Source organism: Sphingobacterium kyonggiense, assembly GCF_039536825.1.
In the GTDB taxonomy this organism is placed as follows: Bacteria; Bacteroidota; Bacteroidia; order Sphingobacteriales; family Sphingobacteriaceae; genus Sphingobacterium; species Sphingobacterium kyonggiense.
This window is the reverse complement of sequence record NZ_BAAAZI010000013.1, coordinates 1-42,776: the sequence shown is the minus strand read 5'-3', so window position 1 is coordinate 42,776 and position 42,776 is coordinate 1. Positions and strand designations below refer to the sequence as shown.

Annotated in this window: 28 protein-coding genes; 10 read left to right on the top strand and 18 right to left on the bottom strand. The window is 34.0% G+C overall.

Translation table 11 applies throughout. The features are described 5' to 3' along the window. Positions 1-463 precede the first annotated feature (463 nt). From ABD676_RS16590 to ABD676_RS16580, 3 genes are all read left to right on the top strand, one after another. Entirely contained in the window at positions 464-1,237 is a 774-nt protein-coding gene (locus ABD676_RS16590; protein WP_344675864.1) for a hypothetical protein, read from the top strand. Positions 1,238-1,665: 428 nt separating this feature from the next. Continuing rightward, on the top strand, positions 1,666-2,010 hold the full coding sequence (locus tag ABD676_RS16585) for a hypothetical protein (RefSeq protein WP_344675863.1): 345 nt from the start codon (positions 1,666-1,668) through the stop codon (positions 2,008-2,010). 6 nt (positions 2,011-2,016) lie between these two features. Further along, the gene (locus ABD676_RS16580; RefSeq protein ID WP_344675862.1) at positions 2,017-2,493 is read left to right on the top strand and encodes a hypothetical protein; all 477 of its coding nucleotides are present in this window, start codon (positions 2,017-2,019) and stop codon (positions 2,491-2,493) included. A 103-nt stretch (positions 2,494-2,596) separates the two neighbouring features. On the opposite strand, the gene ABD676_RS16575 is transcribed toward ABD676_RS16580, so the two are convergent. Beyond that, positions 2,597-7,417, bottom strand: coding sequence for a RecQ family ATP-dependent DNA helicase (locus ABD676_RS16575; protein ID WP_344675861.1), 4,821 nt, complete (start codon positions 7,415-7,417; stop codon positions 2,597-2,599). A 248-nt stretch (positions 7,418-7,665) separates the two neighbouring features. On the opposite strand from ABD676_RS16575, the gene ABD676_RS16570 reads away from it, so the two are divergent. Continuing rightward, entirely contained in the window at positions 7,666-8,967 is a 1,302-nt protein-coding gene (locus ABD676_RS16570) for an esterase-like activity of phytase family protein (RefSeq protein WP_344675860.1), read from the top strand. A gap of 104 nt (positions 8,968-9,071) precedes the next feature. On the opposite strand, the gene ABD676_RS16565 is transcribed toward ABD676_RS16570, so the two are convergent. From ABD676_RS16565 to ABD676_RS16485, 17 genes are all read right to left on the bottom strand, one after another. Next, on the bottom strand, positions 9,072-9,407 hold the full coding sequence (locus ABD676_RS16565) for a DUF3024 domain-containing protein (RefSeq protein ID WP_344675859.1): 336 nt from the start codon (positions 9,405-9,407) through the stop codon (positions 9,072-9,074). A gap of 51 nt (positions 9,408-9,458) precedes the next feature. Then, positions 9,459-10,889 carry a nuclease domain-containing protein gene (locus tag ABD676_RS16560; protein ID WP_344675858.1) on the bottom strand — a complete coding sequence of 477 codons (1,431 nt, stop codon included), beginning with the start codon at positions 10,887-10,889 and terminating at the stop codon, positions 9,459-9,461. After that, entirely contained in the window at positions 10,882-11,796 is a 915-nt protein-coding gene (locus tag ABD676_RS16555; protein WP_344675857.1) for a DUF2357 domain-containing protein, read from the bottom strand. The genes ABD676_RS16560 and ABD676_RS16555 overlap by 8 nt, the downstream gene beginning before the upstream one ends. Further along, positions 11,783-13,711, bottom strand: a complete 1,929-nt coding sequence (locus ABD676_RS16550; protein WP_344675856.1) for an McrB family protein — start codon at positions 13,709-13,711, stop codon at positions 11,783-11,785. The genes ABD676_RS16555 and ABD676_RS16550 overlap by 14 nt, the downstream gene beginning before the upstream one ends. Positions 13,712-13,847: 136 nt before the next feature. Continuing rightward, on the bottom strand, positions 13,848-14,609 hold the full coding sequence (locus tag ABD676_RS16545) for a metallophosphoesterase (protein ID WP_344675855.1): 762 nt from the start codon (positions 14,607-14,609) through the stop codon (positions 13,848-13,850). A 475-nt stretch (positions 14,610-15,084) separates the two neighbouring features. Beyond that, complete coding sequence (locus ABD676_RS16540) at positions 15,085-17,454, bottom strand: AAA family ATPase (RefSeq protein WP_344675854.1); 2,370 nt, start codon at positions 17,452-17,454, stop codon at positions 15,085-15,087. Further along, complete coding sequence (locus ABD676_RS16535; RefSeq protein ID WP_344675853.1) at positions 17,441-18,148, bottom strand: ABC-three component system middle component 1; 708 nt, start codon at positions 18,146-18,148, stop codon at positions 17,441-17,443. The genes ABD676_RS16540 and ABD676_RS16535 overlap by 14 nt, the downstream gene beginning before the upstream one ends. Then, a complete protein-coding gene (locus ABD676_RS16530; RefSeq protein WP_344675852.1) occupies positions 18,132-19,454 on the bottom strand; it encodes an ABC-three component system protein in 1,323 nt (440 codons plus the stop codon). The genes ABD676_RS16535 and ABD676_RS16530 overlap by 17 nt, the downstream gene beginning before the upstream one ends. 30 nt (positions 19,455-19,484) lie before the next feature. Beyond that, a complete protein-coding gene (locus ABD676_RS16525) occupies positions 19,485-22,637 on the bottom strand; it encodes a type I restriction endonuclease subunit R (RefSeq protein ID WP_344675851.1) in 3,153 nt (1,050 codons plus the stop codon). A gap of 6 nt (positions 22,638-22,643) precedes the next feature. Beyond that, positions 22,644-23,516 (bottom strand): protein adenylyltransferase Fic, encoded by an 873-nt coding sequence (fic, locus tag ABD676_RS16520; RefSeq protein WP_344675850.1) that lies wholly within the window; start codon positions 23,514-23,516, stop codon positions 22,644-22,646. Positions 23,517-23,521: 5 nt separating this feature from the next. Then, positions 23,522-24,694 (bottom strand): restriction endonuclease subunit S, encoded by a 1,173-nt coding sequence (locus tag ABD676_RS16515; RefSeq protein ID WP_344675849.1) that lies wholly within the window; start codon positions 24,692-24,694, stop codon positions 23,522-23,524. Continuing rightward, a complete protein-coding gene (locus tag ABD676_RS16510; protein WP_344675848.1) occupies positions 24,687-26,252 on the bottom strand; it encodes a type I restriction-modification system subunit M in 1,566 nt (521 codons plus the stop codon). Before ABD676_RS16510 ends, ABD676_RS16515 begins: the two co-directional genes overlap by 8 nt. A 220-nt stretch (positions 26,253-26,472) precedes the next feature. Then, positions 26,473-27,852 (bottom strand): tRNA uridine-5-carboxymethylaminomethyl(34) synthesis GTPase MnmE, encoded by a 1,380-nt coding sequence (mnmE, locus tag ABD676_RS16505; protein WP_344675847.1) that lies wholly within the window; start codon positions 27,850-27,852, stop codon positions 26,473-26,475. A gap of 233 nt (positions 27,853-28,085) precedes the next feature. Further along, positions 28,086-29,015, bottom strand: coding sequence for a hypothetical protein (locus ABD676_RS16500; protein ID WP_344675846.1), 930 nt, complete (start codon positions 29,013-29,015; stop codon positions 28,086-28,088). 68 nt (positions 29,016-29,083) lie between these two features. Continuing rightward, positions 29,084-30,415 (bottom strand): amidohydrolase, encoded by a 1,332-nt coding sequence (locus ABD676_RS16495; RefSeq protein WP_344675845.1) that lies wholly within the window; start codon positions 30,413-30,415, stop codon positions 29,084-29,086. A gap of 250 nt (positions 30,416-30,665) precedes the next feature. Continuing rightward, positions 30,666-31,331, bottom strand: a complete 666-nt coding sequence (locus tag ABD676_RS16490; RefSeq protein ID WP_344675844.1) for a response regulator — start codon at positions 31,329-31,331, stop codon at positions 30,666-30,668. Positions 31,332-31,344: 13 nt separating this feature from the next. Next, entirely contained in the window at positions 31,345-33,015 is a 1,671-nt protein-coding gene (locus ABD676_RS16485) for a tetratricopeptide repeat-containing sensor histidine kinase (protein ID WP_344675843.1), read from the bottom strand. A gap of 300 nt (positions 33,016-33,315) precedes the next feature. Between ABD676_RS16485 and ABD676_RS16480 the strand changes: the two genes are divergently transcribed. From ABD676_RS16480 to ABD676_RS16455, 6 genes are all read left to right on the top strand, one after another. After that, complete coding sequence (locus ABD676_RS16480; RefSeq protein ID WP_344675842.1) at positions 33,316-34,968, top strand: FAD-binding dehydrogenase; 1,653 nt, start codon at positions 33,316-33,318, stop codon at positions 34,966-34,968. 225 nt (positions 34,969-35,193) lie between these two features. Beyond that, complete coding sequence (locus ABD676_RS16475) at positions 35,194-35,796, top strand: TetR/AcrR family transcriptional regulator (protein WP_344675841.1); 603 nt, start codon at positions 35,194-35,196, stop codon at positions 35,794-35,796. Between the two features lie 81 nt (positions 35,797-35,877). Beyond that, positions 35,878-38,628, top strand: coding sequence for a TonB-dependent receptor (locus tag ABD676_RS16470; protein WP_344675840.1), 2,751 nt, complete (start codon positions 35,878-35,880; stop codon positions 38,626-38,628). Between the two features lie 23 nt (positions 38,629-38,651). Next, positions 38,652-39,926, top strand: coding sequence for a parallel beta-helix domain-containing protein (locus ABD676_RS16465; RefSeq protein ID WP_344675839.1), 1,275 nt, complete (start codon positions 38,652-38,654; stop codon positions 39,924-39,926). A 2-nt stretch (positions 39,927-39,928) separates the two neighbouring features. Further along, positions 39,929-40,984, top strand: a complete 1,056-nt coding sequence (locus ABD676_RS16460) for an SO2930 family diheme c-type cytochrome (RefSeq protein WP_344675838.1) — start codon at positions 39,929-39,931, stop codon at positions 40,982-40,984. Positions 40,985-41,012: 28 nt separating this feature from the next. Next, a complete protein-coding gene (locus ABD676_RS16455) occupies positions 41,013-42,410 on the top strand; it encodes an aldehyde dehydrogenase family protein (RefSeq protein ID WP_344675837.1) in 1,398 nt (465 codons plus the stop codon). The last annotated feature ends 366 nt before the right edge of the window (positions 42,411-42,776 follow it).

Below are 42,776 nucleotides of genomic sequence, written 5' to 3'. Positions count from 1 at the left end.
TTTTTGTCGGTTTACTCATGTCGTTAAATTTACGTTTTAATTGTTCGGATTTTGTAAACCATTTTCAGGAACGGACAATTAGACAACAGACGAAAGACAAAAGAAAACCTAATCTTGAAAATAGGTGATAGCCAAGAAATAATCTAAAAACAACAGAAATTGCGTCAATATTGTGTCCTTTGCTAATTGGGTTCATTTGGATAAAATACGTTTAAACACAAGTATACTTTCCTTTTTGCCGTTATACAGGAAGGATTATAATCTCCAACAAGCTCAGGGTGGATAATTTATTCAGACTTGCAGATGATCATCTTTTCATATTGAACAGTCATTTTCTTTCAAAATGTGTCAAATACAGTCAAATCATTCTATTCATGCTGTTTTCAAAATAATCGAAAGTAAATAATTTTAACTTTAGAAAACATTTTAAAGAAATTGAACGTTTGAATTATAAATAGAACAGATGAAAAAATTGATTGCCACTATCCTATCCGTGTTTACTATTAGTGTTTTGTTTGCTCAAAATATGAACTCCGTGGAAGCGGATTTATTGAAATCATTTTCAAGAATCCAATATTGGGCTAGTGATGGTCGTGGACAAGATTATTCCCTCGATTCTTTATTAGCTGCAAATCAGAATTTTGAGAAGATGCTCTTTCAGGTCACTTCTAAACATGCGGCCAGCTTAAATCATCCTTTTAAATCTTTAGTTGATAAAGGATTACATATTTCTTCTGCTCCAAACGGAAAATTTAGAATCTATACCTGGAATACTCTAACAGGAGGAAGTATGCATTTTTATAAGAATCTTTTTCAATTTAAAGCCGGTAATCAGGTATTATCTGAAAAAGACAAGAACGAAGAAGGTGATCCAGGGGTATTTTTCAGAACTGTTAATGTTGTTCATGTCGGAAATAAAGACTACTATTTAGGTTATCAAATTGCGCTACTAAGCTCTGCATTGAGCTACCATAGCATGAAGGTATTTAGCATCGATGATAAATCCTTAAACAGCGATGCGAAGTTAATCAAGACCAAAACGGGAATTCGAAACCAATTGGGCTACGAAGTTGATCAAACGAAAGAGTCCAATTCAGACCTTCCAATGGAACAAACAATGATTGAATACGATAGTAAACATAAGGTTATCAGTTTACCTTTAATCCAAGCGGATGGTAAAGTGACCGATAAACGCATTAAATATCAATTAAAAGGACGTTATTTTGAAAAAATATAATTATTTTAAGATTATAACTAATTCCGATAATTTGAAATGTTCAAAAACAATAGACACTTCCAATGTCCAAATTGTCATAATAGGCAACATGTAAGACATTTATTTTGGATGTCAAAGTATTCTATGTGGCCATGTTATTCATGTGGAGTGCAGTTAAAACCAAAGAATATTTCCATAATAAGTAATCTAATTGGAATTTTAATTGTCGTCATTCCAGCTAATATAATGCTTTACCGTTGGCATATTAGTCTTTGGAAAACTTTTCTTATTTGTTTGCTCATAGGAGGTATATTTTATTTGTTCAGTTTAATCTATTTTTATAGGACTACTGAATTAGAACAAGCATAAGAAATAGACTTATGATCATCATTTTTGAATCCGAAAGTCATCACATATATCTCACTAAATAGAAATAATAAGCATCCATCATGAAGTATTACATCAGCATAGCAGAGAAACATCTTCTTAGCACTTCTCACCGTAAAACTTGGTTAGCCGTATCAGACGTTGAAGAAAAGGAAACGGAATGCGCCGAGATATTAAAAGAAACAGAAGAGGAAATAAAAACTAAATTCCCGGAATTACCCAATAAGATGGTTTGGGGACATTACTTGATTTTTAATCATCATGGGTCTGTTTTATCCATAGACATTGATTATGATGATATCGAGGCAATAAAACGGGAGATATTAGAAATTGCTTTAAGGAAGGACTTGATGGCATTAATTGGTTCTGAGGATAAGATCTACAAAGATATTGAGGACATAAACTAAATTATTATGGGTTATAACATTGCAGGTTTAGTTATTAAAGGTACGCCGACTCAAGAGACCTTAGAGGCAATCTTAGGGGATAAATATGTGTTTGAAAAAGAGATCGATTTTGAGGAGGCTAGTAGCAGTCAGCGTCCAAAGGAAAGACTTGATGTTTTGCAAACAGGTTCGGGTGTATTTCTCTTGTTTGATTTAATGGATGGTATACATCCTCCCCCAACCGATTTGGAAATCATTCATTTTATAATCTCCGATGTGTCCGACACCTATTATTTGGATAAATATGAACAAGGTGAATTGGTTAGCCATATGGTTATTAGTGAAGGCGAAATAGCTGAAGCATCTGGCGAAGCTATATTTGATCCAGAGGATGCTCTTGAGGATTTTGTTTTTCATCAAGCCGCTCAGTACTTAGAACTCTCCGAAGGTGAGAATATTTGGGATGCAACTTTCATTAGAAATAGATATTTGGGGGAATCTTAAAGGGAGGGTTTGAGACTCGGATTGTAAGGAAGAATGGTTTTGAATTAGATGATAATAACTAGAATTATAATTATGTTGAAATGTTTCTAATCTATGGCTGAGTCTAATTAATTGAGCGATTTTCTATTGATTTTATAAAGGATATTTCTGGTAAAATAATTTGATACTCTTTATCCAGCTCTTCATTCTTCCAAAAGACTATAAAATTGATTTTTGCAGATTTTAAATGGTAATTTTTTGATCTAAGATTCTCAATTTGATTTAAGAATTGTTTAGAGTATTTAAGTATTGGTAAACCAGTTAAATCATTGCAACCTACTTCGTTCACTTGTAAAGAATCCCCACTAATAAGTTTATCAATTAAATGTTGTTTGTTTTTGAAAAAATCAAGCCAGATATCTTTAAATGTCAATTGAAAAACTATTTCATTTGATGGTTGATAGGTTTCCCTGTCTTCAATAATAGTTAAGTTATCAATTTTTATAGACTGAAAGATTGGGTTATTCACATAGATTGACAAATTAGATTTTGCTCTAGTCAGAGCAACGTATAACAGTCTTTTTTCTTCATCATTTAATAGGTTATATTTATTTAGCATAAGAAAAACATTATTAAATTCCTTTCCCTTTGCTTTATGAATAGTAGAAACAAGAATTGTTTCTCCATTTTCAGCCATAAAATCTTCAAGTTTAGATTCATGGATGTACACTAATAAATCAGAATAGTATCTAGTTTTCGGATTTGAGAGTTCGAAATCCTTAATCAGGTTTATTAGGATCTCCAACTTGGAGCTCATTTTATACTTTCTGTAAACTTCTTTTTTAGCAGATAACCATGCCTCATCGCTGATTGTAAAAACTTGATTGTTTGATGTTAATTGATCCATGAAAAAACGGATTTCCAATAAATTATAAAGACTAAAACCTTCATTTGATTGAATTAACTTTGCTTTAATATTATTTTTCAATAACATGCCTGTAACCTGCAATGCCTCATCATTAGTTTTTGTTAATACACATGTGGTACCAATAAGATCGGTACTTATGATATCTTGAACTGTAGGATATATTAGATTCTCGCTTTGGAATTGGGTGACTTTAAATTTTCCATTTTCATTTTGCATTGGTATAATGGAATTACTCTTTAATCTATTTTGTATATTATTTACAAATTGATTAGAAAAAGCTACCAGGTTGCTTTTACTTCGATAATTTTCTACCAACTCATATTTTTCAGCTTGATAATTCGATATTATTTGTTGCAAATATTTAGAATTAGCTCCTCTAAATCCATAAATATTTTGGTCATCATCACCAACTGCAATTACTCTCATTTCTTCATTGTGCTGCATTAAGGATTTAATTAGCTCGAATTCATTTTCATCCATATCTTGAGCTTCATCAATTACCAAAACAGCTTTCGTTATCCGACTAACCTCAACTTCCTTGTTATTTATTTTTTCAATTGCTTTATTAATTACGTCTTTTGCTTTATCCAAGGTTCCTATTCTACCCAACAAATCAAAACAGTAAGAATGGAAAGTTTTGATTTCAATAAAATTTGCAGCATTACCAATTAATTTGAGAAGGCGCTTCTTGAATTCAGAAGCAGCAGCTCGAGAAAATGTTATCATTAATAATTGTTCATGCTTTAGGTCCTCCATAAGAAGTAGAGAAGCCAATTTATGGACTAAAATTCTGGTCTTTCCACTTCCAGGACCCGCTGCTACAACAATATATTTACTATCCTTATCATTTATTATTTTTAATTGCACAGGTGATAATTCGCCAAATAGCTCTTTGAACTTAGAAGGTGTAATATTTCTCTTGATTTCATTTTGCCGACTTCCTTTGAAATACTTATTTAAAAATGATGAATAGTTTAATTTAAAATAATCATCTACAAATTGTAAAGCACTTTTATAGTCCTCAAGCATTTTTTTGGCATATTCCCCTACGATATGAATTTGTTGTATTTTATTCTCATAGAATTCATATAGCTTTTGATAATCATCTTTTGTGTATTGTTTCTTATTGTTTTGTTCTTTACGTTCAATTGTAAGACGGTTATATAGTACTAAAAATCCACCTTCAATTTTTATAGCTTCGATTCTAGATAAATAAAATAGTGTATCCTCAATATCTTCAACTGAGCATTCTATTTTAAATAACTCGTTTGAACTTTCATACCTATTCTTTAATTCATGAACAGAAAACTCGACTAGTACCTCTTCACTTTCACTTTGGTCCAAATGCCTACGACTTCTTTCATATAGAAAATCAATGATAAACCTAGCTAACATTTGTCTTTTAGCAAGTTTTTCTTTTAATACACCTGAATCTAATAAAGAGATAATAGCAATGTGATTCTTAGAACTTAGGTTTTTTCTTTTGATCCAATTTTTTATAGCCCAAATATTGAAAATCGTTTTAAGCTTATTGGAGGAAATATCCGTTAATCCTTCTTTTTCGGCTAATTCATTTAACTCTTTAAGATGGAATATCTTTTCTTCCAAATCAATATATCGGATTAAAAAATTCTCAATTTTACTGAATTCTTCAACAATTTGAAGCGATCTGTTTTTATGTTCACCTTTTTTGATAAAAGCATTCAAATCCTTTGAATCGGCTAAAATCCGTTCTTCTCGTAAAAGATTGATAATGGTTATCACCTCATCTTTCACTATTCCCAAATGATCGCTGATATAATCTATTCTAGATTCTGCTACTTCTTCGCTACTATTCTTTTTATTTTTACTCGAAAAGAGTTTTCTAATAATACGGATAGCATTTTGTTTTTGACTCTGGATAAATCTATTGCTAGAATTGATTTTTTCTATTGCTTCATTAACATTTTTAGAAAGTATACTATTTGCAAATACACGAGGCATATTTTGTCCACGTTTGAGGTACCCGGCCTCTTCCAATGCAGCAATAGCAGTAGTAACACGTGTTTCGATGTCTAATACATTTTCATCCCAACCGGCTTTCCTAGCTATTTCTAGTGCCGAGTTTGACGCAGTACTTCTAAATCTTGTAATATCTTTTATGGCTCTCCAAATTTGTTGGATTTCCTTAATACTAAGTTTCGTTTGATTAAGTAGAATAAAATGTTTGCTAAGATCTTCCTCATTAAACAGTACAAAACAATCGGCGGTAATATTTTCATCTCTACCTGCTCTACCAGCTTCTTGAACATAATTTTCGAGTGAATCTGAAATTTCAAAATGGATGACTAAGCCTACATCCTTTTTATCAACCCCCATTCCAAAGGCAGATGTGGCAACCATTATCTGAGTATCTCCATTGATAAAAGAATTCTGATTTTCGGTTTTTTCTTGCTTCTCCATTTTACCATGGTAAGCTTTTGCATTAAAACCATCATTATTCAATCGTTCAGCAAGTTTATAAGCAGTCTTTGTTCTCGAAACGTATATAATGGTTGGACAATCTTTTTGTTCAATTAAATCTCGTATGGTTTGGTACTTATCGTTTTCATCATTCTTTTCATATACCTTATATTGAAGATTTGTCCTTGAGGCATTTGAAGTGAATAATTTAAGGTCAATTGACAGTTTTTCTTGAAAATATTCTTGAATATCTTCGATTACTTTTTGCTTTGCTGTGGCGGTAAAACAAGATACTGGAATGGGATTATCTAAATTTTTCTTTTCTTGAATAGATTTAATAAAATCTCCAATATATAAATAATCCACCCGGAAATCTTGTCCCCAAGAGGAAAAGCAATGGGCTTCGTCAATTACAAACCGAGCAATCTTTCTTCCTAAAATTAGACGTTCAATAGATTTTGAACGTAATGATTCAGGGGAAATATATAAAAGAGAGGCCGAGCCATTTTCTACTCGTTCAAATGATTTTGCTCTTTCAATAGGATCTAATAAACCATTAATGGTAACTGCGTCGGTAATCCCATTCTTTTCTAGATTGTCAACCTGATCTTTCATTAATGACTGTAGAGGAGAAATAATTACAGTAAGTCCTTTAGAAGTTTCTCCGCTCAATAATGCTGGAACTTGAAATGTTATCGACTTTCCTCCTCCTGTAGGAAAAATAGCGAGAATTGATTTGTTATCTATAGCAGCCTGAACAGCCTTTTCCTGCAAAGCCTCTCCTGCAAAGGTTCGATAGGAATCATATCCGAAATATTTCTTTAAGGCAAGAATAGGATCTAAAACACGATTACAATATGCGCATCCACTTACACAAGGCTTGCTTCTTAGCAAAGTCATCAATTGTTCAACTTCCGGATAATTTTTTAATAACCATCGAGGGGTAATTGAATTAACTTTACTATGCTGAAAAAAGGAATTAATGAGAGCAAGACAATAGGCTAATTCAATAGGTTTATTAAGAATAAAGTTCTCTAAATCAACATGGTCACAAATTTCATTATGAAATACGGTCTTAATAAGATCAGCTAAATTGAGATAATAAGATTGGATTTTAATAAATTTAAAGAATGCAGCAAATTCCTTTTGATCTTTTAATAATAAATAAAGAATCTGTTGAAAGGGTTTTTCTAACCTATTGAAAGCATTAACCTCATCATAAAATAGATTTTTAGCTTTTATTGCATCATTTAAAGGGTTGTTGGATTCATCAGTTTGAAGCTTGTCATCTTTTACTAAAGCATGATAAGGACTTGTAGGAAAAAGCAATGGGGATAAAAACAGCGTATCAATAACGGAGTCAACATTAATTCCGGCTAGATTTATCGCATTACCGATATATAAAATATCATGATTTATGATATTATGTCCACAAACGAATCGACTTCCTTTTATAAATTGAGTAAATGACTCAACAGAAGGATGATGGAAAGAGTTTCCGTCATCCTTAATACTTCCAATATCAAGGATTCGATTACTTTTAGGATCAATTTCGGTATCTATAAATGCCAGCATTTCCAATTTAATTTAGGAAAGATAATTTTGCTAGTTGGTTTTTAATCTAATGATAGATGTCAATTATGAAAGTAATAAAAAACTTTTATAGAAAGTATATTATTACGCATTTGATGTGAAAATAACTTTAAATAATAACCTAAAATACCTAAAGAATAAATTTCAATTAAAGATAAAAACTTCACTTAAGCTTAACACGAGCTTCACATTCAACTTCTTTATTTGTGCCAATTTATTAAGCTTTATTAATGAGAAAACAAATCTTAACACTAACAGCTGCTTTGTCCTTAGTAGCAGCATTTGCATCCTGTAACAAGGATCAAGATCCTAACAAACCAAAAGAAGTAAACTATCCAGAAATGGCAGAAGTTGAAACGCCTCCAGTGCTGATGACCACTGCAGATGGAGTGAAAGTTTACAATGGAGGTTTTGGTTCTGCAGTTGCCACAGATCCGAACGATCCGGAGGTTTTCTACATGATGACCGACCGTGGATCCAATGTTGCTGGCCAAGCAAAAAACTCCATTATCATCGGTAAGACTGATTTTACTCCTCAAATTGGGAAATTCAGATTGAAAGATGGCAAACTAGTGCTGGAGCAAGTAATTGAATTGAAAAATGAAAAAGGCGCTAAATTAAATGGGGTACCGAATCCTGCAGGAATGGGATCTACTGGTGAAGTACCATTCGATTTGACAGGAAAACAACTAACGCCATCTGCAGATGGCATTGATTCTGAAGGCTTGGTCATTGCTCCTGATGGCACATTTTGGATTTCAGATGAATACGGTCCTCACATCTTGCATACGGATGCCAATGGTAAGACAATCGAGCGTATCAACCCATTTGGTTCAGGATTTGGAGGTCGTAAAATTCCAACTGTCTTTGCCAAACGTCGTGCTAACCGTGGTATGGAAGGTTTAACCATCACTCCTGATGGCAAAACTTTAGTAGGTATCATGCAATCACCTATATACAATCCAAGTTCAGCTGCTATGTCCGGATCCGTTGTGATTCGTATCTTAACGTTTGACATCGCCTCTGGTGCTACTAAACAATATGCTTATTTGATGGACAACGCTTCTCTTACAGGTGTAAGTGAAATCCTGGCACTAAGCAGTACTACCTTCTTGACTTTGGAGCGTGATGGACTTTATGGTGGTGATACCAATAGTCCAGCGCAATTTAAAAAGGTGTTTAAAATCGATATCAGCAAAGCGACAGATATTTCAGATGCTGCGAACGCTGCCATCGGTAAATTGTTTAATGGTAAAACGGTTGAGGAATTAAAGGATCTAGCTGGATTGACTGCTGCTGGTATTACTCCGGTTACAAAAACTTTAACTTTTGATTTGTTGAAGGATTTACCTTCGGTATATCCACACGATAAAGCAGAAGGATTAACCATGGTTAAAGGGAATATTTTAGTTATTTCCAATGATGATGATTTTGGTGTGGTGGATAATGGAAAAAGTGGTTTTGCTCAGAAGATGTTGCCTCTAACCAAAAATGTGGATAGAAATAGATTGTACTTTATAAAAATGAAGTAAGGAAAGTTTATTTTTTGATATAAAACAAGAAAGGCCGTATCTGATGTTTGTTTGGATACGGCTTTTTAATATGGTGATTTTTTTAGAATTGTTTTATGTGCAAATTATCCGAAAAACAATCTAAACTTATCTTCTTGGATTGCGGATAATAATGTTTTAATGGTTTTTGCTTCTTTCTTCGGCATATAAGATTCCCATTTTCCTGTACTCCTCATCCAGTATAGTTTCCAGATTTGCGTGGTTTTAATAAATACTATTTTTGCTATTGGATTTTCTCTGATAATTGATGGATCGTTCCAATGCGGTCTGATCTCAAAAAATATTGCTGTACGACCATCCCAGGAATATCCAAGGTCAATTTGCTTCCTGATTTCTAAGTCTTTTGGTCGTTTTTGCTCGACAAAGTTTTTTATTTGGTCTTCGGGTGTGAGTGTGGGCATGTTTTAATTTTTTGTGGTTGGCAATATGGGTTTTGTTAGATTCCATTGAATTTACAAAATTAAAATTTTATCTAAAGTTACAACAAAAGGAATAGCAGGTTTTGAATAGATTGAAGCATTAATGTTTTTGTATTCATCCAAGTCTTTAAAAGAAACCTCCAAATCATTCCAATCAGTACATGGTTCTATAGTCACCACTAAATATTCAGATTGGGAAGGATTATCATATCCTAGTTCTAGCAACTTAGAATTCGAATAAACCTTAGGTCCTTTACTTGTTATCCTATATAATTTAGTTGCAATATCTCTACCACTTTCCCTTAATAAGAGATATTTTGCCTGAACAACTTCTTTAGTTAATTCTAATGAGCCAACATTGTCATTCATTCTAAAGTTATAAATACCATTTTTGATACACCACTCTAAATGTTGTTCAGAACGTGAATATCCAACTAAAACATAAGTATTTAATATATCTATCTTCTGTCTTTCTAAATGTACAGGAATTGTTTTTAAAGAGTTCCCATATGTTAAATTAGGTTCTTTCAAAATCTGATTGGACACATTATTTATTCGTTCTCTTTGAGTCGTGCGATCGATCAAATGTAAGATCACTTTATCTAAAAATTCACTTAAACTATTTATTCCAGTATCGTATTTTGAGGGACTAATACTAAATGCTCCTAATCCAGGCAATACTTCATGGAAACCTTTGAAACACTTCTCATTGCTGCCCGGATATAAAATATATGCTCCTCCAGTTCTGCGTATGGCATCTTTATAGGTATGCATTTTAAGGACATCTATATTCTTAAAAGTACCTTTACGCTCTCTCTCATCTATACGATTTAATATATGTTCTTCGACATTTTCTGTATACTGATCTCTTAAATTTTGAATTTTATACTTAGCATCAAAATGAATATGAGTAATTACTTCTTCTTTTTCTGCTTCATTTTCTGAAAAAGAACTTGGCCATATACTTAAAGTATAATCAGGTCGCAATGTTGTAGTTATACTACCCGGCTCGCCTAAATGATATTTTACACCTCCAGTAAACGTTCTGTTATAACTAAATCTAACAGTTAAATTACGGGATTCAAAATTAGTTTCACCCTTTATTATTAATTCTTTTCCAGATTTTAATTTTAAAGATAAACCCGTCTCATCAACTTCAAACAAATGCTCATAATTTTGAGTTTGAAAAATTTGAAGGTTAAATTTCTGGATGATTAATTCATATAATTGAAAAAACAACCAATATTCATATAATTTAGCAATATCTTTTTTTCCAGCTTCATATACATCTTCCCCTCCTTGCCAAATGAGTCTGGATGCTAAATCAAATTGTAACCAACGGTTCAAAACTTCTCGATAGCCACTTCTCTTTTGTAGTAGAGGACTATTTAATTTTAAAGTTAAGGCTTCAGAAACTTCACTAAAAAATGCATACGATAAATAAGAGCTTATCTTTTCAATCAATAAACTCCTCTTTGTGAGCAAAATCAAAACCATTATTTACAAGAAAAACAGATTGGCAATCCTCTACAAAGTTTAGAAATACACCTAGGACATGCTTTATAAAACGATTTTCAGTGGTGTCTACACTTCTAACTTTAGTAGTTGACTGAATTCGTGATGGGATATTGTTAAGACCAACTTCGGTTAAATACTTCAAATCAGAACAATCTATTCGATTCGTAGCAGAGATTAACTGTTTCGTTACTGAACGGTCTACTCGTTTAATTTGCGATGATTTTATTGAAGTTTCCTTTGTCTTCCAAAGCGTTGATGGATTGGAAATGATACGCAAAATAGCTTCTTCAAATTCAGTTGTATCCAAGAATGACTTTACGAAACAAAAACGTTGATAAATCGTTCTTGAGTCAGCAGAGTAATCGATTGCAATTGTCTGTGTTACTGGTGTATTAACTTGCATCATCAAATCGGTACATTTATCGGTTATGTCCTCTAACATTTTGCGATAATTTTCACGATAAGATTTATCTTCCTTTTTATTAAATTTTGTTGCAATAACTTCTAATGATAAAGGAAAATCTTTGCTCGTTTGTGTATTTACAATCTGCAGCTGTAGCTTACCAACGTATATATTAGGACTTAATCTTCCTCTATACTGGTGACGATTTGAAGTTATAACAATTCCTTTTATTTTAGATTCTAAACGATAAAGCTCTTTATTATTCCCTTGGAATTCATACTCATAGGTATGTCCTTCAAATAATTGATATGGACTTTCATTAAATTCTTCAGCAATAGTTTTCTCTATTGATCGCAAACGAGATTGTTGCTCTGGAAATATTTCCAAAGTTAATCCTTCTTCTACCACATTTAAATTAAAACTTAAAAACTTTTGATTATGCTTCAGCATAGCTCGTAAAACCGTTATTTATAGCATTAATATGCATTCGTTTCAATTTTTCGAAAGAAACTTTGTATTTAATGTTTGTAGTTTCAACATAAATCAATTTGGATAAATCTAAATTTTTCGAATCATTTAGGCATAACTTCATTAAAGCTTCTAATGATTTTACAATTTTTGAACGAGAACCATGTAATTTTGGTAATAATTTTTGCATTACTGCAAAATCAATCTTATCATTTGTTGATAAAGTTGGATCAAGTTTAGACAATTGAGCAAATAATAAATGAATTTCAAAAGCTGAACGGTATCCAAATTCCGCACCTATAGCTTTTAATTCTTTGAAGAATGCTAATAATATATTATTTAGGTCTAAATCTGGAATTGTTTGAGTTTCTTGAGATAATGTAAGAAAACTTGAAGCCATAGAACTACCTTGCCCTACCAATTGCGATAAATCTACTTTCAAAGGATTTGAAAGAAAATTATTTAAATCCATTTCATCCATTCTAAACTCAATCACATTGGCACGATCCAATACTTTAGGACTAAACATATAGGTAGTTTCGTCTATATTAACCGTTCCTATAATGAATAAATTTTTAGGCCAAGAAATAGTTCTTGGTACTTCATCAATATCCGATGATCTTCTCTCTATTCCTGTATATAATTTAATAGAATCGTTAGATTCCATAATACTTAAGAAGTCTGCAAAATATCGTTCAACATGAGATAAATTCATTTCATCTAAAACTAAAAAAAAAGGTTTATCTTTATTTTCTTCTTTTGCTGCAGCTATAATCAGTTGCAAAACACCATTGTCTGGGAGTACATATTCTTCGTCCTTTAAGCCATTTGGATAACCCAAAAGTGGTTCACGATTAATCCAGTCAGCACCCACAGGAACAATCTTATATTGTTCTTCATCTTCACAAATCCATTGAATAAATGATTGGGCTAATTTAGTTTTGCCTGAACCTGCTAAACCTGTTAAAATAACGAAGGGTTTGGTAATTAGCGATGCTATAAATCGTTTAACTATGTTTTGATTAAATTGGAGGTTGGAGTGTAACAAAGATTCCTGGAATTTCAATAAATTCAAAGCTAGATAATCATTTTTATTCATATCAAAGTAATCATTGATAAATGGAATATTTTCTTGGGTTAACTCAAAATATTCATTATTTATTAGGTTTAATAATTCAAAACTACAGGGCGTGAGGTAAGCACCTTGCCTTAGAGACAAATTAGAGTCATAAAAAACTTCACCGTTATTTTTAATAGAAAGTAATTTCCTTTCATTTCTTGGATTCAAAATAGCATCTCTATTTAATTGTTTTGAAAATTTAGTGTAATTCTTTAATTCAATTAAATAGGCATCACCCTCCCAATCCGTTCCTTTTATGCCTTCGGTCTTTATTGCTTTCTTTGCAACAAATGATATTCCTGAAAAATAACTATTATCAATTAGATGCAAAACAAAATCCCCTTCATCAACTTTAAGCATATTTTCATAAATTTTCGCACCTCTTTTGTCCTTTTGGGGAGACCATAAAGCCTTTCCCAATGCCCTATCACCTTCAAGTCTATCCGCCCTATTATTAGTAATTGTTTTCTCTATCCAAACTTTTCTAGATGTATCTAAAACTTTTTTCTTTTCTTTAGAATCTATTGTAAATCCCAAATCCACTAAATTCTTGAATGCCCTCTCAGTACTATTATTAAAATCGCTGAGTAATAGTTCTGATCCTCCGTTCAACTGATTAGCTTTTGATAAAACTAAAATTGGAGGGTAAAATTTCCCTTCATAAACAAGATCATATGTCGATGAACCTCGACCTTTAAATTCCTCTGGATGATTATCCAAAAAGGAAACTGCATCAATAATATCTTTACGAGTAAATTCTTTAATAATATTTGACATTTTAATAGTATAATAATTGGTTGTTTAATAATCCTATTAATCAAAAACTTATTGATATCTTATTGCTTAAAAGAATATTTCTTTGAAATATCTAACGAAACACAATAATACAAATATTAGAATTAAATAAAGTGTATCATCGTCTTAAACCAAGAACCTCAACAATCAACTCCCTCTCATACCCATTAAAAGGCTCATCAATATATCCATGAGGGTTACAAATAATCTCTGTTTTACCTATATGATATCGAGAAGGTGTATGAATATGACCATGAATCCAAAAATCAGGTTGATGTTTTAAAATAAACTCTTCCATATTGGAAGCATATGCAGCAGTTACTGGGTTATTTTTATACTGCTCAGGAACTGATTGCAAACTTGGTGCATGATGGGTTACAACAATATTTTTAGACCTATCCGAATTCTCTAAACTTTGTTCTAGCCATAATCTGGAAGCTTGATGAATTTTAAAAATGTCTACAGTCCTCATTTTAGAATAGGAAGGATCACGCTTAATCATTTTATAATCATTCATCGATCCCTGACAAATAATACCGTAATGAATTGGATCACCAAATATGGAAAAATCTGTCCATAAGGTACAGCCATGAAATCGAATACCATCGATATCAATAAATGAATTTTCCAGCAAATGCACATTGGAGTTTTCGGCTATTGCTTTAACTTTATTTAGTGTTTTCGGGTAAGAACCTTTGTAATACTCATGATTGCCAAGCACATAAAGAACAGGTTTGTTTTTAATTTTCTTTTGAATCCACTCTATGCCCTTTGTACCAAGGTTTATATCACCAGCAAGTACCACTACATCAGCTTGATCAAAAGAAAGCTCTGACATTCCAAATTCTTGATGCAAATCACTGATTACCTGAATTTTCATAAATCACAATAAAATTTCAAATAAAACACCAATAAAAATCGAACATAGACCAACATATAAAGATTACATCTTAATTGTAAGTAGCATTATCCTATAATAAACTACTACTTCCCGATACAAAAAGTAAATATCATAAATAAATCAATGATTTACAATATGTTACAAAACAACAACATGTACTAAAGGTGTATATGTTTAAAGCTGTTGGACAAAATGTAATCAACTATTATCCAAAATTTATATCAGTAGTTATCTCACCTGTTATTTCACCATAAATTTAAAACGCTCTCATTTATAACACTTGAAAAGTTTTGAAAAAGTCCTGACTACGTGACTACATGACTACAAATTAGTTTATTAATTTCATAAACAACTGATTACACGCCTCATATATTAATTCTACATTCTTTACTTTTCAAATTTTACTGACTACAAATTGTTATTTGTAGTCAGTAAAACTGAAAAAAGCTATAATTTAATTCATCGAACCTTCTAACACTAAATCCTGTACATTTTGAATCGATGTTTTAATATTAAACTTTTCAAATTTATAACTCATGTAGCGTGAGATAAAATCATCATGTGTTGAAAGGATTATCTGATAATCCGAAAATTCGTTTCTGAGAAGCTCGATAAAAGAGTGTACATTTAGATTATCCATTGTTTGAATCGGGTCGTCAATAGCTAATAATTTAAAGTTCTTATTTGTGTTGTACACTTTATTTAGAGACAAACAAAAGGCTAAAGAAACAACAGCCATCTGTCCAGCACTCAAATGAAATACAATATCGTGATCTGAATCTTTACCAGTTTTTAAAACAACATTGTTACGTTGTCCAGTTGGCAAAATATCAATAAAAATTCCGAATCCCTGTTGGTAATTTTGTAAAATTTTACCTGAATATATAAAGAATGGGATTTTTATCTTTTCAATCATCTCTACCTTATGATCTTTAATTGTCTTATAGAGACTTTTGTTTAACTTTTCTAAGCGATCAAATACTTTTATAAGTTTGCCTGATCTTTCCCTTAAAAAAGAAAGCCTTTCGCTTGAGATTAATTGCAATTTTAATTGTAGATATTGCTTTTTTTGTTCAAGTAAATCAATCGAAATTAATTTTAGTATCTCCTCATTACTATCAAAATATGTTGAGTATAACTCCTTATTACTGATTTTTTGTATATCATATCTATACCGGCGCAGTAAATCGTTTTCTAAAAAATGTTTAAGTTCGATTTTCTTAGTATCCAGCTCTGATATTTCATTTGGTAAAAGAGTTAAGAAGATTTCCTCTGAAAAGCCAAACTCTGCTCTTAACAAACTCTCTTTTATACGATCTATATTGCTCTGTAAATTTGGATAATTGCGTAGAAGTGTAATAATCGATGTATCAGTTGTTGTGTTTTCTTTTAAATAGTCATTAATTTTGATTTTAATAATTTGATGAAATTCCTTTAATTCCTCAATTATTTTTTGTTTTTCATCAATTTTGTTTTGATTGAATTTCTTTAGATTTTCTATTTGCTTTTCATACGAATCAGTAAGCTCTTGTATACCAGTGAATTTAGAGTTGCAAAAAGGGCAATGACTCTCAGATAGCTGATTATTTCTTAATGAACCTTGGTAATGAGTCCATACAGTTTCATTTGCTAAAATTAAATTGGATAGTATTAAACCGATTTCACCTAAATCTTTATTAATACCTATAAATTTGTTTTCTAGCACGGCATACTTCCCTTTTTGCTCATCATTAAAGAATTCCTGAACGGTTTCTTTTGAAATAATTAGGTCTTCCTTTAAATCTCTAAGTTTGTTGTATTGAACTATTTTCGAGTTTTTTTCATTGAGTTTATCTATTAAACTTACGTCATAAATATTTGAAATAAGTAAAGAATTCAGTAAAGCATCATTCGGTAAAATTTGATTATTAATCGCATCATAAAACAATGATTTTCTATATTCATCGATGTCAAAATTTGTTTTAAAAACTATTAGCTTATCGAGTTCTTCGATGTATGTAGGAAATAATGCAATTGCATCTGTCAATTTTTCAAAAGGTTCTTGCTTATCAAAAGCGATTTCTTTTTGCCCAAACAACCTTTTATATTCAAGATTCTGTCCTTCAGATTGTGATGACTCTAGTCTTTTAATTTCTTCATCAATAGTACTTTTCTGATTTCTGAAATTATCTACTATTGCGTTTAATTTAATTTGCTCACTTTCTTCTTTTTCAATATTAAATAAAAAAGCTAGTGAAGACCCTTTAGTATCTTCACGTTGTTTTAAGAAACGAATGCTTTCCTCCTGCTGAATGTAGTTAAAAAGATAATAAATCGAATCTAAACCCACCTTAGCATCTCTACCAAGAAATAGCTCGTTAATTTTTGATTGATCAACCAAATTATTACTATCAACAGCCAATGACTCAAAGTCATGACTACTTTCAGTAAGAGATGTAAAGAAAAAACTATGTGAATCTTCAGGAATAAAATCTTTAGCAATAGTCGCTCGTTTAGGTGAATTTACGTCATCGTATAATTTTGTTATGACTATTTCTTGATGATCCTTTTCAATGAGTAACTTAATTATAACATTTTTTCCATCAGTATTCTGAAAGAAGGGTTTGTTTCTACCTTTGGTTTTTAACTGTACATCTTTAAACGCTTGAACCCGATCAAATTTACCCGTGATACAAAGTTCTAATGCTTCAAAAATTGTGGTCTTTCCAAAACCATTAGGGCCAGAAAGTATCTGATTATGATTACCGGCTTTCTGAAAATCAATTATTAATTGCTTTTTGACTCCTTTGAAATTGTAAATCAAGAGTTTTTTAATTCGGATCATTTGTCAGTAAGGTAATTAGGTTATTAATTTCAGATTCACTTTCAATAGATGAAAAATCGAGATTCCGAATTTGTTCATCAGATTTCAATAGTTCTTGAAATATAGAATAATCATCATCTAATTTTTTCTTCAGTTTTTCTTCTAAAGTGATAAATTCATCTTCATTAAATTTCAACGTCAAGAATGGCAATTTGATGAATATTTGTAATAGCAATAAATAATCTTCTTGTTCCTGACTAAAACCATTCGATAGAATGGTTTGAAAAGCTATTTTGTTATTTACTGCACCTTGTAACTGCTCGTTCGAAGTATAATTTGAAATTTTCCCTAAAGCTTCTGGAGTATATATAATCACATACTTTTTAACATAAAACTGATCTTCTTCAATTAATAATATTTGTGTTTGTAATCGCTCAATTACTGTAATATTAGCTGAATTAACGAGAATAATGAGAGAACTATTTTTCTCTAAAGCTGGATAATTTTCCTTAGAACACGATTGATTGAAATGAGTTAAAAACTCACGATACCATTCGCTCACATTTAGTAATGTTTTATTCTTTACCTTTTCTAATTGATCAGAGCCTATTGTTTTAACGAAGAAATAGGATTTATTCTCCTCCTGAAATCCATTAATTTCTTCATTAAAAATGAAATTGCTATTGGTAAGAATTGTTTTAATTATTGCTTCCATTGGTTAAGTTAATTTTGGCAGTGTCTCTACAGATGAATGTTGTAGAACCGTTATATTGCATAAATTCAGTAAAATCCATTGCTTTATCTTCACTTTTTCGAACATCAAAGAAATCAGGATTCAAGTCATGAAATGTACCGTTGATTTCTTTATTGATTAATGATGTTTTTTCCCAAAGCAATTTATGAGAATCTAGATTATTAAGAATGTTTTGTACTACATCCTTTGCATCATCCTTTTCGTCAATGATGGTAGTTAATACATATCTCAATGAAGAGTAATGAAGAGTAAATTCCTCTTTCATTATTTCAGGGTATATGTTAGGTAGATTTAATAATAATTTAAAAAACACTTGCTTTAAACCGTCTGGATTAAATACGGAATGAGTGTTATGCTGATGCTTCGGGTTTCGATTCAAACTCAAACGTCGAATAAAAAGTAAAAAATCGTCATCTGAAAAACCATGGTAAATTTGATCGATAAGTTTATCAATCTCTGATAACTCAATTGCGTCAAGGGATGAATTCTTTTTTGCTTCATTATATGAATCATAAAATAATTTTCTACAGATATAAATATCATTTGTTGATACATCTATATTGCTATTTATGATTCCTATTAAATCATCAAAACTGAACCTAATCTCATAGTCATTTTTTGTGCTTTTTGTTGCATGTTCGGACCTAATTTTCGAGTCCAGTTCAAAACATAATCTTTTAAGAGCCATTGAAGCTAGCCCCTCATTATCCATATGAAAATCAATACTTTTCAAAGAATCTATAATATATTGGTCTATTTGATTCGTACCGCAATGAAAAACTCCAGCTTCATATTCAAATCTTTCGATAGAATTAGGGTTTCCTCCGACAGAAGAAAAATCATTATCCGTCGGCCAATTTGTTATGTTCTCAACTACATGTAAATAATTTGATCCATTGCACCATTGACCAGGATTATAATTCCCTGTTTCAATTTTCTTTCCATCATCGTCTTTTGACAGTTTTCCATTAGCATCAAGTTGATAAATTGGAGCACCTGTAAAAACAGATTTATATGTATTTATTAAATGACCTTGAGAGTAATATGCTTTAATTTGATGTACAGACAATAATTCCTTTATTGAACCCATCTCTTCCCTTGAAATTGCAACATCTTCATTATTTTCGTATTCCAAAAAATGAATTCCAAATTCACCTTGTTTATTCTCACTAATTAATCGACGTATTTCCTTAATCGCTACCAGTAATCCAACCAATCCTTGATGTGAGTATCCGCTCCAGCTTGCGGTCGCATTCCTATTACTCATTATTTAAAATGTTAATATTATCAATTAGCTCTAACTTATATTAAAATACCTATCAAAATACTCTTTCAACCTTGTCAAAACACGTTCTTTTAATGATGTGCGTTCTCCTGTTGGGGTAAAACGAGAAACTGGCGGTAAGATCTTTGCAAAAGATGTACCTGCGGATTGGATTTCACCATTCTTAAATGAATTATCTACAAAAGTTTTCGTTTCCTCTTCCTTCAATCGCTCTTCGACAATGATTTGATTCAGTTCAGCTTCTTTTTGTTCTTTAACATATTGAATCCATTCTTCATCTACATTAGAGGATGGTGTCAAAGAATCGACAAACTTCTCGATTAAGTCTTTTTTATTTCTCAAATCAACACTAGAATCAATTGCTTTCTGAATATTCACAACGATTTCTTTATCTTTCATATGCCCCTCGTGGTATTTACGAATGAGCATCAAAATATAATCTATATTGATTTCAACCTGCTTGATGAGTTCCATTTCAAACTCAATATCATCAACCACATTCTCTCGATCCCCTGTTCCCTGTCCTCTGAATTCATTGTATAATTCAATGTAGATACTGTGGTAATCTTGAAAATCTCTATCCGATAATATCTCCTTACCAGCAAACTCATCAAACGAGCGGAGAATATTCATTAACTTAAGAATAGCACCATAGAGTCGAATAAACTCCTTTTTAGCCTCTTCACTGACGATACGAACACCAATAGGGAATTTCTCTAGCAATTCTTGAACTAATTCAGCATATCCCCTAACATCTTTCTTACCATCATTATACCCGTAATAGTATTCATCAAATGTTTTGAGCAATACAATTCCTCCAGCTTCTTTATTAACAAATAATGCCAAAGCTTCATTTGTATTCTCTTCAAGATTTCGGAAACACACAATATTTCCAAAAGTCTTGATCGAATTTAGTATACGATTCGTTCTAGAATAAGCCTGTAGTAAGCCATGCATGCGTAAATTCTTATCCACCCAAAGCGTATTTAAAGTAGTAGCATCAAATCCTGTTAAAAACATATTCACAACGATTAATAAATCGATTTCTCGATTTTTCATGCGTAATGAAACGTCTTTATAATAGTTCTGAAACTTATCAGGTGAAGTATCGTAATTGGTCTTAAATTCTAGGTTATAATCTAGAATTGCATGATCCAGAAAATCACGATGTGATGGACTTAACCCTTCTGTTGATTCAGAGTTTTCATCTTCGACCCCATCTTCTTCAGGATCATTTTGTCCAAAACTGAAAATCGTAGCAATTTTCAATTTACGAAGCTCAGGAACTTCTTTTTGTTGTCTTTTGAATTCTTCGTAATATAACTTGGCTGCATCTATGGATGTAACTGCAAAAATAGAATTAAACCCTCTTCTCCGTATTTTCTCTTTAATTTCCTCAATTTTGTTTCGGTCTTTTGCAGAAGCGACTTCATGCACATTTGCCAAAGCAGTCATATAATATGGCTTGGAATTGCGCATTGTTTTCTGATCAAAATGCTCTAAGATATAGTTTACATTGTTAGCGATATATTTTGGAGACAAAAGGATTTTCTCTCTGTCAATATCACGCACTTTTTGATCTGCAATATTTTCCTTTTCCTTAATCGTACGAATGTAATCTACTCTTAATGGCAACACATTCTTATCTGCTATAGCATCTACAATAGTATAAGTATGAATAGCGGACTGATGCATAGCTTCAGGACAATTCACTGGATCGCCATGCACATAACAGCCAAAAGCTTGAACGGTAGTCTTTAAATGCGCCTTGCCTCCACTATTGGAGTTCTTCGCAAAAATAGGCGTACCTGTAAATCCAAATAGAAAATACTTCTTGAATGTCTTGGTAATAGACTCATGCATATCACCAAATTGCGAACGGTGACATTCGTCAAAAATAAATACTATCGGTTTACCGTAGGCTGGATGATTTTTCTGTTTCTTGATAAGAATAGAAAGCTTTTGAATGGTGGTAATAATGATTTTCGCATTCGGATCATCCAATTGCTTTTTCAGTACCGCTGTATTGGTATTACTATTTGCTGCTCCTTTTTCAAACTTATCATACTCCTTCATTGTTTGGTAATCCAAGTCTTTACGGTCTACAACGAAAATTACTTTTTCTATGAAAGGTAATTTACTTGCCAATTGTGCCGTTTTGAAAGAAGTCAATGTCTTACCTGAACCAGTGGTGTGCCATACAAAGCCACCAGCGTCTATCGAACCGTACTTTTTATAGTTGTTAGAAACATTTATCTTTTGTAAAATTCGTTCGGTAGCTACAATCTGATAAGGTCGCATAACCAAAAGCAACTTATCTGATGTAAATACACAATATTTAGTAATGATATTTAAAATTGAATGCTTGGCAAAAAACGTTTTACCAAAGTCCATCAAATCTAATATAGGCCTATTGCTACCATCTGCCCACCAAGAGGTAAACTCGTAACTATTGCTTGTCTTCGACTTCTTTGTACTCTGTTTATCCTTTTCTTTGATATGTGTATAGCGTGTGGTATTACTATAGTATTTGGTCAATGTCCCATTGGAAATGACAAATAATTGGACATATTGAAATAAGCCACTATCTGCCCAAAAAGATTCGCGTTCGTAGCGATCTATCTGATTGAATGCTTCTTGTAAAGAGACACCACGTTTCTTCAACTCTATATGCACCATCGGTAGCCCATTGACCAATACAGTTACATCATAACGATTAGCACGATTACCCTCAGCAGTTTCATATTGATTGATAACCTGAAGGTTATTATTATGAATATTCTTTTTGTCGATTAGATAAATATTACGAAGTGACCCATCTTCACATTGTAATGCTTGTATATAATCTTCTTGAATCAATCGGGTTTTATCCTCGATATTAACATTGGGATTTGACAATTTACATTCAAAGAATTGCTTCCACTCCTTTTCGGTAAATTGATAATCGTTCAATTTTTCTAACTGTACACGTAGATTATTGACCAACTCCGTGTTGGTATGGATCGTTAGAAATTCATATTCCTGTGCTTTTAATAATTTAATAAAAGCCTTTTCTAACTCAGCTTCCGACTGATAGTGTACTTCTTTTTTGTATTCGGATATATATTCTGAAACTACAGTAGATTCTGTATTTTCAGCGATTAGGTTATAATTGGTTATTGGCATTATTCTTTAATTTTCTTCGTAATAGTAGGAATAATCAATTCCTTTCATAAACATCTCTCGACTATTGATATCTTCAGTCAATGCACCATTCAGTGCTGACTTTAGAATGTCGCTATTTAAGACACTTTTTATCATAGCTTGGTGATAGTCGTTCTTTGCGATCTTACTCCAATCCACGCATTTTTTCAATGCACGCTTAAGCATCAAATCCAACCAAATACGTGTACTTCTGCCATTACCTTCCATAAATGGGTGGGCAATATTCATTTCTACATATTTGTCTACAATTTGATCAAAAGTCGCATCAGGCATAGCTTCAATATCTTTCAACGTATTGGGAAGATAATGCGCCATAGCGAATTGAAATCCACCCTTTGCAATATTCTTAATTCGTATTTGTCCAGCAAAATCATATAAACCACCAAATAAATAAGCATGAATTTGCAACAAACCTTTTACTGTCCCCACTTCAATATTATCTATAAATGAGCTTTCGAACAAAGCATAAGCTTTGTTCTTACTTTTACCATCAATGGTTTCATCGCTGTAGGTAAACCATTCTATAAAGCGATTCGCTTTGGTACCAGGAAAAGTTTTGCCTAATCTTATGATACCTTCGTAATCTAGAACATCAGCCAACCTTCTTTTTCCATCTGGAGCGATAAATTTCAACTGGGTAGTAGCACTAACCACTTCACTATTTTCCTTCTTTAACTTCGCTTTAAGGTACTTCCAGTAGTTACGGGTTTTGGTATAATCATCTTGATCAGTCAATACAGCGACAATGTCTAATACCGAAAACCACCACTTGTTATGTGTATCGTCCCAAATGGCTCGAACCTCACGGTCATCAAAAAAACGAATCGAGACTTTATCCATAATGACTAAGCACTTTTTGGTTCAAAACTCAACAACTTACCACGATAGTATTCATACTGCTCTCTACGAGCTTTTATTTCCGCTGGTAAACCTGTAGAAATATCATTGACCAAAGCATCAAATTTATCTAAAATAGCAACTATACGATTTTGCTCTTCTATTGATGGCAGTGGAATTTTTATTTTGGCTAAATCTTTAGCTGATACATCAGTTACTTTTGTTCCTTTAGCTAATTTCTTTTTTTGCCTAAAAAAACTACTTACTTGAGTACAATAAACAATATACAATGGGTTTTCATTATGCTTGAAAATACATGCATGCCCTCCAGTTACAATTTCATCCTCTCCCAACCACGCCACAGCTTTACATACATCTTCAATATTCTCACTTGTATTTGTTATTATAATATCTCCCTTATTAACTTTCTTTAATTTTTTCGCTAATTCTTCCGATACAAACGATTTAGTTTCAGTAGCTGAAGTTCCATAGTAGGTATAAACTTGACCATAATGGATACATCCAACGCCTGACTCTCTAAAATCTGTTTTTTGTAGACCACTTCCTCGAATAAACTCTCCGATATCCCCTAACGTCTTCCACTCTACATCTTTGCCTTCAAAAGAAAGTAGCTCATTGCGATAATATTCGTATTGGCGCGTACGCTCCTCCAGCTCCGCCTCCAGCTCCGCCTCCAGCGCAGTAAACTTATCTAAAATCTCAACTATTGCTTCTTGTACAGGCAGTGGAGGGATGGAGATTTTAACTAATGTTAGATCTACTTTATTCACAGCAGGTATACTGCCAATTTTTCTTAAATCTATCAAGTCCTGTTGATTTTCTTTTAAGAAATAATAGATAAATTTAGTTTTAACATATGAAACAATACTATTAATTCTATAGCACAGAGGTCCACACCAAAATTCATTTAATTGATATCCAACATGTCCAGCACCTCCTTGACCTCTTGAGGGAATTGTTATAGTTCCACCTTTTGTATTTGATAGAGAAACGCTTCCAGATGCCTCTAGTCCAGCATTAATATAAGGAAACTTATAACTATTAATTTCTAATATAGAATCTGGTTTTTGACCAGTTATAATACTTGCAATATCACCTAATTTCTTCCATTCCACTCCTTCAGGACAATATTGCGCAATTAATTCATCTATCTTACTCATTTCCTACTCCTTCCAAGTCATTCACAATAGCATCAATCGAAATGCGCAACTCTTGTTGACGAGCTACAATTTCTTTTATACGTAGATTTAACGCTTTAATATCTGTAGCTTCTTGCGTATTTTCTTGCTCTACATAGGAACTAACGGCAATATTGTAATCATTCTCCGCAATCTCCGCATTCGGTACTAATCGAGCAAAATGATCTACTGATTCACGAGTAATGAAAGCCTCTAATATTTTCTTACGGTTATCGTCCGATAATTTATTCTTGTTACCACCACGTACAAATTCGGCTGATGCATCAATGAACAATGTCGCATTATCCTTTTTACTTTTCTTCAAGACAAGAATACATGTTGCGATTGTAGTTCCAAAAAATAAATCAGAAGGCAATTGTATAACAGTATCTACATAATTATTATCAATTAAGTATTTGCGTATTTTCTGTTCTGCACCTGTTCTATACAATACCCCTGGAAACTCTACAATCGCTGCTGTACCCGAAGTAGCCAACCATGAAAGCATATGCATTGTAAAAGCTAAATCGGATCTTGACTTCGGGGCTAATACACCTGCTGGTGCAAAGCGTGGATCATTAATTAATAATGGATTGGCATCGCCTTCCCATTTGATCGAATACGGCGGATTAGATACGATGGCATCAAATGGCTCATCATCCCAATGCATCGGATCCATCAAAGTATCACCATGTCCGATATTAAACTTCTCAAAGTTAATATCGTGCAAAAACATATTGATACGACACAAGTTGTACGTTGTAATATTTACCTCTTGCCCATAGAATCCTTGACGAACATTCTCCTTACCCAATACTTTGGCAAACTTCAATAATAATGATCCCGAACCACAGGCAGGGTCATACACTTTATTTACTTCTGTTTTGCCTACAACAGTAATTTCTGCCAATAGTTCTGATACCTCTTGAGGTGTAAAGAATTCCCCTCCAGATTTACCTGCATTACTTGCATACATTGTCATCAGATACTCGTAAGCATCCCCGAAAGCATCTATATTATTGTCTTGGTAATCGCCTAATTTAAGACCAGCTATGGCTTTTAGAATTTTAGCCAAAAGCTTATTACGCTGTTCTACTGTACCACCTAGTTTATTGCTATTTACATCCACATCATCAAACAATCCCTTCAAGTCATCTTCACTATCTGTACCATTGGCAGAAGATTCGATATCCTTAAAAATTCTATGCAAATCCGTGTTTAAATTTGGATTATTTTCTGCATTCTTTTGTACATTTTCGAATAGCTCAGATGGTAATATATAGAAACCTTTTTCAGCTACCGTATCTTTACGACCATATTCAGCATCTTCGTCCGAAATTCTAGCAAAATCAAAGTCTGTATTGCCTGTTTCCCATTCGGCTTTGTTTATATGTGATCGTAGATTCTCAGAAATAAAACGATAAAATAAAATCCCTAATACATAGGATTTGAAATCCCAACCATCTACACTACCACGTAAATCATTTGCTATCTGCCAGATGGTTCTATGCAATTCGTCTCTTTCTTGCTCTTTTGTCATTTGATAAATTAATGATTTATTGATTTATAACTGGTATTAAGTATTTTAAACATACTCAAAAAAAGTAAATAATATTACGGGAAACCTTTTCTAAAAAGCTTATAATTCAGTATGACCTTTAAAAAATTAAATATGCATCAATTTTGAATATAATATCGAATAAAAAAGTGTTTTCGCTTCGACTTACTATGTTTAATAGTTAAAATAAGATAATTATCACTTACTTCCCGATACAAAACTTACTAAAAATATTCTCTAACAAATCATCTGTTGTCACTGTGCCAGTGATCTCACCGAGATACTGCAAAGCCTGTCTGATGTCCATTGCTAAAAAATCCGAAGTAATCGGATTATCTATCCCGAACAACACCTTCTCTAAAGCCTCTTGCGTATGCTGCAAAGCTTCCACATGACGAATATTCGTAATCATCACATCTTCTGTATTGATATTGGAAAGATTCACCTGATTCAACAATTCATCTTTAAGCTCTTCAATCCCTAAACCCTGCTTTGCAGAAATATAAATCGGATTCAATATCTCAAATTCTACTTTCTGTAACTCTGTCAATAAATCCGACTTATTAATAATCGTCACAAATGGAATATTTAATCCTTGTACATCCGCAATCTGTTGTTGAATATCACTAATTTGATCCTGCGTAGGGTCAAATAGGTAAATAATCAATCGCGCTTGCTTCATCTTTTCTCTGGTTCGCTCCACCCCTTTTGCTTCGATGACATCCTCCGTATCACGAATTCCGGCTGTATCGATAAATCGAAAAGTAACCCCGTGAATATTGATTTCATCCTCAATGGTATCTCGGGTTGTACCGGCAATATCTGAAACAATAGCACGCTCTTCATTCAGCAAAGCGTTCAATAAAGTGGATTTACCGACATTAGGTTTACCAGCAATAACCACCGGAACACCGTTTTTAAGTACATTACCTTGTTCAAAAGAACGAATCAACTTCGCGATGACTGAATGTATCTGCTGAATCAATGATCTCAATTGTCCACGATTAGCAAATTCTACATCCTCTTCTGCAAAATCCAACTCCAACTCAATAAGTGAAGCAAAGTGAACAAGATCCTCACGAAGTTTCTGTAATTGGTTGGAGAAGCCACCACGCATTTGTTGCATGGCTATCTGATGAGAAGCTGCAGAATTCGAGGCAATCAAATCTGCTACTGCTTCCGCCTGAGACAAGTCCATACCACCATTTAAGAAGGCACGTAAGGTAAATTCTCCCGCCTTGGCTGCTCTTGCTCCCTTTTTAATCAAAAGTCCTATGACACGCTCGATAATGTATTTAGAATTATGCGTGGAAATCTCTACTACATTTTCCTTGGTGTAAGAGTTTGGACCTTTAAATAAGCTCACCAATACCTCATCGATAATCTGATCACCATCACGAATAGTCCCAAAGTGTATGGTATGAGATTCCTGCTTATTCAAATCCTTTCCTTTGAAGACCTCATTGACCAATTGTATGGCTTGAGAACCGGATAAACGAATAACCGCTATAGCACCATTAGCACCAGGTGAAGTAGCCAATGCGATAATGGTATCTTGAGAAATTAATGACGATGTAGACATAGCGCAAAGGTAATAAATATGTCCTTAGCTAAATAAAAAATACCCGATGCAATGCACCGGGTATACAATCAACCTAAACCTTATTCATAAATAAGATGAACAAATCTAAAATCAATTTATTTTAAATTTTATGGTTAACCGTAAAAGGGCTAAATAAAAAAAGCCTTTTGATTCTTTTCTAATGAGAAAGGAATCTAAGGCTTCTATTAATTAAAAATGAATAGGAAAAATTCTTATTGTTTGATCAAGAGGTTCTGGTCAATAGCAGTCTCTGATTCTTGAATCCTAAAAAGTATATGTAAATAATGAAATACACTGGCAGACTCCACTTCTGGGTATTTCTTCGCAATTTCAGAGGTCACATCATTATAAATGTGAAAATAATCATTTGGTGGAAGTGGAGATTCTGCTAAATAATTTCTATTGGAAGCTTTCAGTTCTTGATTTTGTGCAGACTTTGGAATAATAATCTTTAAATAATCTGAAACTTCATTACCAGGGAAATAAAATTTAAAATGTTGGGAATTGCTAGATCCTTGCTTTATCAAGGTAAGACCAGAAGGACCATAATTTGTGAATATATTAATTTGGAATTCACCATTTTCCAGTATTTGATCTACGGAAATAGATTTATCATCTTTAAAGATATAATAATCCCTCTTGGCATTGGCTTTTAATAAAATTACCTGCTGTTTCTCAAAATTTCTATATTTTAAGATTTCTTGACGAATTTCTTCCAATTTACTAGAGGAGGCATTGGCTTTTATCTTTACTTGTGGCATAATTTCCAACACATGAAAGAACTGAAATGGATCAACCACATGAATGGTCAGATTTACTTTAGCAGCATTTTTTTTATCGGCAACAGTTAAGGTGGTAGTACCTATCTTTTTTCCTTTAAACTTAAAATAACCAGGATAATAATTCTCATTAGAAAAATCCCATTCAAACAGAGCTTCATCCGCAGCTACTACTTCATAATCGCCATTACCCCGCTGTATATTGACATGTAATTCATGCCCCAAAGGAACAAAATAAGTTTCTTTATTAAAAGAAAGGTCTTCATAATACTCAGTATCTTCTTTTTGACAAGAACTAAAAGTCAACAGCAAGAAAGCTGTGACAAGCATACTAAAGGGTAGTAATTGAAAAATACGTTTCATAACAAATAATTAGTTGATATGTTATGAACGGATTTTAAACAATTAACGCTACAGGTATGTGAAAAATATTAATAAACTAAATGACCTTTTGTAATCAAATGCTTGACCTCTGGAAGTCGTGCTACCGCTTCTGCCGAACAGGACACATCCATGAGAACAAAATCAGCCTTATCCCCTGCTTTAGGCCATTGTTGAACACCTTTATCATCTAGTGGCAGTTTATCTACATTTGCCAACTTTAGTGCTCTCGATAATTTAAATTCCGTACTCCAATTATACAATTGAGCAGCTAAATTCGCTTTATGCAGTACACTTCCAGTTCCAAAAACATCCCAATGATCGACTATGCTGTCATTTCCAGTCATAACTGTGACACCCTTATTTAATAAAGTAGGAATTGGCATAATTAATCCTGCAAAAGGAACTGTTGAAACAATACCTATCTGTGCTTCCGCTAATTTCTCGGCAATAGCTTCCTGTTCTGCTTGAGTCATTCTCCCCAAAGCAAAACAATGACTTAAAAATGTTTTACCTCTTAAAGCAGGATTCTCTAGCACTTTTTTAATCAAATATTTAATGGTTTGAACACCTGATGCACCTGTTTCATGCAAATGAATATCAATTCCTTTTTGATTATCCAATGCTAATTGCACCGTAAAATCAATGGGTTTCTCTATTCCTCCATCAATACTCATTGGATCTAGTCCGCCAATAAAATCTATTCCAGCTTGTGCAGCATCCTTCATATAAGGCACAGAATCCGTATAATAGAGTCCATGCTGGGGAAAAGCGACCAGTTCAGCAGAAAAACTATCCTTCTTTAAATTCAATGCTTGTTTTAAATGATCTAATGACTCTAATTTTGATGTCGGTTCGATATTGACATGACTTCGTGCAAAAGAAGAACCTTTCGATTGTAGTAACTCGATTAAAAAACCAGCCTTTTCAATAGAAGATGATAATAACCCTGGAAGAATCTCTTGTTCCAATGCTATCATTGCCTTAACCCCACCAGCCCGAGCCCTCCTAGCCTGCCAATGATCCCCATAAAAAGTCTTATCCAAATGTATATGCATATCCTTAAAAGCAGGCAACATCAGATATCCGTTCGCTTCAAAACCACCGGGAACAGAATTGTTTTCCATGATTTTAGTAATCTTCCCATCCGTAACTTCAATTTGAAATAGTCCAGCTTTTGTAGAGACAACCTCATCTCCATCATATTCAAACCCAGTTTCTAATCGAACATTATTATAAATTCTTTTTTCCATTTTTCCTCCTTCTGTATCATCCGTCTGCTGCTCAACAAAATTTTCTCCTTTTAAAGATCCGGTGATCCCTAACCCACATATACCCAAAACAGACTTTTTAATGAAATTCTTTCTAGTTAGCTCATTCATATAGGGTAAGATAGTGATTAGATTTGAAACCGCTGTGCCGTTAGATGTGAGATAGGAGACCGCTGCGCTATTAGATATAAGACTACAAATAACAGACTTTGGTTTCCAACTCATTGCAAATCTCCTTTACATTTACACAGTTGAATAATTTGAACATTCAACTCCATCCAGCATAAAAAAAGGTCGATGCATGCACCGACCCTTTACTAGAGGTATTAAAATTTAAAATAAAAACATAAAAAAAATTCTCTTAAACCAGACCTATCTCCTTACAATAAGCCACCAATTGCTCATTTTTACTAAAGCTTAGCACTTCCTTCATTAGGTTTAATCTCTTCTCAATGCTACTTAAGCTGGAAGGTCTAATATTGCGTTGTTGCAAATAATGTGGCATTTCCTTCTGAGGAATTCCTTCATATAACAACTTTACAATATGCATATCAAGATTACTGAAGTCATGCGCATTTCGATCTTGAATTATTTTCCTTGTCTCTGGAGATTTATAAGTTTTATTAAGCGAAATGGCATGTAATGCTTCACGTAGATGTTGTGCATCCCTACGAGCCTTACGGACGTAGGCATCAACATAGCCAATGTCAAATAACTGATCAATCTCTAAACTACGGTCCAATGCAGACAAAATAATAATCTTGATATCGGGTTGTATAGCTTTAACTGCACGAATAAGCTCAATACCATTTTTCAAAGTTTGTGGATTTGCATCATCATCAAATTCGATATCTGTCAAAAGCAAATCATAAGGCTCAGCATCTTGAAGAGCCTTTTTTATCCAGGTGAGCGCATGATCACAGTAGAATACATATTTCGCATCTGGGATCCCTAAATCATGTAGGGTTTTCTGAACTGAAATATTTGCAATCTCGTGATCCTCGGCAATAAGTACTTTTTTTATCATATAGGTCTGTCCTTTAACAAACAGGAATTTTTATGCTTATTGCTAAGCCATTCCCTTTTTCAGATTCAAATGTAATATCACCATTTAAGCTTTCTATACGGGAAACCGTATTCTCCAGTCCCTTTCCTAAAATCGATTCATCTCGCATTCCTTGCCCATTATCTTTATAATAGATCAATAGAAGATTATCCACTCGAGAAAACTTGACAATTACCGTATCTGCCAAACTATGTTTACACATATTCACCATCAATTCTTGCAGCGAGGTTTTCAGTTCATCTAAAATCACTCTATTCAATCCATTCCAGGTTTCTTCATCATTACCCACCAACAATACCCGACAAGATGAACTTGAAAAAGATGTTAATAAGGCAGCCAAACCAACATTGTATTTCAGATCTTGCGATTCCACATCTTTGTCATGTGAAATATCCCTAGACTGATTATACATCAATTCCAAGCGATCCAAAATACCATCACGATCTAAATCTTCCTTATGCTCAATATCCATCATAACACGATAGATTCCATTCGCAACAACATCATGTACTTTTTTAGAGGTTTTAAGTTTATTGGCTTTAATTTGATTTTCAGCCTCCAAGGCCATACGCTTGCGATGTTTTCTATGCGCCAAATAGCCCAACAGCAGAGAAATCAAGACCAATATGAATCCTAATCGGAACCAGGTAAGCTTATAAGATACTTCTGCTTTATCTTTTTGCAATTGAAGGTTCTCGGATTTCGACTTCTCCACCTCATAACGAATTAAAGCAAACTGATTACGAGCAGCTAGGCGCGCATTATCTACTGAATCTTGCAGATAATTCAAATCTTTAAAATAATGTTTGCATTGATCAGAAGTGGTCAGATTTATCAACTGCTTTAGTCCGTCAATTTTATCCCCTGCCATTTTGAGCTGTACGGCAATCTTATACCGTTTATTTGCATACGATAATGCAGAATCCACATTGCGCTTTTCGTAATATTTGGTCAAATAATAATAGCTGGAATTTAGACCGGCACTATCATTCAGCGATTTACGAATAGCCATAGCCTCATAATAATCATCTTTTAAATCTAGATCAGGATTCTGTAGTTCACGGGTTCGAGCAATATTGTTAAGCGTCCTTGCATATTCCTTACCTCCCTTAATCGATTTTTTCAAACTTTCTTCAAAGAGCTGTATAGCTTCCGAGTATTTACCAGCCCCTCTATAGCAGAGTGCTAAGTTGTTTTGATAGACAGCAGCATTAACAGAATCACGTTCAAAAAATAAAGCTTTTTCAAAAAAACCTATGGCTTTAACATCATCCTCCAATCGGTCACTTACATTTCCTAAATTATTGTAGATGATCGCAAGACTTGGATGATCCTTTTTTTTATTTTCATTTAAAAATGCTAATGCTTGAATGGATGTTTCTTGTGAACCAAAATAATCACCAGATTCTTGTTGAGTGATTGCCATATTAATTAATGCATAAACTGCATAAGTGCTATCTCCCTGACTTAAATACTCCTGCCTTGCTTTATCAAAATAGTAAAAAGCACTATCTTTTTGACCCTTATCTAAAAACTCATAGGCCTTTTCATCAAAGACATTTTCTGGGTCTTCTTCTTTGTTTCTTTCATGCTTAGTACAGGCAAATAAGAAAAGGGTAATAATAGTTAATAATAATGGCTTCACAGGTCTGGAATTTACATCGAAAATAAGCAAAATACCCATTCAGGTCAATCCAATTCCCTAATATTCTTAGTGAAACTGATGTTTTTCTTTGAAAGAAATCCAACCATCCTCCTTAGCCTAAATAGAAAATTGAAATAAGGTAATGCGATAAATTCAAACAGTAATAACGAGTAATTCAAATAAGATTTATAATTTCATATTGAAATAGAGAAACCGAATTGTTTAGATCAACAGCCTTTATCCAAGATCATTGATCGAGAAAAAGCTTAAGCATTCAACCAAATATAAATCTTAAACTGCATGAAAGCCGCAAGCACCATCATTATTGGAAGTGGACTATCAGGTCTAGTAACTGCTTATGAAATCACCAAAGCTGGCAAGAAAGTGATTATTGTGGACCAAGAAGGTCGACAGAATTTAGGTGGTCAAGCATATTGGTCATTTGGAGGGTTGTTTTTCGTGGATTCTGTTCATCAAAGGCGATTGCGTGTAAAAGATTCATTGGCCTTAGCAAAAAAAGATTGGGCAGGTTCTGCTAATTTCGACCGTTCTGAGGATCATTGGCCGAAACAATGGGCCGATGCTTATGTAAATTTTGCCTATCAAGATAAATACGACTATGTGCGAAAATTAGGATTAAAGTTCTTCCCAATTGTAGGTTGGGCAGAAAGAGGTGCTGGTAATGCTTTCGGACATGGAAATTCAGTTCCAAGATTCCATATCACTTGGGGAACAGGACCGGGAGTGATAAAACCACTTGTAGAACATGCCCTAGAAATGGAAATTCAAGGACTATTGGAATTCAAATTCAGACATCAGGTTAGCAATATTCTAATTGAAAATAATCAAGTAAAATCCATATCTGGAAACATCTTAGCAGAAGATCATAAAGAGCGCGGAATGGCTAGTAACCGAGAGGTAATCGATCAATTTTTATTAGAAGCTGAACATCTTGTTATAGCCACAGGTGGAATTGGAGCTAATTTGGAAATGGTAAAAAATCAATGGCCTGCTCGATTGGGAAACCCGCCAAACAATATGGTTTGTGGAGTTCCAGCATATGTAGATGGCAAAATGATGCAAATAGCAGAAAATGCTGGTGTACATATTATTAATAAAGATCGCATGTGGCATTACACGGAAGGATTGCGCAATTGGAATCCAATTTGGCCTAATCATGGAATACGAATTCTTCCTGGACCTTCTTCCATTTGGTTAGATGCTTTAGGTAATCGACTTCCTGCCCCACTCTATCCAGGTTTTGACACTTTAGCAACTTTAAAACACATTCAGAAAACTGGACATAGTTATTCTTGGTTTATTTTAACTCAATCCATTATCAAGAAAGAATTCGCCTTATCAGGATCAGAACAAAATCCAGATCTTACCAATAAAGATTATGGCTTACTAATAAAACGCTTGTTTGGAAAAGAAGCAACAGGTCCTGTTGAAGATTTCAAAAAACATGGTGTAGATTTCATTACAAGCAATTCTTTAGTAGAACTTGTCGATAAAATGAATAAGCTAAGTGGTAATAATTTATTGGATTTTAATCAAATAAAGCAGATAATTGAGGAGCGCGATTCCCAATTGGATAATTCCTTCTGCAAAGATTTTCAAATAAATTACATCCAAAATACCCGTCGATACCTTGGTGATAAAATTGCAAGGACCGCCAAACCTCATAAGATCCTAGACGAAAAGCACTTTCCGCTCATTGCTGTCCGTTTAAACATCTTGACAAGAAAAACACTTGGTGGAATTGAGACCAATTTAAATAGTCAAGCCTTTAATCAGGATGGCAAAATCATTGCTGGTCTATATGCAGTAGGTGAAGCTGCAGGTTTTGGTGGTGGCGGAATGCATGGGTACAATGCCTTAGAGGGAACCTTTTTAGGGGGATGTATCTTTACAGGAAAACAGGCGGGTCAGTTTATCAGTAAAAACACTTAATTTTACCCAACAGCAAACAATTACACTTAAATTAACCTAAAGTTGAAAATTTGAGTTAAAAACAGACTAAATTTCATTTGCTTATCAATTTTATTTTTTTCATTTTAGTATATATTCGTTATAATATTTGACAATCAGAATGCTACAGCTTATTTTATATTATTTTTCAAATATTTCAACAAATTGTTTGAAAAATGAATAACTAATCTTAACTTTAGACAACCAATGAATAAACGGGAAAGAATCAAAAGTAAAATTGAACAGGCCGCGATGGACTGTTTCGAACGTTACGGACTGGACAAGACTACCTTAGAAGACATAGCTAAAGCAGTTGGCCTAAATAAGACTTCACTTTATTACTATTACAGAAATAAAGAAGATATCTTCATTGAGGTAGCCCTACGAGAAGGTGAAAAATACATTACTACCCTTCAGGAAACAACAATAGCCAAGGATGAGATTGAGGAATGTATTAGCTTTTATCTCGAATCACGATTCAATTATTATACGCAAATATTAAATATGAATCGCGTTTCGGTAGAAACACTAACCAAGTTACTTCCTCGGTTTTTTGAACTCTACGATGCCTTAATGCGTCGCGAGAAGGAATTCCTTACTGGTCTATTAAGTGATGCTGTTAAAGCAGGGAAAATCAACATGAAAACCCCTCAAGAAGTAGCTTCCGTTCTGATCAATTTTACAGATGCCCTAAAGCATAATGTTGAACAACAAGCGATTCTCAAGAGAGAGCAAAATATAGATTATACTCAGAGCCTTAAAGATATCAAGACACTTGTAACTTTAATTTTTGACGGAATAAAAAATTAGCCTAGCCCAATCCCAAGGTAAAGAGTATCTGGTAAAAGAAAGCTTGTTTATTGCTAATAAACAATTATAAACCAAATAACCATGAGAAAAATTACCTATCTACTGATGGCCTATTTTTTATTTGCTATTGGAGCGTCCCATGCTCAGCAGCATATTCAAGGGGTCATTCGAAACCAGATCACCCAGGAACCGGCTTCGGCCATATCCATTAAAATCAAAGGTTCTCGTGAAGGAACTTACAGCAATGACCGAGGACAATTTCAATTAAACAGCTCCCAAGCATTTCCAATTACTTTGTTGATTTCTGCCATTGGATATGACAGCCAAGAAATCAAGGTAGAAAACAACAACCCAATACAGATTTCTTTGAGTCCGGCAACAACATTGGCACAAGAAATTGTGGTATCGGCGAGTAGATCAGTACAAACCAAACTCTCCTCCCCTGTTACCATCGAACAATTAAGTGCTAAAGATGTACAGAACTCACCACAGTTGAATTATATGGATATGATTCAGGGACTTCGAGGGGTAGACGTTACGGTATCAAGTTTAGGATTTACATCAGTTACCACTCGCGGTTTCAACACCTCGGGGAATACGAATTTCACGCAAATGGTAGATGGTATGGACAACCAAGCACCAGGACTAAACTTCCCTTTAGGGTCTGTAATCGGTCTAACGCAATTGGATGTAGATAATATCGAATTACTTTCTGGAGCATCTTCTGCGCTATATGGTTCTAGAGGATTAAATGGAACCATGATTATGACTAGTAAGGATCCATTTAAATACAAAGGGTTAAGTGTCTTGGTTACTCAAGGTGTCAATCATATTAACAGCAAAAAAAATAATGATCCGGTAGATGCTTCTCCAGTTTATGATTATGTCATTCGCTATGCAAATAGCATCAATGATAAGTTTGCCTACAAGGTAAATGCGCAATACACAAAAGCTAACGATTGGGTCGCCAATTCCACGGTAAATAAAAATGGCCCTGGTGGTCCAGATACTGACCCAAACTACAATGGCATCAATATGTATGGCGGTGCAACTAGTACGGATATTAACCCATTCATGTATGCCGCTATGATGGGCAATCCTGCCTTACAACCATTGATCGAACCTATGCTCGCTAAACCAACCTACGTTGCTAGAACAGGATATCCTGAATTTGGTTACTTAGATAATAACGCTAATCTATTCAAGGTAAATGCAGAACTAAGGTACCGGATTAACAACAATCTGGAGGCTATTGCATCGGGTACTTTTGGTACTGGAAACATTGTCTACACCAATGATACCCGCTATCAAATCAATGATTTTAAGGTCGGACAGTATCGTTTAGAATTAAAATCTGAAGATTGGTTTTTAAGAACCTATACCACGCAAGAAAACTCAGGTAATACCTTAATTGCTGGACCTACAGCTCAATTAATAAATGAAGCATGGAAGGTTAGTTACGATGGTGCAACTGGTGGATGGTACCCCGAATATACTGAAGCATTCTTGACAGCATTGGCTACCGGAAGCTCAGAACAGGAAGCACATATGGCGGCGAGACAATTTGCTGATCAAGGTCGTTTATTGGAAGGTTCTGAAGGCTTTAATACCCTAAAAGATAAAATCTCACAAACACCAATATCAGAGGGTGGAACTTTATTCTTAGATCGGTCGTCCTTATACAATACCGAGTTCCAATATAACTTCAATAAATTAATCCCATTCATGGATGTTATTGCGGGTGTTAATTGGCGATTATATAACCTAAATTCCAAAAACACCTTATTCCCTGATAAGGACAAACCGATAAAAGTCAATGAATACAGTGCTTATATACAATTAGGAAAACGCCTATTGGAAGAAAAGCTAACTTTAAATACATCATTCCGCTATGATAAGAACAGTTTATTTGGAAAGCCTAAGGTGACTTCTAGAGCATCCGCAGTGTACCAAATGATGCCTCAAAATTATTGGAGATTCTCATATCAGAACGCCTATAGCTTCCCATCCAATATTCAAGCTCTACAAAACACCATGAATGGCTATAACAGCTTTTCCTCAGGTGGTTCCAATTTATTGTTGAATGACCACTATCATTTCAATGAGTTCCCGCCATACACCTTACAGAGCGTACAGGAATATCAACAAACGAATGATGCATCGAAATTAAAACGTTTTGAATACGATGATATCAAACCTCAAACTGTAAACGCTTTTGAGTTGGGCTATGCAACAGTGATTTCCAATCGCATTCTTGTAGACGTTTTGGGATATTACTCCACTTGGAAAAACTTCATTGGTTATGCCAATGTGGTGAATACCCCAGGTACTGATGATGTCAATGCATTCAAAGATCAAAGTAAATACATGACTTATAACATCGCTTTCAATGGTGGAGAAGAAGTCAATACCTATGGCTATGCAGCAAGTTTTGGAGTCGATTTAGGAAAGAACTTCATGACAAAAGTAAATTACTATTCAGACTATCTAAAAAACAAAAACAATAGCCAAATCAATAACTTTAATACCCCAAATTACCATGTGAATTTTGAATTTGGCAACTCTGGATTTGGCAAAAAACAAGCTTGGTCCTTTAACACAACCTTACGCCATAAACCAGGCTACCATTACGCAGTTGCCGGTGGATTGGGGGAAGGCACAGTTCCAGCATCTTTAGTTATTGATGCCCAAGTAACCTATAAAATCTTAAAAGCACGTTCTGGAATCCGTATTGGAGGAACCAATATCACCAATAAGTATTATTCAACTGGTATTGCTAATCCAAGGATTGGCGCCATGTACTACGTGACTTATGCTTACAATCTATTATAAACGAACAAACAAAAACCATAGATATGAAAAGAATTTCAATTGCTACCGCATTATGCGCCAGCATCATGTTTAGTTGTAAAGGTCCGACAACAACTAGCAGTAATTATGGGAATCAATTAACATTTGGCCCAGGAGAAGAACAGAAAATTGAAGAAGCTTTCTTGTCCATTAAGGACAGTACAGAAATTGTTCTTCAAGAAGGAAACTACAAGTTCGAAACCCTAAGCATTGCTCAAGCTAACCACGTTATTATTCGTGGTGCTGGTCCCACCAAGACTATTTTGGATTTTAAAGATCAAAAACAAGGCGGTGAAGGCATTCGGGTTACCGATGTGACCAACTTCAGCATTCAAGGAATGGCCATTCGGGACTCCAAAGGCGATCTCCTAAAAATCAACAAAGGAAAGGATATTAAAATCAGTGAACTGCATGCCATTTGGAGTACCGCCGACTCCACCAGTGGTGGTTATGGTATTTACCCTGTACTATGCAGCAATGTATTAATTGAAAATTGTTATGCTGAAGGGGCTTCGGATGCCGGTATATATGTTGGTCAAACCAATGGTGCTATTGTTCGAAACAGTAAAGCAGCAAAAAATGTTGCGGGATGTGAAATTGAAAATTCCACCAATGCTGAGGTTTATAACAATGAGTTTTATAACAATACCGCAGGATTCTTAGTTTTTGATCTTCCAGACCTCTCTCAACGTGGAGGTAAAATTAAAGCCTATAACAACAATATTCACGACAATAACTTCAAAAACTTTGCTAAAGCAGGCAGTTTTGGAACCTCATGGGGTGTGGGAAATGCCTCTCCAGGAAGTGGTGTTATCATTTTAGCAACATCGGATGTAGAAATCTTCGATAATAACATTAAGAATAACAATACCTCAGCCATTACTATTGCTTCAGGTTTTTCAGTAGATGATAAAGCTGCTGAAAAAATCAGCGACAAGTACAACCCTATCCCTTCAAACATTAAAATTCATGGAAATACCATTAACATGGGTAATGAATTTCCAAAACCTGCTTATGATCACCGTGTTGGCCAATTAATAATAGCAACAGAACAACAATTAAACGTGGTGGAAACAGATCGTAAAAACAAACGAATCCCCGCTATTTTATACGATGGTGTAACAAGCAATATCTTGACCCAAGGTACTGATCCAAATCCAGATAAATTGTGTATTAATCAACCTGGTGAAAACATGTTTGTCAATGCAGATTTCGCGATGGTGAAAGACCCTAAGAATTGGAAACCATCAACCAATATGCAGCCTTTTGTATGTAAATAACTATGAAAAAATATAGTATAGCTCTTGCATGTTGCTTTCTGCTGATTTACTTGCTTCAAGCTTGCTTGAATCAGCAGAAGCCACAAGCTTCAACTAGCTCTGAGTACCAGTTTAAGGATAAACTTTCAGATTATGCCTTTTTTAAGGGGAATCTCGTCGATTTAATTCCGAATGAGCATTTGATAAATTATGACCTTAGCTCTGCCCTATTCACTGATTATGCTATAAAAGACCGTTACATCGTTTTACCTACTGGTAAAAAGATGAAATTCATCAATAATGAGGAGTTGGATTTCCCGGATTCTACCATGATCATTAAAAATTTCTCTTATCGAAATCAAGAAGATCAAATAATTCGCATTGAAACTCGATTAATGTTTAAGGATCCAGCCGATCATCAATGGAAGGTCATGAATTACCTTTGGAATGAGCAACAAACAGATGCTTTAAAACATATTCGTGGGGCAAGCTTACCTATCTCTTTAAAAGATGACCAAGGGAAAATGCATCAAACAAATTATATGGTACCTAATACCAATGATTGCAAGCGATGCCATATAAGGGATTCTAAACTTATACCTATAGGTCCCAAGGCTCGAAACATGAATTATACAAGAACAGGACAGAAACAAAACCAACTGGCAAAATTAGCAGAAGATGGTCACTTAAGTAATCTCCCCGATTTACAGTCTGTGGAAGTACTACCAAATTGGATAGACAAAGCTAATTACAGCCTAGAACAAAGAGCAAGAGCCTATTTAGACATCAATTGTGCACACTGTCATCGAACTGGTGGTGATGCCTTTAATACAGGCTTATTCTTAAGCTATAATGAGGCAGACACGGTTCGTTTGGGGTATTATAAAGGTCCAGTTTCAGCCGGTTCGGGTGCAGGTGGCCTAGACTATGATTTGGTGCCTGGACATCCTGACAAATCTATTCTCTATTATCGGATGAATAGCACGGAACCTGGTACAGCTATGCCTGAATTGGCAAGAACGCTCATACATCAAGAAGGAGTCGATTTAATTAAATCGTGGATCAAAGAACTGAAATAACATTTTTCAAAACAGCTGCTCATTTAAAATGGAAATACGCGTTCAGGAAATATTTGATAAGCAAGTTATTCAACAACATGTTCTTCGCAGAACAACGGTTGAGGAACGAATAGCCAAATTGAAAAAACTTAAAAAAACACTACTCCACTTGGAGAAGGATATATTTCAGGCACTCCAATTGGATTTACGAAAGCATGAAAAAGAGGCTGCAATAACAGAAGTATATTTTATTTACAGTGAGATCGACTTTGCCATTAAGCATCTTCGAAGATGGATGGGAAAACAACATAAATCGGCCTCCATAACTAATTTATTGGCTAAAAATTGGACACAATTTGAACCCAAAGGAATCTCCTTAATCCTTTCACCATGGAACTACCCATTTCAGTTAAGTATGAGTCCACTCCTATCTGCGGTGGCTGCTGGATGTGCAGTATTGCTAAAACCCTCAGAATTCAGTCCACATACCGCTGAAATATTAAAGGAAATTATCTCTCAAACATTTCCTGAGGAAGAAGTCACATGCCTATTAGGAGACAAAGAGTTGGCTACCGATCTTCTGAATTTACCTGTTGCTAATATATTTTTTACGGGTAGTCCTAGCATCGGAAAAATAGTCATGAAGGCAGCCAGTAATCATCTTTCTGGCCTAACCTTAGAATTGGGCGGTAAATCTCCGGTACTTATTGATAAAAATTACCCATTAAAGGATGCTGCTCAAAAGATTGCTTGGGGTAAATTAATCAATGCCGGACAAACCTGTATTGCTCCCGATTATATCCTTATGCCTAAGGAAATGATTCCGGCATTCGTATCGGAATTTGCTATTGCTTGTCAGGAGATGTTTTATAATGTTGATCAAAGTATGGACACGAATAAGTATGCTAAAATCATCAATACAAAACATCTGAATCGTTTAAAAGAATTAATCGCAGAGCTCAATGACAGCAATGGAACCATACTTTGGCAATCCAACATTAAAGATCAGGAGTCTTTCCCAGCAACATTAGTTCAAATTTGGAATGTCAATAGTAGAATTATGGATGAAGAAATCTTTGGCCCTATATTACCAATTGTTGGCTTTGATAGGATCGATGAAGCATTGGCTATCATTCAAAATAAACCCAAACCCTTGGCCTTATACATTTTTAGCAATAGTACGGAATACGTGACCTCCATAACTCAGACCTGTAGTTCAGGAAGTGTTTGTATCAACGATGTATTATTGCAAGTCTCCAACCCTAACCTGCCTTTTGGTGGAATAAATACTTCTGGCATGGGGAGTTGTCATGGGTTTTATGGATTTAAAGCTTTCTCACACGAAAGAGCAATGATGAAACAAAGTAAATGGAGTATTACAAAACTCATTTACCCTCCTTATAAAAACAAAGATCGAATATTTAAATTTTTGAAATCGTTCATGTGATTAATTAATAGGAAGGCTTGCTTAGTTCAAGCCTTTCACTTTTAGGTATAAAATGCAATTCACCTATTTACAGTCTATTCTTTGCATTCAAGTCAGTATAGATTCAGCTCGTGTTAAGTTCGACAATGACTCTATATGGCGTCCATATTGCTTCGAGACTCTAAGGGATTTTCCTTGTATCTGATAGGGATCTTCTTCGGATCTCGTTCGGTCGGAACCGAACGAGATCCGAAGAAGATCCGAACAAGTTCCGAAGGAGATCCGAATAAGTGTCGAAGCAAACCCCTTGAAATAGTTATTGTCTTATACTGAAATAGGTTTACAGAATTCGAAGAAATTACTGATTGAAGTTTACAAATATATTCT

Coding starts and splice junctions, on each gene's coding strand:
- ABD676_RS16540 (WP_344675854.1), bottom strand. CDS start 17,454: ATGATCCGAATTAAAAAACTCTTGATTTACAATTTCAAAGGAGTCAAA.
- ABD676_RS16455 (WP_344675837.1), top strand. CDS start 41,013: ATGGAAATACGCGTTCAGGAAATATTTGATAAGCAAGTTATTCAACAA.
- ABD676_RS16535 (WP_344675853.1), bottom strand. CDS start 18,148: ATGGAAGCAATAATTAAAACAATTCTTACCAATAGCAATTTCATTTTT.
- ABD676_RS16530 (WP_344675852.1), bottom strand. CDS start 19,454: ATGAGTAATAGGAATGCGACCGCAAGCTGGAGCGGATACTCACATCAA.
- ABD676_RS16515 (WP_344675849.1), bottom strand. CDS start 24,694: ATGAGTAAGATAGATGAATTAATTGCGCAATATTGTCCTGAAGGAGTG.
- ABD676_RS16510 (WP_344675848.1), bottom strand. CDS start 26,252: ATGACAAAAGAGCAAGAAAGAGACGAATTGCATAGAACCATCTGGCAG.
- ABD676_RS16495 (WP_344675845.1), bottom strand. CDS start 30,415: ATGAATGAGCTAACTAGAAAGAATTTCATTAAAAAGTCTGTTTTGGGT.
- fic (WP_344675850.1), bottom strand. CDS start 23,516: ATGGATAAAGTCTCGATTCGTTTTTTTGATGACCGTGAGGTTCGAGCC.
- ABD676_RS16550 (WP_344675856.1), bottom strand. CDS start 13,711: ATGTCAAATATTATTAAAGAATTTACTCGTAAAGATATTATTGATGCA.
- ABD676_RS16580 (WP_344675862.1), top strand. CDS start 2,017: ATGGGTTATAACATTGCAGGTTTAGTTATTAAAGGTACGCCGACTCAA.
- ABD676_RS16525 (WP_344675851.1), bottom strand. CDS start 22,637: ATGCCAATAACCAATTATAACCTAATCGCTGAAAATACAGAATCTACT.
- ABD676_RS16470 (WP_344675840.1), top strand. CDS start 35,878: ATGAGAAAAATTACCTATCTACTGATGGCCTATTTTTTATTTGCTATT.
- ABD676_RS16585 (WP_344675863.1), top strand. CDS start 1,666: ATGAAGTATTACATCAGCATAGCAGAGAAACATCTTCTTAGCACTTCT.
- ABD676_RS16500 (WP_344675846.1), bottom strand. CDS start 29,015: ATGAAACGTATTTTTCAATTACTACCCTTTAGTATGCTTGTCACAGCT.
- ABD676_RS16570 (WP_344675860.1), top strand. CDS start 7,666: ATGAGAAAACAAATCTTAACACTAACAGCTGCTTTGTCCTTAGTAGCA.
- ABD676_RS16565 (WP_344675859.1), bottom strand. CDS start 9,407: ATGCCCACACTCACACCCGAAGACCAAATAAAAAACTTTGTCGAGCAA.
- ABD676_RS16465 (WP_344675839.1), top strand. CDS start 38,652: ATGAAAAGAATTTCAATTGCTACCGCATTATGCGCCAGCATCATGTTT.
- ABD676_RS16490 (WP_344675844.1), bottom strand. CDS start 31,331: ATGATAAAAAAAGTACTTATTGCCGAGGATCACGAGATTGCAAATATT.
- ABD676_RS16545 (WP_344675855.1), bottom strand. CDS start 14,609: ATGAAAATTCAGGTAATCAGTGATTTGCATCAAGAATTTGGAATGTCA.
- ABD676_RS16555 (WP_344675857.1), bottom strand. CDS start 11,796: ATGCTGAAGCATAATCAAAAGTTTTTAAGTTTTAATTTAAATGTGGTA.
- ABD676_RS16480 (WP_344675842.1), top strand. CDS start 33,316: ATGAAAGCCGCAAGCACCATCATTATTGGAAGTGGACTATCAGGTCTA.
- ABD676_RS16590 (WP_344675864.1), top strand. CDS start 464: ATGAAAAAATTGATTGCCACTATCCTATCCGTGTTTACTATTAGTGTT.
- ABD676_RS16460 (WP_344675838.1), top strand. CDS start 39,929: ATGAAAAAATATAGTATAGCTCTTGCATGTTGCTTTCTGCTGATTTAC.
- mnmE (WP_344675847.1), bottom strand. CDS start 27,852: ATGTCTACATCGTCATTAATTTCTCAAGATACCATTATCGCATTGGCT.
- ABD676_RS16575 (WP_344675861.1), bottom strand. CDS start 7,417: ATGCTGGCATTTATAGATACCGAAATTGATCCTAAAAGTAATCGAATC.
- ABD676_RS16475 (WP_344675841.1), top strand. CDS start 35,194: ATGAATAAACGGGAAAGAATCAAAAGTAAAATTGAACAGGCCGCGATG.